The organism is Streptomyces sp. NPDC048441 (genome assembly GCF_043200235.1).
Taxonomy (GTDB): domain Bacteria; phylum Actinomycetota; class Actinomycetes; order Streptomycetales; family Streptomycetaceae; genus Streptomyces.
On sequence record NZ_JBICXM010000003.1, the window covers coordinates 627340 to 683820 of the forward strand.

The window sequence follows — 56481 nt, forward strand, 5'->3', positions numbered from 1 at the left end:
GAGCTGGGCGTCGTGCTCGCCGTGGAACGGATGCTGGGCATGGAGGTGCCCGAGCGCGCCGTCTGGATGCGGACGCTCCTCGCCGAGCTGAACCGCGTCCTCAACCACCTGATGTTCCTCGGTTCGTATCCCCTGGAACTGGGTGGAATCACCCCGGTGTTCCATGCGTTCCGGGAGCGCGAGGAGCTCCAGAACGTGATGGAGGAGATCTCCGGCGGCCGGATGCACTACATGTTCAACCGGGTCGGCGGCCTCAAGGAGGACCTCCCGGCGGGCTGGTCCACGCGCGCGCGTGCGGCCGTCGCCTCGGTCCGCTCGCGCATGGACGTGTACGACAAGCTGGTGCTCGGCAACGAGATCTTCCGGGGGCGTACCCGCGGTGTCGGAGTGCTGTCCCCGGAGGCGGTGCACGCCTACGGAGTGAGCGGTCCCATCGCCCGCGCCTCCGGAGTCGACTTCGACCTGCGCCGTGACGAGCCCTACCTCGCGTACGGGGAGCTCCAGGACACCCTGAAGGTCGTCACGCGTCAGGAGGGCGACTGCCTGGCCCGTTTCGAGTGCCTCCTGGAGCAGGCCCACAACGCGCTCGACCTCGCGGACGCCTGCCTCGACCGGCTCGCGGAGCTGCCGCGGGGGCCGATCAACCAGCGTCTTCCGAAGGTCCTGAAGGCCCCCGAGGGCCACACGTACGCGTGGACCGAGAACCCTCTCGGCATCAACGGCTACTACCTGGTCTCCAAGGGCGAGAAGACCCCGTACCGCCTGAAGCTCCGCTCGGCCTCGTACAACAACATCCAGGCGCTCGCCGAGCTGCTGCCCGGCCAGCTGGTCGCCGACATGGTGGCGATCCTGGGGTCACTGTTCTTCGTGGTCGGCGACATCGACAAGTAGATCGCCGTCGACAGGTAGATCGCCGTCGACAAGCAGTGGGCCCGGGATCGCGATCCCCACCGGCCGGATCAGCCACCCGAAGTCGCCGAGACCGCCCGTGGCGGTCAGCTCGGCCGCCTCTCCGGCACGCGTGAGGGCCTGGACGTACGCCACCGGGTCGCTGGAGGCCAGGGACAGCGGCGGGCGGCCACCGCTCACGCCCAGGGCGTGCAGGGCCGCTCGCTGGGTGAGCAGGGCGGCTCCGGGCAGCGCGCACGCGTCGAGGCACGCGTCGAGTGCCACATGGGCCGTGATGTCGCATGTGCCGTCCGGTACGGGCGCCGTCTCGCGGCCCGCGCGGAACCCGGTCAGCGTCCCGAAGGACGGGCGTTCGGTGTGGTCGTGCGCGTAGTCGACCGCGACCGCGAGGCCGCGCGTCAGCGTCCCCGCGGCCGCCGCCCACGCCTCGTCACGGGGGCGGCCGATCTCCGCGCGCAGGCCGGGCTCCGGGGGCAGGGGCCACCAGCGGGCGAGCCACGAGGCATCCGCACCCTCGACCGGGTCGCCGAGGGACTCGGTGCCGTCGTCGCGTACGAGAACGTGCCGCACCAGGCCGTCCGGGGCCGCCTCGACGACGTCCAGGGGGACGTTGTCGAGCCATTCGTTGGCGAAGAGCAGGCCGGTGACGCCGCCCGGCGCCCGGTCGCACCACTCGATGCGCGGATCGAGTCCCTCGGGGCGCTCGGCCCGCTCGACCGCGTAGGCACGCGTGCGTGCCCCCACATCCGGGGGCAGGGCGGCGAGGACGCCCGCGGTCAGCTCGCCGCGGCCCGCTCCGAGGTCGACGAAGGCCAACTCGTCCGGGTGGTCGAGCGTTTCGTCCACGCGGCACAGGAGGCGTGCCACGGCGCCCGCGAAGAGCGGCGAGGCGTGCACCGACGTACGGAAGTGTCCCGCTGGTCCTTCGGGGCGCAGATAGAAGCCGTCGGGCCCGTAGAGGGCGGCCTCCATGGCCTCCCGCCAGCCGCGTCGCACGTCTTCTTGTGCGTCTTTTTCTTCGCTCCGGACCTCGTTCGTCACGCGAGAAGGCTAAGCGGGCCTCCACCTTGGGGAGTACACGCAGGGGTTGCGGATCGGACCTCCGGTTGACCCCGGAGGGCCGTCACCCTGCCTACGCTGGGTTACGTGCAGCGCGTCTATGACTTCCTCCGCAGACACCCGACCGGGGTCGATGGCTTCTGGGCCCTCGCCCTGCTCGGGATCTCCGGCATCGGTCTGGTCTCCATGACCGAGGTGGAAGGCCACGACCCGACGGTCGCGGCGGCCCTCGTCATCGTCGGCATGTCCGTGGTGGTGGCGCTGCGCCGCAAGTACACCGAGAAGATGTTGGTGCTCGCCGCGGTCCTCGGCGCCGTCCAGCTGGTCCTCGACGTGAAGACGATGCCTGCCGACTTCGCGATGCTGGTGATCATCTACACCGCGTCGGCCGACGGCACGAAGTGGGCCTCGCGGCTCGCCCTGACAGGCGGCCTGTGCGCGGCTCCGCTGTCGTCGATGCGATGGCCTGAGGAGAGCGTGAGCGCCTTCGGCAACGTCCTCTTCACGGTCTTCCAGATGGTGCCCTTCGCCCTCGCCTGGGTGCTCGGCGACTCCATCCGCACCCGCCGCGCCTACCTGGCCCAGCTGGAAGAGCGCGCCGACCGCCTGGAGAAGGAGCGGGCGGCGCAGTCCAAGGTCGCGGTGGCGGCCGAGCGGGCCCGCATCGCGCGCGAGCTGCATGACGTCGTCGCGCACAACGTCTCGGTGATGGTCGTCCAGGCCGACGGCGCCGCGTACGTCCTGGACGCGGCCCCCGAGCAGGCCAAGCAGGCCCTCGAGACCATCTCGGGCACCGGACGGCAGGCGCTCGCCGAGATGCGCAGACTGCTCGGTGTGCTGCGCACCGGTGAGCACCAGGAGAGCGGTGAGTACGTCCCGCAGCCCGACGTCGAGCAGCTCGACGAGCTCATCGAGCAGGTGCGCACGGCCGGCCTCCCCGTCGACTTCAAGGTCGAGGGGACTCCGCGCCCGCTGCCGAGCGGCGTGGAGCTCACGGCGTACCGCATCGTGCAGGAGGCGCTCACCAACACCCGCAAGCACGGCGGCGAGAACACCGGCGCGAGCGTGCGGCTCGTCTACTTCGACGACGGCCTGGGGCTGCTCGTCGAGGACGACGGCAGGGGCGCGCCGCACGAGCTGTACGAGGACGGCGGCGCCGACGGCAGCGGGCACGGCCTGATCGGTATGCGGGAGCGCGTCGGTATGGTCGGCGGCACGCTGGACGCGGGGCCGCGTCCCGGCGGCGGCTTCCGCATCAGCGCACTTCTCCCGCTCAAGCCCGCAAACTGACACCTGTCACCGATTCGTCCACGCCATACGCTCATGAACACAGCCAGAGGAAAGGGCCTTTGATGTCGATCCGCGTCATGCTCGTCGACGACCAGGCGCTGCTGCGCACGGGGTTCCGGATGGTGCTCGCCGCACAGCCGGACATGGAGGTCGTCGCCGAGGCGGGCGACGGTGTCGAGGCTCTTCAGGTGCTGCGGTCGACCGAGGTCGACGTGGTGCTGATGGACGTACGTATGCCGAAACTGGACGGCGTGGAGACGACCCGGCGCATCTGCCAGGACGAGAACCCGCCGAAGGTCCTGATCCTGACGACCTTCGACCTCGATGAGTACGCCTTCTCGGGGCTGAAGGCGGGCGCCTCCGGCTTCATGCTGAAGGACGTGCCGCCGGGCGAGCTGCTCGCCGCGATCCGTTCCGTGCACAGCGGTGACGCGGTGGTCGCGCCGTCCACGACGCGACGCCTGCTCGACCGCTTCGCGCCGATGCTGCCGAACGCGGGCGGACAGCCGCAGCACAAGGAGCTCGAGCGGCTCACGGAGCGCGAGCGCGAGGTCATGATCCTGGTCGCCCAGGGGCTTTCGAACGGGGAGATCGCGGCGCGGCTCGTCCTGTCGGAGGCCACGGTGAAGACCCATGTGGGCCGCATCCTGACGAAGCTCGGCCTGCGGGACCGGGTGCAGGTGGTGGTTCTCGCGTACGAGACGGGTCTGGTGCGGGCGGGCGGCGGCGGGGCGGCCTGACGGGCTGCCCTGTCTCGCGGGGACGGCGTTACGGGGTGGTTGTCAGCGCAGGATGCCCTCCAGGAAGTCGCTGCCCAGGCGGGCGACCACGGTGACGTCCAGCTGATGCAGCACGTACCTGCCGCGACGCGTCGTGGTCACCAGGCCCGCCTTCTTCAGGAGGGTGAGGTGCCGCGAGACCTCCGGCGCCGTGAGCCCCGTCGCGTGGGCCAGCTCGCCGGTGCTGAACGGCGCGCGGGCCATGTCGCGGCACAGTCGCAGGCGCACGGGGTGCGCGAGAGCCGTGAGCCGCCGCTCCAGGGTCTCCACGGAGGTGGGCCTCGCCAGGTCCGGGGCGGACACGGGGTAGTGGATCACCGGGCGCCAGCCGGGCGCGTGCAGGACCATCAGGTGCGGCCAGGCGAAGTGCGACGGCACGAACGTGAGCCCCGCGCCCAGGTTGTGGTCGAGGGCCGTCGCGGAGCCCGGTACGAGCTTGTCCGCGGTGATGCGGTGGCCGTCCGCGTCCACCGAGAGCGCCGCCGAGACCGAGGCAAGCACTTCGGAGAGGCCCTTGTGGCGCAGTATCTCGGTCTTGTGCCGGGCGTCCGCGGTCAGTTGAACGCGCACCCGCCGCCAGGTGTCGGCGAAGAACGCCTCGTCGCAGTCCTCCAGCAGGCGGCGCAGCCACGCCCGGACGGTGTGCGGATCAGCCAGTAGGCGCTCGGCGAAGTCCAGTTGCCTGGTGCCCCGGGTGGCGGCGAGCTCCAGGGCGCGCGCGCCCCGGACCGGGTCGGTGAGCGGCGAAAGACCGCCTTCGTTGTACGTCGTGCCGCAGGTGAACTCCAGGGCCGCCATGACGAATCGCTCGTCGTCCAGGCGGTCGAGCAGGTCCAGCTCCTCGGCGAGCGTCGCCCCCGGTCTGCCGTCACCGTCGACAAGGCCCGCGAACGGCATGAACACGTCCGAGAACGTATTGCGCCACAGGAAGTCCGCCTCGCAGAGCCGGTCGGCCAGGTCGGGCTTGAGCGAGGCGGTGGTCGCCGTGGCCCAGCCGTGCATCCCCGGATGGTGTCCGGGCTCGGACAGCGCGTGCAGGGCGACGCCCAGCTCAGCCAGGGGTGAAGGGTCGAAGAAGATGCGCTCCTGCGGCAGGCCCGTGATCTCGATGTGCACGCTCATGGACCCATCGTGCACCGCGCCACTGACATCCCGGCCGCCGATTGACGGCGGGCGTCAATCGGCGCGACGGCGGCGTGACGGGGGGCGCAGTCTGTGGTGACCGGGCCGCACAGGGCCCTTGATGACCGGGCCGTACGGCAGTGTCGCCGCCGGACCGGATCCCACCCCAGATCCCACCCCAGATCCCGCCCCGGATCCCACCCCCTTTCGCCGACCCTGCGTTCCCGTCGACCCAAGAGTGCCCGATAAGTACCATTTGCCATGAGAGGCGAACCGTCATGAGCATCACCCAGCAGTACCTTCTCGACAGTTACCGCGCCGCCCAGCACGACGAAAAGACCCCGCCCGCCCCCGGTCAGCAGGACTGGCAGGTCATCCGCGAGGTGCGCGACTACGGCCGGTTCCGTGCCGTCGTCGAGGAGCGCCCCGCCCACGGACGGATCCGCGCCGCCCTGGCCGGACTCCTCAGCCGGGGATCCGGCGCACGAACTCCGCGACCGCTTCCTTGACGTCGTCGGCCGTCCACACCAGGCCCGCCTCGGTCACGGTGACCTCCGTGACCGAGAGGCCGGGCGGCCCGTCCGCGAACCAGCGGCCGAACAGCTGGGTCTTCGTCTCCTCGGCCTGCCCGAGGGACGTAGCGGTCAGGACTTCACAGTCGTACGGCAGCCACACCTGGAACTGATGGGTGTGCGGCTGCTCGGGGTGCACCCGCGACCAGGGCACCCCGGCGGCAGCGAAGCCTTCGCGCAGCGCCTCGGCCACCACGCGCGCGTGGGTGACGTAATCCGGCAGCCGGGGGAGCGTGTCCCGCAGGCCGAGCAGGGCGGCGACAGCGGCGGGGAACTGCTGGAAGACCTGGCCTCCGTAGCGGTGCCGCCAGGTCCGCGCCTCGTCGACGAGGGTGCGCGGGCCCGCGAGCACGGCGCCGCTCAGGCCTTCGAGCGACTTGTAGAACGACACGTACACGCTGTCCGCGAGCCCGGCGATCTCCGACAGGGAGCGGCCGAAGTGCGCGGTGCACTCCCACAGCCGCGCGCCGTCGAAGTGCACGACGGCGTCACGCTCGCGGGCCGCCTCCACGACCTCTTCGAGCTCCTCCCACGTCGGCAGGACGAAACCGGCGTCCCGGAGCGGCAGTTCGAGCATCAGCGTCCCGAAGGGCTCTTCGAAGTCCCGCACTTCTTCGGCCGTGGGCAGTCGCGGCTCCCTCGTCGGGTACACCGTGCGCAGCCCGCTCACCACGGAGAGAGCGCCCCCTTCGTGGACCTCGGGGTGGGCCTTCGGGTGCAGTGCGACCGTCGCGTTCCCCGTGCGGCCCGCCCAGCAGCGCAGGGCGACCTGCTGGGCCATCGTGCCGGTGGGGAAGAAGGCGGCGGCCTCCTTGCCGAGCAGCGAGGCGACCTCGTCCTCCAGACGGGCTACGACGGCGTTGCCGTACATGTCGATGGGCTCGTCGGGGCTCACGATGCCGGAGGCCGCCTCCGCGAGCGCCGAGAGCCGCTCGGTGAGCGGGGCGTACTGCGACCAGCGGTGCAGGATCCGGTCGGCGCCCAGGGCCGCTGCCCTGCGGCGAGCGCTCAGGTCCGGCTCTTGCTCCGCGTCCTGCTCTTGCTCGGCGTCCTGCTCTCCGTCGTGTTCTCCGTCGTGTTCTCCGTCGTGTGAAGTCATTCCCCGAGCATGGCGTGTGATCGGCCACCGGTCATACGAATACCCACAGCCTGTGGACGGCCGAGGACGCCGCACGGACCGATAGCGTTAGCATGACGAGAAATCGTCCGGTACCCCGAGCGGACTGGAACGGGAAGGCGTCATCGCGTGAACGCACCTCATATGCCAGACCCGCGTGACCGCCCTGCGAGGCTCACCGTGGGCGTCGTGGGAGCGGGCCGTGTCGGCCCCGCGCTCGCCGCGGCACTCCAGCTCGCCGGGCACCGTCCGGTCGCCGCGTCCGGGGTCTCCGACGCGTCCGTACGACGCGCGGCGGTCCTGCTGCCCGATGTCCCCCTCGTCACGCCCGCCCAGGTCATGGAGCGCGCCGACCTCGTCCTCCTGACCGTGCCTGACGACGCCCTGCCGAGCCTGGTCGAGGGCCTCGCCGAGACCGGCGCCGTCCGTCCGGGACAGCTCCTGGTGCATACGTCCGGGCGGTACGGCACCAAGATCCTCGAGCCCGCGCTGCGTGCGGGCGCCCTGCCGCTCGCGCTGCACCCCGCGATGACGTTCACCGGCACCCCCATCGACGTACAGCGGCTCGCGGGCTGCTCCTTCGGCGTGACCGCCCCCGAGGAGCTGCGCCTCGCCGCCGAGGCCCTGGTCATCGAGATGGGCGGCGAGCCCGAGTGGATCGCCGAGGAGAAGCGGCCGCTCTACCACGCGGCCCTCGCGCTCGGCGCGAACCACCTGGTCACGCTGGTCGCCGAGTCCATGGAGCTGCTCAAGGACGCGGGCGTGGACGCCCCCGACCGGATGCTCGGCCCGCTGCTCGGCGCCGCCCTCGACAACGCCCTGCGGTCCGGCGACGCCGCTCTCACCGGGCCTGTCGCGCGCGGGGACGCGGGCACCGTCGCCGCCCATGTCGCCGAGCTGCGCAAGCACGCCCCGCAGACAGTCGCCGGGTATCTGGCGATGGCCCGCGCGACCGCAGACCGCGCGCTCGCCCACGGACTGCTCAAGCCCGAGCTCGCCGAGGACCTCCTGGGAGTCCTGGCCAACGGCGGGAGCGGGGCCGCGGACGCCGGGGGAGGGACGCGATGACCAGCCTCCTGCACACCGCCGAACCGCTGCACGCGCGCCCGCGCGTGGGCCGCAGGGTCGTCGTCATGACCATGGGCGCCCTGCACGAGGGCCACGCCACGCTGGTCCGCACCGCACGCCGCATAGCCGGCGACGAGGGCGAAGTCGTGGTCACCGTCTTCGTGAACCCCCTCCAGTTCGGCGCGGGCGAGGACCTCGACCGCTACCCCCGCACCCTGGACGCCGACGTCAAGATCGCCGAACAGGAAGGCGCGGACTTCGTGTTCGCCCCGTCCGTCGACGAGGTCTACCCCGGCGGCGAACCGCAGGTCCGGATCAGTGCGGGCCCCATGGGCAACCTCCTCGAAGGAGCCACGCGCCCCGGGCACTTCGACGGAATGCTCACGGTCGTCGCCAAGCTGCTGCACCTCACCCGGCCCGACGTGGCGCTGTACGGCCAGAAGGACGCCCAGCAGCTGGCCCTCATCCGCCGCATGGTGCGCGATCTGAACTTCGGCGTCGAGATCGTCGGCGTACCCACCGTGCGCGAGGACGACGGCCTGGCCCTCTCCAGCCGCAACCGCTATCTCTCCCCGGCCGAGCGGCGCACCGCCCTCGCGCTCTCCCAGGCCCTCTTCGCGGGCCGCGACCGGCACGCGGCACAAGAGGCCCTCAACGCGCGCGCGGCACTCGCCCCCGTCACGCACGCGCGCGCCGACGCCCTCAACGCCATCGGCGAGTCCCGCGCGGCAGCCGACACCCACGCCGTAGCCCGGTCCGTCACGCCGTCCGTGCCCGGCGGCCCCGCCGCCGTCCGTGCCGCGGCCCGCCAGATCCTGGACGAGGCGGCCCGCGGCCGGCCCCCGCTCAAGCTCGACTACTTGGCGCTCGTCGACCCGGCCGACTTCACGGACGTACAGCCGGGCCACACCGGCGACGCGGTCCTCGCCGTGGCGGCCAAGGTCGGCGCGACCCGGCTGATCGACAACATCCCGCTCACGTTCGGAGCCACCACATGAGTGCCACCGGAATACGACTGCACGCCCCCGCCCCCGGCTGGGCCCTCGCGGCCGACATCGTCGTCGTCGGCTCCGGAGTGGCCGGACTGACCACGGCCCTGCGCTGCTCGGCCGCGGGACTGAAGACCGTCGTGGTCACCAAGGCCCGACTGGACGACGGCTCCACGCGCTGGGCGCAGGGCGGCGTCGCCGCGGCGCTCGGCGACGGCGACACCCCCGAGCAGCACCTGGACGACACCCTCCTGGCGGGCGCCGGCCTGTGCGACGAGGAAGCGGTCCGCCTGCTCGTGACCGAGGGCCCCGACGCCGTGCGCCGCCTCATCGAGACGGGCGCCCAGTTCGACACGGGCCCCGAAGGTGTCATCGAGCTCGGCCGCGAGGGCGGCCACCACCGCCGCCGCATCGCGCACGCGGGCGGCGACGCGACCGGTGCGGAGATCTCCCGCGCCCTGGTCGAGGCGGTGCGCGCGCAGGGCATTCCGACCGTGGAGAACGCCCTGGTCCTCGACCTCCTCACCGATGCCGAAGGACGCACCGCCGGTGTCTCCCTGCACGTCATGGGAGAGGGCCAGCACGACGGCGTGGGCGCGGTCCACGCCCCCTCGGTGGTCCTCGCCACCGGCGGCATGGGCCAGGTCTTCTCGGCGACGACGAACCCGTCCGTGTCGACGGGCGACGGCGTCGCGCTCGCCCTGCGCGCGGGCGCCGAGGTGAGCGACCTGGAGTTCGTGCAGTTCCACCCCACCGTGCTCTTCCTGGGCGCCGACGCGGAGGGCCAGCAGCCGCTGGTCTCCGAGGCGGTGCGGGGCGAGGGCGCGCACCTCGTGGACGCGGACGGCGTGCGCTTCATGGTCGGCCAGCACGAGCTCGCGGAGCTCGCGCCCCGGGACATCGTCGCCAAGGGCATCATGCGCCGTATGCAGGAAACGGGCGCCGACCACATGTACTTGGACGCCGGCCACTTCGGCGCCGAGATGTGGGAGAAGCGCTTCCCGACGATCATCGCCGCCTGCCGCGCCCACGGCATCGACCCGGTGACCGAGCCCATCCCGATCGCCCCGGCCGCGCACCACGCCTCCGGCGGCGTCCGCACCGACCCGCACGGCCGCACCACGGTCCCGGGCCTGTACGCCTGCGGCGAGGTCGCCTGCACCGGCGTCCACGGCGCCAACCGCCTCGCCTCCAACTCCCTTCTGGAAGGCCTGGTCTACGCCGAGCGCATCGCCGCCGACATCGCGGCACGGCACGCGGAGAACGCCCTGCACGCGCGCGTGCCCGCACCGGTGGCCCACCCCGATGTCCCCGCGCACCCCCTGCTGCCCCCCGAGGCCCGCTTCGCCATCCAGCGCGTGATGACCGAGGGCGCCGGAGTGCTCAGGTCCGCGGACTCCCTCTCCGAAGCCGCGGCCCGGCTCGCCCGCATCCACGCGGAGGCCGCGGGCGCGCTCGCCGAGGAGGGCAAGACCGCCGAGCCCGGCGTCGACACCTGGGAGGCGACCAACCTCCTGTGCGTCGCCCGCGTCCTGGTGGCCGCCGCGCTGCGCCGCGAGGAGACCCGCGGCTGCCACTGGCGCGAGGACCACGCCGACCGCGACGACGAGGCCTGGCGGCGCCACATCGTCGTACGCCTCAACGCGGACCGCACCCTCGCGGCGCACACGACAGCGACCCCCGACTTCCCTCCCACGACCAGCCTTCAGGAGAAGTGACCGTGAGCACCCCCGACGACCTCCCTCTCGCTCCCACCGGCGGCTGCGGCGATGCCTGCGGCTGTGGCGGAGACGACGCGCACGACCCCATGGAGTGCGGTCTCGACCCCGCCCTCGCGCAGCTCCTGGCCGAGGCCGGGCTCGACCCCGTGCAGATCGAGGACATCGCCCACCTCGCCATCGAGGAGGATCTGGACGGTGGCGTGGACGTCACATCGGTCGCCACGATCCCCGAAGAGGCCGTCGCCACCGGCGACTTCACCGCGCGCGAGGCCGGCACGGTCGCCGGGCTCCGCATCGCCGAAGCCGTCATCTCCGTCGTCTGCACGGACACCTTCGAGGTCGAGCGGCACGTCGAGGACGGCGATCGCGTGTCGGCGGGCGAGAAGCTGCTCAGCGTCACCACCCGCACCCGCGACCTGCTCACCGCCGAGCGCAGCGCACTCAACCTCCTGTGCCGCCTCTCCGGCGTGGCGACGGCCACGCGCGCGTGGGCCGACGCGCTCGAGGGCACGAGCGCCAAGGTGCGCGACACCCGCAAGACGACCGTGGGCCTGCGCGCCCTGGAGAAGTACGCGGTGCGCATGGGCGGCGGCGTGAACCACCGCATGTCGCTCTCCGACGCTGCCCTTGTGAAGGACAACCACGTAGTGGCCGCCGGAGGCGTGCAGCAGGCCTTCAAGGCCGTGCGCGAGGCATTCCCGGACCTGGCCGTCGAGGTGGAGGTCGACACCCTCCACCAACTGCGCGAGGTCGTGGACGCGGGCGCCGACCTGATCCTCCTGGACAACCTCACGCCGGGCGAGACCGAGGAGGCCGTGGCCATCGTGGACGGCCGCGCGATGCTGGAGTCCTCCGGCCGCCTGACCCTGGAGAACGCCCGTACGTACGCGGAAACGGGCGTCGACTACCTCGCGGTGGGCTCCCTCACCCACTCCGCGCCGGTCCTGGACATCGGCCTCGACCTGCGCGCGGCGGAGTGACGACGACATGCTGCTGACCATCGACGTCGGAAACACCCACACCGTCCTCGGCCTCTTCGACGGCGAAGAGATCGTCGAGCACTGGCGCATCTCCACCGACGCCCGCCGCACCGCCGACGAACTCGCCGTGCTCCTCAACGGGTTGATGGGTATGCATCCGCTCCTCGGCGATGAACTCGGCGACGGCATCGACGGCATCGCCATCTGCTCGACGGTCCCTTCCGTCCTGCACGAACTGCGCGACGTCACACGGCGCTACTACGGAGACGTGCCCGCCGTCCTCGTGGAGCCCGGCATCAAGACCGGCGTACCGATCCTCATGGACAACCCCAAGGAGGTCGGCGCCGACCGCATCATCAACGCGGTCGCGGCGGTCGAGCTCTACGGAGGGCCCGCCATCGTCGTCGACTTCGGGACTGCGACGACGTTCGACGCGGTCTCCGCGCGCGGGGAGTACACCGGAGGCGTCATCGCCCCCGGCATCGAGATCTCCGTAGAGGCCCTCGGCGTACGCGGCGCCCAGCTCCGCAAGATCGAGCTGGCCCGGCCGCGCAGCGTCATCGGCAAGAACACCGTGGAGGCCATGCAGTCGGGCATCCTGTACGGCTTCGCGGGCCAGGTCGACGGCGTCGTGCAGCGCATGGCGCGCGAACTGGCGGGCCCGGGAGGCGATCCCGACGACGTGACGGTCATCGCGACCGGCGGCCTCGCCCCCATGGTGCTCGGCGAGGCCTCGGTCATCGACGAGCACGAGCCGTGGCTGACACTGATCGGACTCCGCCTGGTCTACGAGCGGAACGTGTCCCGGAGTTGAGCGCCCCGGCCGATCGCCCCGGCCGATCGCCCCGACCCCCGGCCGACGGCTCGTAACCGGCGGCTCATAAGCGGGGCTTGCGCGCACAACCCTGCGCCCCATACAAGAGTCTGCGCAGGGACGGGACTTGGGCAGAGTCGAGCGGGCGTGGAGAAAATGGGGCGTAGGGGAAGACTGACCGCGATAGCGGCGGCCGGAGTGCTGGCCGGCCTCGCAGGCCCGGCCACGGCGGCGAGCGCGGCCACGGCGGCGAGCGCGGCCACGGGGGCAGACGGCGGCCACGGGGCGCACGAGGTGGCGTACGCCGTCGCCCTCCATGAGCCGCGCGGAAGCAGCGTCGCCGATGAGGCCGATGCCCCCGGCGCCCCCGTCGGCGATCCGGGCGTGACGACCGCACCGTCAAGCACCTTCAGCCCGTCGGCCGGTGGCCGCCTCGCAGTGCATGACGTGGTGGCGTACGCCGTCGCCCTCCATGAGCCGCGCGGAAGCAGCGCCGCCGATGCGGCCGATGCCCCCGGCGCCCCCGCCAGCGACCCGGGCGTGACGACCGCACCGTCAAGCACCTCCAGCACCTCCAGCACCTCCAGCACCTCCCGCACCTCCAACACGTCGTCCGGCACGGAGGACCCCGCCCCGGGCGGCTCCATGGCCGACACCGGCGGTGGAGTTCTCTCCTGGATAGCGGCCGCCGCGGCCGGTGCGCTCGGGGTCGGGGCTGTCGTCTTCGCGATGATCCGCCGCCGCTCGGAGTGAGTGCCCGTCGCCCCCGAAAGCACAAGCCACGCCAGAGATTGGCGTTAAGCGGATTTTGTCCGTTTGGCCAGTATTGTCGGTCCATGCCCACGCCATACGGATCCCGCGGCGGCATGGCCTTCGGTGCGGAGGAGCTGCGTGTGCTCCGCCGCGCTCTGGCCCTCGCCCTGCATCCAAGCCCCGCCTCCGACGCGGACGTCCAGGACTGCCTCCGCCTAGCCGCATCGGTCGACGACGCGGTCAGCGAGGGTGCCAGGCTCCGCGCCTTCCTGCTGGCCGACCTCGCCCGCTACCGAGCGGCCCTGCCCGGCACCGCGGCCGGCTACCTCGCGCTCCTGGAGGAGGTGCTCGGCACCGGCTACCAGCCGGGCGCCGACGACCTCGCCGCCCTGCGCGCCCTCCGGGGCAACCCGGTCGCCGCAGCCCTCCTCGACCGTTGCCGGGCCGTCGCCGAACAGGCCGTACGCAACCGTCTCGCGGGCCGCGTCACCGCGGCGGCCCCCGCACCCCGCGCCCTCGTCCCCGCGTCCCGTACGCGCCTGCTGGCCCTCCCGGGCGGCCGGGGATCGGCCGACGGCCCGGCCAAGCCCAAGACGCCCGAGCGGCCCTCGCAGCCGGCCGCTCCGGAGCCACCACGCCCCGTGCCGACCCCGGCCGAGGTCTTCCCGCCCAAGCGCCGTCCGGCGACCCCGGCGGACCCGCCGCACCAGCTCGCCGCGGGCTAGCTACTCTGGGGGGCATGGACTACGTCTCCGCGCTCGTGCCCCCCGTAGTGATGGCCGTGTTCTTCACCGGTCTCATCGTGACGATCGTGAAGACCCAGGGCGGCGCCAACAAGGCCAAGGAGGACGCGGCCGCTGACGCCGCGATCCTCCGTGCCGAAGGCGCGCGGCAGATCCCCAAGACCTGAGGCGATCGAAGGTGACCCGAGGTCACCACCCGCACACCCTCGGCGTAACGCCCGGACGCCCTCGGCGTAACGCCGCACACTCTTGGCGTACGACTCACTCACATTCCGAGTCGTACGCCCTTTTTGTTGGGTAAATGACCGCTCCGCCACGTCCGTCACGTCATTAGTGACTTCTCCCACTATTGTGCTGGTGTGCCTCGCCCCTTGGGAGAACTCGAAGACTCAGTGATGACACGTGTGTGGAAGTGGAACCGCCCCGTGACCGTTCGAGAAGTCCTGGAAGACCTTCAGCAGGAACGGTCCATCGCGTACACCACTGTCATGACCGTTTTGGACAATCTTCATCAGAAGGGCTGGGTGCGCCGTGAAGCGGAAGGCCGCGCCTATCGATATGAGGCGGTCTCCACTCGGGCCGCCTACGCCGCCGCACTGATGAACGAAGCATGGTCCCGGAGCGACAACCCCGCAGCCGCTCTCGTCGCCTTCTTCGGGATGATGTCGCAGGAACAGCGCGAAGCACTCAGCGATGCGATGCGCATCGTGGCCCCGGCGGTTCAAGAAGCAGCCCCCGAGAGCCCCGGCGAGGCGGAGCCCGAAGCAGAGCGATAGCGTCCGGTTCATGCCAGCAGAACCCCCTGAACTCAGCGCTAAAGCAGTCTCCGTACGCCGGGCGCGCACAGCCGATGTGCCGGTCGTGCGCAACCTCCTCGACTCCTACACGCGTCAGGGCATCCTGCTCGACAAAGCGACGGTCGCGCTTTACGAGTCCATCCAGGAGTTCTGGGTGGCGGAACGCGACGACAACGCCGAGGTCGTCGGCTGCGGCGCCCTGCATGTGATGTGGGAAGACCTCGCGGAAGTGCGCACACTGGCGGTGAACCCCGATGTCAAGGGCGCCGGAGTGGGACATCAACTGCTGGGGAAGTTGCTGCAGACCGCGCGCTGGCTCGGAGTCCGGCGGGTTTTCTGTCTCACCTTCGAAGTCGACTTCTTCGCGAAGCACGGCTTCGTGGAGATCGGTGAGACACCTGTCGACGGAGATGTCTACAGCGAGCTGCTGCGTTCCAAAGATGAGGGTGTCGCGGAGTTCCTCGGCCTCGAACGAGTGAAACCGAACACCTTGGGCAACAGTCGGATGCTTCTGCATCTGTGATCGCGGCGGTATTTCGGACCGCCCGCTGCCCAGGTTCCCTATGTCCGAAACGCGCATGTTTCCTGGGTTCTCGGGCTCCCGGTCTCTCCCGGGGGTTTGTGTTTTCCCAGCAAAAGCGGTTTGCTTTCCGATGTACTGCAGTACTGCATATAACAGGGGGCGGCGATTCAGCGGCTCACGCCGCGCGATCCGGCCCTAAGTTATCGATGAAAGGAAATCCGGTGGCACAGAAGGTTCAGGTCCTTCTTGTCGATGACCTCGACGGTGGCGAGGCTGACGAGACCGTGACGTTTGCGCTGGACGGCAAGTCGTACGAGATCGACCTCACCACGTCGAACGCGGACAAGCTCCGTGGTCTTCTTGAGCCCTACCTCAAGGGCGGTCGTCGTACCGGTGGCCGTGGCTCGAGCGGGCGTGGCAAAGCGCGTGCCGCCGCCGCTGGTGGCGGTCAGGACACCGCTGCGATCCGTGCCTGGGCGAAGAGCAACGGCTTCGAGGTCAATGACCGCGGCCGTGTTCCCGCTTCCATTCGCGAGGCCTACGAGAAGGCCAACGGCTGACGACGGGTTCGTCGCAGCCGGACCCGGTGGCACTGAGTCGCCGCCGTGTCCACCAGTCGTACGAGACCGGAGCCCACGGCGGGGTCGCTGTGGGGCACGGTGCCACCCCCCACGCAGGACAGGGACGGCAGTGCCGGCAGCGTCGGCTCCACCTCGCACCCGGGTTCTGGGGGCCGCAGCCACACGGCGGCCCCCTGCGAGCCGGACCACCCCGGAGGCGTGGGCGCGTCGATCCGGCCGCCCGAGCCGATGGCCGTGAGGTCCAGGGGGATGCCGCCCCACTCGAGCCAGTCAAGGAGCCCCGGCAGTTCGTCGGCGCTCCCCGCGGCCACGAAGAGCCGCATCGTCTCCCCGCGCAGAGCCACCGGAGCCTTCGGCCCGAGATGCCGGAGCGCGGCGAAGCCGGCTTCCGCGGGCAGCCGCAGTACGTCGAAGCGGAGCCCCGTCAGGAGCTGCACCGGAAGGCCGGTCCTGCGCTCGGCGGTCGCCCAGCCGAGTTCGTTCTCGTACCACTGGCGCACCGGATCGCTCTGCTCGACCGGAAGGCGGGGCTGGGGAACGGTGTAGGCCATGCCCGGAGAAACCGGCCGGAGGCCCGTCGAGTTACGCAGTGTGCCCTCGCGGATGCGCAGAGTGTCCGGAAAGGGGGCGTAAAAGCGTGTTCGGCGGCGCAAGGTTGTTCGCCCGTAGCTGAGGGAACCGGCGCGCGCCGCATGGAGTGTCAGTCGTTGCGGGTAAGACATCCCTAGTGGGGAGGGGCGACATACGCGCCAGGCCGTCTCGCGTTCGCCATCGGCGTAGCTGAGGTGAGGGTAAGTGCTTGGCCTGCGGGAACATCGTCTCGCACCATCGGGTTGGAGCAGTTGTCGGCGTTCGGGGTCAGGAGGCACCTCTTGTTCTCGGCCGGGTGTCGGCAGTTGGAATGAGCGGTCCCCGCTTGCGGGACTAAGCTGCGGAAGGACAGGGAGGGGACAGCCCCCTTACTGCCTGACCGCTCTGAGGAGCGATTAACGATGTTCGAGAGGTTCACCGACCGCGCGCGGCGGGTTGTCGTCCTGGCTCAGGAAGAAGCCCGGATGCTCAACCACAACTACATCGGCACCGAGCACATCCTCCTGGGCTTGATCCACGAGGGCGAGGGTGTCGCCGCTAAGGCCCTGGAGAGCCTCGGGATTTCGCTCGAGGCGGTCCGCCAGCAGGTGGAGGAGATCATCGGTCAGGGCCAGCAGGCCCCGTCCGGCCACATCCCCTTCACTCCCCGTGCCAAGAAGGTCCTGGAGCTTTCGCTCCGCGAGGCCCTTCAGCTGGGCCACAACTACATCGGCACGGAGCACATCCTGCTCGGCCTGATCCGCGAGGGCGAGGGCGTCGCAGCCCAGGTCCTCGTGAAGCTGGGCGCCGATCTCAACCGGGTGCGGCAGCAGGTCATCCAGCTGCTCTCCGGCTACCAGGGCAAGGAGACCGCCGGCGCAAGTGGCGGTCCTGCGGAGGGCACGCCTTCCACGTCCCTGGTGCTCGACCAGTTCGGCCGGAATCTCACCCAGGCCGCTCGTGAGTCCAAGCTCGACCCGGTCATCGGGCGCGAGAAGGAGATCGAGCGGGTCATGCAGGTGCTGTCCCGCCGTACGAAGAACAACCCCGTGCTCATCGGCGAGCCCGGCGTCGGCAAGACCGCCGTCGTCGAGGGCCTGGCGCAGGCCATCGTCAAGGGCGAGGTGCCCGAGACGCTGAAGGACAAGCACCTCTACACGCTTGACCTCGGCGCGCTGGTCGCCGGCTCCCGCTACCGCGGTGACTTCGAAGAGCGCCTGAAGAAGGTTCTCAAGGAGATCCGCACCCGCGGCGACATCATCCTGTTCATCGACGAGCTCCACACCCTGGTGGGTGCGGGCGCCGCCGAGGGCGCGATCGACGCCGCGAGCATCCTCAAGCCCATGCTGGCGCGAGGCGAGCTCCAGACGATCGGTGCCACGACGCTCGACGAGTACCGCAAGCACCTGGAGAAGGACGCGGCCCTCGAGCGCCGCTTCCAGCCCATCCAGGTCGCGGAGCCGTCACTGCCGCACACCATCGAGATCCTCAAGGGTCTGCGCGACCGTTACGAGGCCCACCACAGGGTCTCCATCACGGACGAGGCGCTGGTCCAGGCCGCCACCCTGGCCGACCGGTACATCTCGGACCGCTTCCTGCCGGACAAGGCGATCGACCTGATCGACGAGGCCGGTTCCCGGATGCGCATCCGCCGGATGACCGCGCCGCCGGACCTCCGCGAGTTCGACGAGAAGATCGCGGGCGTGCGTCGCGACAAGGAGTCGGCCATCGACTCCCAGGACTTCGAGAAGGCGGCCTCTCTCCGCGACAAGGAGAAGCAGCTGCTCGCGGCGAAGGCCAAGCGCGAGAAGGAATGGAAGGCCGGCGACATGGACGTCGTCGCCGAGGTCGACGGCGAGCTCATCGCCGAGGTCCTCGCCACGGCGACGGGCATTCCGGTCTTCAAGCTGACCGAGGAGGAGTCCTCGCGTCTGCTGCGCATGGAGGACGAGCTCCACAAGCGAGTCATCGGCCAGAAGGACGCCATCAAGGCGCTTTCCCAGGCGATTCGTCGTACGCGAGCGGGTCTGAAGGACCCGAAGCGTCCCGGTGGCTCGTTCATCTTCGCCGGTCCGTCCGGTGTCGGTAAGACGGAGCTTTCCAAGACGCTCGCCGAATTCCTCTTCGGTGACGAGGACGCCCTGATCTCCCTCGACATGTCGGAGTTCAGCGAGAAGCACACGGTCTCGCGTCTCTTCGGTTCGCCGCCCGGATATGTCGGTTACGAAGAGGGCGGGCAGCTGACGGAGAAGGTCCGCCGCAAGCCGTTCTCGGTCGTCCTCTTCGACGAGGTCGAGAAGGCCCACCCGGATATCTTCAACTCGCTTCTGCAGATCCTGGAGGACGGTCGCCTGACCGACTCCCAGGGCCGGGTCGTGGACTTCAAGAACACGGTCATCATCATGACGACCAACCTCGGCACGCGTGACATCTCCAAGGGCTTCAACCTCGGATTCGCCGCCGCGGGTGACGTCAAGACCAACTACGAGCGCATGAAGACCAAGGTCAACGACGAGCTGAAGCAGCACTTCCGCCCGGAGTTCCTGAACCGTGTCGACGACACGGTGGTCTTCCACCAGCTCACCGAGGAAGACATCATCCAGATCGTCGACCTCATGATCGCCAAGGTGGACGAGCGTCTCAAGGACCGCGACATGGGCATCGAGCTCAGCGGTGACGCGAAGAAGCTCCTCGCCAAGAAGGGTTACGACCCGGTGATGGGCGCCCGGCCGCTGCGCCGGACGATCCAGCGCGAGGTCGAGGACATCCTGTCGGAGAAGATCCTCTTCGGCGAGCTCCGCCCCGGCCACATCGTGGTCGTCGGCACGGAGGGTGAGGGCGAGACCGCCAAGTTCACCTTCCGCGGCGAGGAGAAGGCGGCGTTGCCGGATGTCCCGCCGATCGAGCAGGCTGCTGGTGGCGCTGGGCCTAACCTGAGCAAGGAGGCGTAGCCTCCGGGCTCGCACAGCTCACAGGGGCTGCCTCGGACCGTTTCGTACGGTCCGGGGCAGCCCCTTTTCGCTGTGACTTTCGGCTGCGGGTGCCTCGTGGCTGGTCGCGCAGTTCCCCGCGCCCCTAAGGGGCGCAGCCCCTTAGGGGCGTCCCCCGCCGCTACGACGTGATCGTGACCCCCTCCGGCACGTTCCGCACCCGCGGCAGACGGGGATTGACCCGCAGCACGCTCAGGTTCGGGAAGCCGGAGAGCCAGGACATGTCCGGGTCGGCGAGCTCGGCGGTGACCCACAGGTGCGTCAGCTGCTCGCGCTCCAGGCCGTCGAGGAGCTCCTCGGTGCGCATCACGCCGACCACCTGGATCCACGGCCGCCCGCCCAGGCTGCGCAGTGCCGCCAGCTCCGCGGGGTCGGAGACGGGGAAGTACAGGCCGACCGGATCGAGGTGGGCGATGATCTCGCGGGCGTACCGCTCCGTGTCGAAGTGCCGCCAGGGGCGCGCGAGCTCGAGCCGGATGGCGAGCGCCGAGCGGTGGCGCAGGCGGACGAGGTAGTCGATGGCGGCATCGTCCTGGACGCGGGTCGCCGTGATGGCCAGGAGGAGTGCCTGCTGGTCGCTGGGCACCTGCTCGGGGTCGGGCAGCTGCTCCAGGACGATGGGGCCGACCCAGCCGAGGCTGCGGGCAGCCAGTTCGGTCGTCGGGCGTACGAGGTTCTTGGTGCGCTCATGGACGAGCTGCTGCACCGCGGGGTCGAGCTCGGTGACATGCTCCAGGCAGGCCGCGGCCATCAGGCGCCGGTGGTTCACGTGGGGGCGGCGCAGGTTGGGGGCGGCGGCCAGGAGGCGCTCCAGGAAGTCGGCGCACTCCTCGGGCCGTGCGTGGGCGGCGGCCATGCGGATGACCTCCTCCCACTCGGCGCGGTGCGCGTGCTCGACGAGGGTACGGAACTGGCCGCGGGCCACTATTTCCTTGGCGGCCAGGTAGTCCTGGAACGTGCGGTGGATGAAGTCCACGGAGAGACCCGCCTGTTCGCGGAGCAGCCCGGTGCGGTGCAGCAGATGACGGAAGATCTTCTCGCCGTCGCCCTCCGCGCGCGCCGAGGGAATGGCGGGCAGGGCGCCGTCCAGGATGGCGACCACGCGCTCGCGCGGCAGCTCCGACACACCCTCCTCCACCATCGCGTGGGCCAGCTTGCGCAGGAGCAGCTCCCGGGGACCCTGCTGGAGCCGCACATCATCGGCGTACAACACATCACGCTCGGGATCGCGGCGCTGGAGAAGCATCTCCAGGGCGGCGTCGTACAGCTCTTTGCGCCCCTTGGGGAGCGAGCCGGAGCGGTCGCGGTTGAGGGCGCAGATCAGGCCGCACATCAGGGGGTTGGTGGCGAGCTGGCGCAGCTCGCGATAGATGCGTACGGAGTGCAGAAGCCGCTGCTCGTACTCCCTCAGCTCGTCGCGGTCCCGCTGCTCCTTGCACTGGTCGTCGCTCATCGCCGCCGCGTGCCAGTCGTGGATGAAGCGGGTGACCTGGTCGCGTGACATCGGCGCGAGCGAGAGCTCTTTGAAGCCCTCCTCGGCGAGCCGCTCCTGGGCGAGCCAGCCGTCCTCGACGGCGGAGGGGCGGGACGTCACCAGGCAGCCGTTGCCGGAGAAGATGCGAAGGAGGCTGCGGAGTTGCTTGCGCAGTTCGCCGCGGGTGGCCTCCGGGGCCTCGTCGATGCCGTCGACGAGGAGCATGGCGCGGCCCGCGAGGAGGGTGCGTACGACCCAGCCCTCGGGAGCCTGGTCGGCCAGCGGGTGGCGGATGGCGTGCAGGAAGTCGTCCGGGGCGGGGAAGCCCTCGCGGGCGAAGCGGCGTACGGGCAGGACGAAGGGGACACGGGAGCCCTCGCGGGCCGCGGCAACGGCGAGCCACTGGACGAGGGTCGTCTTCCCTGAGCCCGCGACACCGCGGAGCAGCACCCGCTCGTGCCCCTCCAGGGCCCGGTCGGCGAGCAGCACGGTCTGCAGCTCGCCCGGTACGCCGGTGCCGCTGCTCTCCTCGGCCTCCAGGCTGAGGTAGGTGTCCTCCAGGGGCCAGCGGTCCGGCGCGTTGGCGAGGTCCACGCCGACGATGGTGAGCCAGCCGTGCTGTCGTACGACCTCTTCGGCGTAGGCGGCCTCGAAGTCCAGGTCCTCCTGGGACCGTTCGGGCTGGCGGGCCGCGGACTCGGTGTCGTTGAGGTCGATGAGCTGGCGGATACGGCTCGCGCGCTCGGCCATGTGACGCTGGAGGTGCGGGGAGCGCCGGATCAGGTGATAGAGGACGTGCAGGCACACGGCCACGAGCAGCTCGTCGTGGAACCACGCGGCGCCGGGGGACAGCGAACGGTCCGCGCCCTGCACGGCGCCCCGCAGGCGCCGGGCGTAGTCCTGCGGCCCGAGCCGTACGGCGTCCGCGTCCGTGAGGTCCAGTTCACCGATGGCGAGCAGCGTCCGCGTCAACACGTCGACCACGGAGCCGATTTCGGTCGTCGGGGTGCTGTGCGACTCGGCCGCGAGGTGGACGAGGTCGGCGGCCGTGCGGTGGACGTCGTCCGGTGTCGCCGGGGCGTCGGGGCCGCGCCAGGTGGCGAGGGCGGCGATCAGGTCCGGCGCGGTGGGTGGCTGTTCGGGATGCGTGTGGATGAGCCGTTGCACGAGGGGCGTGGCGAGGGTCGACGGGATGCGGACAACGGGCTCCATGGGCATGGGGGTCCCTGTGGGTGGGTTGTCGAGGGGCGTGGTGTAGGGGGTCAAGGGTAGGTCAACTCGGCCTGGACGGCGGGATGGTGACGCGGATCCGGTCGGGCACCTGCTGCTCCACCGCCGCGCTGAGCGTCGCCGTGACGCGGACCTCTTCGAGGCGGGGGAACGCCGAGAGCCAGGCCAGGCCCTCCACCGGGTGCGGGGCGTCGAGGCCGAGGCGGGTGAGGCGTTCGCGCACGACGAGTTCGGTCAGATCCTCGACGCGGTAGGCCCCGACGACGTTGATGTCCTGCCAGCCGCCGATGTCGCGCAGGGCGCGGAGGTCCTCGGCGCCGCGTACGTCGACCGTGCTCTGCCGGGGCAGGTGGGCAAGGATGTCGCGGGCGTAGAGATCGCGGTCGAAGCGGGACCAGGACATGGCCAGGATCTCCTGGACGGACTGGCTCGGGTGGTCACGGAAGCCGGTCAGAAAGTGCAGCGCGGCCTCGCTGCCGAGGCGGGCCGCCGCCCAGACCGCCATCTCCACCGGCGCTTCGTCGACTTCGTCGGGCCCCGGAAGCAGGGCCACCACCAGATCGCCGCCGGCCTGCGCGAGGTCGCTGGCCCGCGCGAACGTACGCGGCGGGATGAGCGAGCCCACGCACTCCTCCACGAGCGTACGCACGGTGGGCTCTACCTCGGCCGCGTACCGCAGCCCCGCGGCGGCGAGCAGCTTGCTGCGCGGAGTGTCCCGCTGGACGAGCTGCCGCAGCATCTGCTCGGCCTCCTTGGGCCGCGCATGGGCGATGGCGAGGAGGACGACGTCCTCCCACTGGTCCTGCTCCGCATGGTTCAGAAGCAGATCGAAGTCCAGCTCCTGAACGGCGAGCCGGGAGCCGAGGTAGTCCTGGAAGGTCCGGTGCAGGAAGTCCACGCGGTCGTCGGCGGGTTCGCGGAGCAGCCCGGATCGCAGAAGGAGAGATGTGTACACCTCCTCGGCGGTGCGGTCCTTCAGGTCCACGGCGGGAATGGCCTGCCCGATGATGTGCAGCGCGTCCGAACGCCCCATCTCCGACCGGCTGTTGCGGATGAGCCACCACGCGAGCTTCTGAAGAAGCTGAATCTGGATGGCGTACGGAATGCGAACCCCATCAGGATGGTCCAACTGCCTTTCCCGGTCCCGCCGTTCGAGAAGCATGGTCAGCGCGGCCTCGTACAGGGACTTCCGGTCCTGAGGCAGGAAGCCGCGACGGTCGCGGTGCAGCGCGCAGAGCATCCCGCACATCAACGGATTCGTGGCGAGCCGATTGAGCTCGGACGTGGAGCGAACGGCCTGGAGCAGCGAGGCACCGGTCTCGTCGTCGTCGCTCGCGGCGCGATGCCAACGTCGTACGAAGGTGGCGACGTCGTCCCTGGTCATGGGGGAGAGGGTGAGCTCGGAGAACCCCTGGGAGCTGAGCCACCGCTCGGGTACGGCGGAGGGCCGCGAGGTGACGAGCCACAGGTTGCCGGGGAAGGCGCGGACGAGCTCGCGCAGCCAGCGCCGGGCGGCTTCCCGCCGGTCGGCGGCGATTTCGTCTATGCCGTCGACGAGGAGCACGGCACGCCGCGCCCGCAGGACGCGCTCGGCCCAGCCGGTGGGCTGCTCGCCCGAGACGGGGCAGGCGACGGCCTTCAGGAAGTCTCCGGGGATGGGGAGTTCGGCTCCGGGGCGGACGATCCGGCGCATCGGCAGCACGAAGGGCACGCGCCCGATGAGGTGCGTGAGTCCATGCTCGTACGTCCGACTGGCCGCCGTGACGGCGAGCCACTGGACGAGGGTGGTCTTGCCGGACCCGGCGACGCCGCGCAGCAGCACTTGGTCGTGCTGGGCGAGGACTTGCTCGGCGGGAACGTGCAGGCCGCTGCCGCTACCGCTGCTGCCGCCGTAGCCGTGGCCGGTGCGTTCGCGGGTCGCTTCGAGGCTGAGGTAGGCGGTGTCGAGGGGCCACTCGCTGGTACCGGCGTCGAGGCCGTAGATGGTGAGGGTGCCGTGGCGCTCCGCGACATGGGCGGCGTAGAGCGCTTCGAACCCGGCGTCTTCGGCGGACTGGGAGGGAAGCCGTTCGAGAAGGATGTCGATGGCTTGGATGATCCGGGCCGACTGCTGGCTGTGGACGATCTGTTGGCGGGCGATGAAGGTCGAGCGCTGGGAGAAGAAGTTGAGGATGTGGAGGGCGGCGGTGAGGAGGAGCTGCTGGTAGAAGTACTCGCCGTCGCGGCCGAGGGCGAATAGTTCGTCCACGGGCGCCTGGGCGTGGAGCTTGCCGGCGAATGCCTCGGGGCCGAGGGCGACGGCTTCGTAGTCCTTGATGGTGAGGGTGCCGAGGCCGCTGAGCGTGCGGGCCAGGGCGTTCCTGACGGCGGGGGCTTCGGCCGGGTCGATGGGCTGTTCCCTCGGCCCGGCGGCTTTGAGGGCCCTCCTGACGAGCTCGTCGGCGACCTTCTCGACGTCCTTCGGGGTGACGTCGCGCTTCTCGCCGCTGAACGAGACAAGTGAGGCTATGCGTACGGGCTTGTCCACCAGGGCCGCGCCGGGCTGGTCCGCCACGAAGAGCTTCTTGATGAGCGGCGCGACGACGCTGGAGGCGATACGGGCACCTAGCGCGGTGGCTTCGACCATATGCCGAGGGTAGGTGACGGGGCGTCGGGGCGCGGGTGGTTGGGAGCGGGCGACTGCAGGAGAATCCCGCTTGGGCGGGCCTGCGCAGGGCGTGTCGCGGGACTTTCCTGCAATCCCCTTGTCAACCGATCCGCGTGCCGTACACGTTGTCGACCGTCATGGTGATCAGGACCCGGCGGTCGGAGACCATGACCTCGCGGTACTCGTCCCAGTCCGGGTGCTCGCCGCCTGAGGCCGCGCGGTAGTAGTCCACCAGGGCCTGGACCTCGGGCCCGTGCGGGTCCGTGCCGGGGCCGATGAGCGTGGCCGTGCCCTCGACGGTGGCCCAGGCGCGACCGTCGGGGCTCGTCACCTCCAGGGTGGCGCGGGGGTCGCGGCGCAGGTTCGCGATCTTCGCCGTCTTCGCGGTCGTCGATACGCGGATGACAGCGGCGGAGCGGTCGTACGACGGCATCACGGGCGAGAGCTGGGGGCGGCCGTCGGCCTTGATCGTCGCCAGCACGCCGAGGTTGCTCTGCTCGAGCAGGGGGTGCGGGTCGAAGCGTGTGTCAGTCATGTCGGCCCCAACCTGTTGCCGGGTACGGAGTATTCCAATGGAGCCCCGATGGAACTCCGTTGGAACGCATCAGAGTTCGACACCGTCGATGGCTTCCTGAACGACGCGTGACAAGTCCTCCTCCGTGGGCACGAGCTCACGGTCGGCAGGTTTGAGTGTGGAGTAGGACGTCACGGCCATCGGGTTGTTGCTGGCGTCGAGGGCGAGCTGTACGGCCGCCTTGTTGTGGCTGGCTCCGATGAGGAAACCGATGGTCGCGTCGTCGCGCTGGGAGTCGCGCACCAGCTGATCGACCACGCTGACATAGAAGTTGAGCTTGCCGATGTGCTCGGGGCGCACGTCCTTCGTCTTCAGCTCGAAGACGAAGTAGCGGTGCAGCTTCAGATGGTAGAAGAGCAGGTCGATACGGAACTCGTCGCCGCCGATGATGACGGGGTACTGGCGGCCTACGAAGGCGAATCCGACGCCGAGTTCGGTCAGGAAGCGGATCATCCCGGCGACGATGGCCTCTTCGAGCTCCCGCTCGGCGTGATGCTTGTCGAGCCCCAGGAAGTCCAGACGGTAGGGGTCGCGGGCCAGCTCTTTGAGGACGTCGGACCCGTCGGGGACGGTCGCCGCGAAGTTGTTGGCGGCGGACCCCTGGGTGAGGTGCAGCCCCTGCTGGATGAAGCGCTCCAGGATGGCGCGGGACCAGCCGTTGCGCACGGCTTCGTTGGCGTAGAAGTCCAGCTCGGGGCGGGTTTCGAGCTTGTCCAGGAGGACCATGACGTGCCCCCAAGGCAATTGTGCAGCAGGCTGCTGCACAATTGGCTCCGGCCAGCTACGGGCCATTTTGTGCATGTACATCAGGTTGCGGCGGGAGAAGCCGCGCCGGTTCGGGAAGGTGCTCTTCAGGTCGGCGGCGAGGCGGGCCACGACCTTGGTGCCCCAGCCCTCCTGCTCCTGGCGGTCGAGGATCAGCTTCCCGATCTGCCAGTACATCCGGACCAGCTCGGTGTTCACAGCACGCTGGGCACGGAGGCGTGCGCCTGCGACGGTGTCCTTGATCTCGCCCAGCAGGTCGTCGTACCAGGACGGCAGGGCGTTGCGGTGCGGCTGGGCGGGGATGGTGGCCTTGGCGTCCGGCCCGGCTCCCGATTCGGCATCGGTGATCTTGCGCATGGGGCCGAGATTTGCGTACGGGGCCTTTACGCGGGGGGAGTTGGTGTCAGTTCACCCAGACGGGTGGCCGGAGCGGACGTTCCTGGTATCAGCGCTCGCAGGTCAACGGCTGTGGCTGAGCGGTTCGGCGGGGCCCCGTGTGAGGGTGCGTATCAGGGCTGCGAGCGCGGTGGGTGTTGTGGTGAGGGTTGTCTCCGGGGTGTCGCTCTCTCGGAGGTGGATGGTCCCCGCTTCGCGCGTTGCGGCAACGTATACGCAGTTGGCCTGGTCGCCGCTGTACGACGACTTCTGCCAGTCCAGCATGGTCATGCTTGAGCTCCCTGCAGGGTGTACAGAACGTGTTGGACGAGGCCGAGCGAGTCCCGTGCCGCGTGCTTCACCGGGATCACCGTTGCGTCGATGGCGGGGAGCGCTGCGGCACGGAGTCGTTCGAACTGGCGGCGGTACTTCGCCAGAGTGCCCTCCTCGTGCAGGAACATCGACTGCGCCGGATGCTCCAGGAGTACGGTTTCCAGCGCGCTGTCGTGCGAGGCGATATGGCAGAACGGCGTTGTGAGCGCCGACACCGCGACTGCGGTGAAGGGCATGATCTGGATGTCCACATGGGGGAGTTCGGATAGTTCCACCAGCTTGAGCAACTGCTGGTGCATGACTTCCGCGCCGCCGAAGCGCATGTGGAGCGCGGCTTCGTGGATGACGGCATGAACGTAAGGCGGCCGCTCGGCCGTGAGGACGCACTGGCGCTCTTGGCGGAAGCGGACGGCGGTGTCGATCTCCGCCGCGCTGCTCACGGTGTCGCTGGCTTCGAAGATGGCTCGGGTGTAGCCCTCGACTTGGAACAGTCCCGGGAGGAACAGCGACTCGTACAAGCGGAGCCCTGAGGCTTCTGCCTCCAGCTCGGCCAGGTCCAGTGCCGAGGCCGGGAGTTGGGACTTGTGGCTGCTCCACCAGCCCTTGCCGTTCGACTCGGCGAGGCTGACCAGAGCGTCGGTAAAGGTCGAACTAGTAACCCCGTAGGTGCGGCACAGGGTCCGGATGCGCTCGGCGGAGATCGGGGTGCGGCCGTTCTCCGCGTGGGTCAGGTGGACGCGGCCCATGTCGATGACTTCTCCGGCTGCCTGCACAGTCAATCCGCTGCGCTCACGCAACGTTCGGAGCTCGAATCCGATTCGGAGCTGCCGCTCGGTGGGGGCTGTTCGCAGTGCCAACGCCGTCTCTCCTCGTGAAGGTGGGGTCAGTTTGCCCCGTGCCGGGCAGTCGGTCCACCAAAGATGGCGTTCAGGTTGAACAAGTAACCCCAATTTCGCTACGGTGAGTACCGCGACGCTCACACGCTGATGGTGGAAGCCTCGCTGCGAAAGCGAACAGCACCCCACGCCTGACCGCAGAAGCGCACTGCCCGATCCAAGTCCCCGTGCCGGACGGCGACTTGCCCGCGAGGGGCGGTAGGCCACTGCGGCTAGGCGATCAGGCGATCACCGTCACAGCGAACCCCCGACGCACGCCTTGGAGGCGTCTCATGGGCGTACCCGTGTACGACTACGCAAACGGGCCGGACACTGAACTCCCGCACACCTACACCCTGTTCGCCCCAGCTAACGCCACTTCCCCCAAGATCTGCCGCGACTTCGTACGCGGAGCCCTGGAAACCCTGGGCCTCGACCACCTCGCCGACGCCGCCGCGCTCTGCACCTCGGAGCTGGTGACCAACGTCCACCGGCACACCAAAGGCGACGTGCACCTGAGAGCCGCCGTCGCCGCGACCCACGTACGCGTCTCCGTGTACGACGGGAGTGCTCAGCTGCCCGCGCCCCGGCGGGCACCCGTCGACGACGAGGACGGGCGAGGGCTGTTTCTCGTGACCGCGCTGTCGGATCTCTGTGGGGTGACGCCTACCGGGGGCGGCAAGGGGGTGTGGTTTCAGCTCAATCGGTGAGGGGGTGGATGTCGCGTACTTCGATGTGCGGGGGGAGCGCGTCGAGGTCGGACACCTGAGGGATGGAGACCGTCAGGTGCCTCAGGGCGGAGAGGCGCGCCAAGGGGGCGACGGTGACCTTCTCCTGGCCGGTGTGCCCGTACACGGACACATGCGTGAGGCCCGGGAGGACTTCGCTGACGCGGGATGCCGCCGCCGTCCAGTCGCCGCCTTCGTGCAGCAGGGACAGCTCGGTCACGCCGGGCAGGGCCAGTCCGGACGGCGCGTCGGCGAGATAGCTGGAGGTCAGGTCCAGCCGGGTGAGGCGTGGGAGTCGTGCGAGGGCCTCCCAGACAGCGGGTGTGCGCGGACCATCCGAGCTGCCGAAGATGACCCACTCCAGCTGCGGCCATCTGTCCATGCGGTGCAGATCGTGCACCGCGCGAGTGGAGCCGGAGAGGGCCAGGGTGCGCAGCGGGGCCTCGACGGGGAACAGGTCCAGGGTCCAGGGTTCGATGATCTCCATGAGACGTAGTTGATCCAGTTCGCTCAGCGCCTGGAGGGCCTCGGGAGTGAGGTGCGAAGGCGGCACCCTGAGTGAGAGGAACGTGGGGGTGCAGGACGCCAGCAGGCGGGAGGCGGCTGCGGGGGTGACTGTTCCCCGGATGTCCAGGAGGTTCGGGCGGATTCCCAGTCGTTCGAGTTCCGTGATCTGGTCGTCGCTGCGGATCGTGAAGTAGGTCTCCCCGTTGTTGAGTTGAGCGATGACCTGTTCCGCGTATCTGCGGCAGTCGTAGCGACTCCATCCCCACATGAGCTGGCTGTGCACGGCCAGCGCCGGGTGGCGCGCGAAGCGGGCGAGGAAGGGGATCGCGGCATCGGACGGGATGCTCGTCGCGGTGATCGCGACGTGACCGGCCGCCTCGTCGTCAAGGCCGTTCGGGCCCGGCAGCAGGTCCAGGACCATGGGTCCGACCGCAGCCAGTTCGCGGGCGGCCTCCGGGCTCCGGGGTGGAATCACCTCGGCCAACCGCCGCTCCACCTGCTCCCGCACCTCCGGCGACAGCTCGGCCGCGTGCTCCAGGCAGGCCGCCGCGAGCAGATGCACTCGTACCCGGGCGCGCTCCTGGGCGTGACCGTCCCCGAAGGCGAGCAACTCCCGGAAGAATTCCACCCGTTCACGAGGCCGCGCGTGCGCCACCGCCATGCGGATGACGTCCTCCCACTGGTCGTCCGCCGCATGGCGCGCCAGCACGCCGAAGTCGCCATCGTCGACCGCAGCCCGTGCGCCGAGGAAGTCCTGGAACGTGCGGTGGATGAAGTCGACCGCGCCCGGGGCGGGTTCGCGGAGCAGGCCGCTGCGGTGGAGGAAATGCTCGAAGACCGCCTTCGCGTCGCCGAGCGTGGCTACCTCCGGGACCGACGGGAGGGCGTCCGCGATGATCGTCTCCGCCCGCGAACGGTCCATCGTCTGGCGGCCGTTGCGGATCAGCCAGTAGGCGAGGCGTTGGAGCAGTTGTAGCTGCGGCTCCTCCCGCAGGTCGGGTACGTCCATGTGCCGCTCGCGGTCACGCCGGATCAGGAGCATGGAGAGGGCTGCCGTGTAGAGGTCCTTGCGGCCGAGGGGGAGGAAGCCTCTGCGGTCGCGGTGCAGCGCGCAGATCAGTCCGCACATCAGGGGGTTGGTGGCCAGGAGGCCGAGGTCGGGCTTCGCATGGACCGCGTCGAGGAGCTGACTCTCGTACGAGGCGAGCGCGGCGTCCTCATCCGCCGCACCCGTGCGTGCGGCCACGTGCCAGCGGCTGATGAAGGCCGCCGCGTCCGTGGGACTCATCGGGGAGAGCGTGAGCTCGGTGAAGTCCTCTTCGGTGAGCCAGTCCTCGCGTACGGCCGAGGGGCGGGATGTGACCAGCCAGCGGTTTCCGGGGTAGGCGTCGATCAGGTCGCTGAGCCAGGCGCGGGTGCGGGAGCGCTCGGCGTCGGGGATCTCGTCGATGCCGTCCACCAGGACCAGGGCCCGCCCCGCTGCCAGGACGCGGGACTCCCAGCCCCTGGGCTGCGTACCGGCCAGCGGGGAGTCGACCGCCGAGAGGAAGTCCTTGGGGGCGGGGAGACGCTCGCCGTGACGGGTGAGGGTGCGCAGGGGGAGTACGTAGGGGATGCGGTCGTAGAGGTACGTCATGCGCTCGTCGTCCGGGGCGGAGCGCGCGGCGCTCACCGCCAGCCACTGGATGAGCGTGGTCTTGCCGGAACCTGCCTCGCCTCGCAGGAGGACGCGGTCGTGGGTGGCAAGCGACTGATCGGCGGGCCGAGGGGCAGAGGCGATGTGCTTCACCTCGTTCACCCACCGCTCGTGCTCGGCCCCCTCCAGTGAAAGACCGTGGGCCACCTCCCTGGCAGGCATGTGGACGAGCCAAGAGCTCCCCGTGGCCTCCAACGACATGTACGCCGCATCCAACGGCCACCGCCCCGGCGAATTGGCCAGGTCGATCCCGAAGATCGTCAGCTTCCCGTGCTTCTTCGCGACGTACGCGAGATACCGCTGCTCGAAAGCCACGTCCTCCGTGCCGGGGAGCGGGTTGCGCGCGATCAACTCGTCCATCTTGGCGATCAGTTCGGACTGGCGGCGGCTCTGCTCCACCAGCGTCCGGGCCACGAAGGCGGACCGCTGCGTGAAGAAGTGCAGGATGTGCAGGCAGGTCGTGTCGAGCAGACGGTCGTAGAAGTACGCCGCGTCCGCCGACAGGTCACGGTCCGGGTTGCCGCTCGCCCGGCGCAGGCGCAGCGCAAGGGCGTTGTGGCCGAGTTCGACCGCCTGGGCGTCCGTGAGGGTGAGGTCACCCAGGGAGTGGAGGGTGCGGGTCAGGGCGTCGGTGACGGCCTGCTCCTCGTCTGCGGGTACGGCGCGCTCGCCGGAGGCCCGTACGGTCTGGCGCACCAGCTCCGCCGCCAGCCTCGCCAGATCCTTGTCGGTCAGCTTCCGTTTCTCGCCCCGGAAGGACACGAGCCCCGAGAGCCGGACGGGGTTCTCCACCAGGCCCGCGCCCGGTCCCTCTCGTACGAACAACTTCTTGATCAGAGGAGCTACGACGCTCGAGGCGAGCCGGGCGCCTATGACCGCGGGATCCATGCGCCGCAGCGTAGCGCCGGTCACATCCCGGAGGTTGTGGATCTCGGGGCCCGGTGACATGACGCACAGGCGATATGTCCGGTACTAGGCGGAATAGTGGCCCCGTTCGGGGTAGGGGAAAGGACCTTCGGTCCGCAACCCCCGGGACCTTTGGCTCACCGGGGGGCCGGAGGGCGGACTCGGGCCTGTGCTGGCCTCGGGCACCCCTCCGAAGTGGGGTTAAACCCGGCCTTGAGGGCTAAATCGCGTAAGTAGTTGAAGGGGGAATTGTCGGGATTTGGGGGTGTCAAGGAGGAGAAAGTCAGGCGAAGAGCTACGGCTTTCGGTAGTAGATGGGGGGTTTGAGTGGGTGGCCAGGTGCGGGTTACCAAGGGATGGCCAACCCGGCGGGACGCAGAGCTGCGTATGCCGGGTCCCTTTGTGCCCGGCATGTAGACGCACCGCACTGCATGTCACACGCTCCCCATCCCGGAGGTCATCCGCCATGTCGAAGCGCGCCACGTCCCACCAGTCCGGCCTGTCCCTGCTCCGTACGCGGACGGCCGTCATCACCGTCGCGGGCCTCGGGCTCGGAGCGTCGGCAGTTCTCGGCACCGGGATCGCGGCCGCCGCGGACGCCAAGAGCGGCGCACTGCCCGGCGTCTCCGCCAGCTCGATCTCGGCGCAGGCCGACGCGCAGGCCAAGGCCGCGGGCAAGGCTCAGCAGGCCGCCGCCAAGGTCAAGCAGGCCGCCGCCAAGAAGGCCGTCTCCTGGCAGGACCCGGTCGACAAGTACACGCTCTCCGCGTCCTTCGGACTCGGCGGCAACATGTGGTCCAGCAAGCACTCCGGCCAGGACTTCGCCGTGCCGATCGGCACGTCCGTCGAGGCCGCGCACAACGGCACCGTCGTCAAGGCCGGCGGCAACGGCGCCGGTGACGGTCCCGCGTACGGCAACGCCATCGTGATCAAGCACGACAATGGCACGTTCTCGCAGTACGCGCACTTGTCCAAGATCGACGTGCGCGTCGGCCAGACCGTCGGCACCGGCCAGCACATCGCCGCTTCCGGCAACACCGGCAACTCCAGCGGCCCGCACCTGCACTTCGAGATTCGTACGACCCCGAACTACGGTTCCGCCGTCGACCCGGTCGCGTTCCTGCACTCCGTGGGCGTCACCGTCTGACGGACGGGTGTTTTTCAGGCGCCTTCGTGTGCCTGCGTCACCAGATCGATGGCGACCTCGAGGATGGCCTTGCGCTTCTCCTCGGGGTCGCCTTCGGCGTCCTTGAGCGCGAACATCCCGCCGTGCATCGTGAACAGCGCGCTGAAGCAGCGCACCTGGGTCGTCATCGGCGAGCCCGGCTCCCTGAAGATGTCGAGCAGGCTGAGCATCCGGTCCTTGAAGGTCTCGCCCGTCTTCAGATCCCGCATCGTCGCCTGGTTCTCCTGCATGAAGCGGAAGAGCGGGGCCGCGTTCGTGAGGATCTCGCTGTAGCGGGTCAGGATCGTGCGCTTGATCTCCAGCGTGCGCGGCTGCTCCTTGCCCCACTCCACCAGCGCGTCGATGGGCCTTGTCAGGTCCTCGAAGATGCTGGTGAGGATGTCTTCCTTGGTCTTGAAGTGGTAGTAGAGCGCCGCCTTCGTGACGTCCAGACGTTCCGCGATCTCGCGCAGTGACGTCTTCTCGTAGCCCTGCTCGGCGAAGAGTTCGAGGGCCACGTCCTGAATGCGCTGGCGGGTGTCCCCGCGGCGGTGCTGCTTGGCGGGGCCTGCGCCCGCGCCCGTGCCCGTGTCCGCGCTTGTGTCCGTGACCATCTCGGTGCTCCTCGGCTCCCTCGGCTCGAATCCTTGGACTCGAATTTACTTACTTGACGCCCGGCTAGTTAGGGGTCTAGTTTCCCTCAGTGTAGCCAGCTTGCCGGGCGGCAAGTAAGTGGCAGTCGTAAGTAGTAGTCGTCAGCAGCAGTCGCACGTAGTAGTCAGCGGTCGGGGAATCTGGGGAGTGGGGATCATGGTGGAGACCAAGAAGAAGCCGGACGGGCAGACACCGGCGAAACAGACGAAGGAAGCGCCACAGCCGCGCAGCGTGCGCGTCGTGATGATGGCGCTGATGGTCACGATTCTGCTCGCGATGCTCGACAACATGATCGTGAGCCCCGCGATGCCGACGATCGTCGGTGACCTCGGCGGCATGGAGCACCTGTCGTGGGTCGTCACCGCCTACATGCTGGCGACCGCGGCTTCGACCCCCATCTGGGGCAAGCTCGGCGACATGTACGGGCGCAAGGGCGTCTTCCTCACCTCCATAGTGATCTTCCTGGCCGGTTCCGCACTCAGCGGCATGGCGCAGGACATGGGCCAGCTGATCGGCTTCCGTGCCGTCCAGGGGCTCGGCGCGGGCGGTCTGATGGTCGGCGTCATGGCGATCATCGGTGAGCTCGTCTCGCCGCGGGAGCGCGGCAAGTACATGGGCATGATGACCGGTGTCATGGCGGTCGCCATGATCGGCGGGCCGCTCGTCGGCGGCACCATCACCGACCACCTCGGCTGGCGCTGGGCCTTCTACATCAACCTGCCGCTCGGCGCCGTCGCGCTCGCCATGGTGACCGCCGTGCTGCACCTGCCGAAGAAGAAGGCGAAGGGGCGCATCGACTACCTCGGTGCCGCACTGCTGACCGTCGGCATCAGCTCGCTGGTCCTCGTCACCACCTGGGGCGGCACGGAGTACGCCTGGAGCTCCACCGTGATCATGGAGCTCATCGCGATCGGCATCGTCGCGCTCATCAGCTTCGTCATCGTGCAGAAGAAGGCCGCCGAACCGATCCTGCCGCTCCACATCTTCCGCAACCTCAACTTCACCCTGATGTCGTTGATCGGCTTCATCACCGGGTTCCTGATGTTCGGCGCGATGCTGTTCCTGCCGCTCTACCAGCAGGCGGTGCAGGGCGCTTCGGCCACCAACTCCGGTCTGCTGCTCCTGCCGATGCTGCTCTCGATGATGGTCGTCTCGTTCTTCTCGGGCCGGTTCACCACCTCCACCGGCAAGTACAAGATCTTCCCGATCGCCGGCACCATCCTGATGGTCGTCGGGCTCTTCCTGCTCTCGCAGATGGACACCGAGACCACGCGGTTCACGGCCGGCGTCTACATGGCGGTGCTCGGCGCGGGCATGGGATGCCTGATGCAGATCACCATGCTGGTCGTGCAGAACAGCGTCGAGATGAAGGACATGGGCGTCGCGTCGTCCTCGGCCACGCTCTTCCGCACCCTCGGCTCCTCCTTCGGAGTCGCGATCATGGGGGCGCTCTTCAACAGCCGCGTCGAGCACACGATGTCCGAGCGCGCCGGGCAGCTGGGCGGCAAGGTCACCGAGCAGTCCGCGCAGCTGGACGCGGCGAGCCTGGCGAAGCTGCCGCTCCCGGTGCAGGACGCGTACCAGCACGCGGTGTCGGCCGGTACGCACTCGGCGTTCCTGCTGGGCGCGATCATCGGGGTCGTCGCGCTGATCGCGGCGTTCTTCGTCAAGGAGGTGGCGCTGCGGGGGGCGGCGCCCAAGGACTCCGAGCCCAAGGGCACTGAGTCGAAGGGCACTGAGTCGAGCGACTCCGAGCCGAAGGACTCCGGCTCCGAGTCCGAGAAGCTGGCCGAGGGTGCGGCTGGGGACGCCGCACCCGGAGCGCGGGAACCGGTTGCAGAGGCCGTTTGACCTGCGATCCGCCTCCCTCGGCCGAGCGGGGCCCCCCCCCCCGCCCGGGGGGGGGGGCCCCCGGGGGGGGGGGGGGGCCCCGGGGGGGGCGGGGGGGGGGGCCCCCGCGGTTACCGGCCCGGCAGCTGCAGCATCGGGAAGCTGCCCGTGTTCGTCGGGGCGTGTTCCGGGAGCCAGAGGACTGCGACCGCACCCTCCGCCGGGTCCTCAGGGGCCGCGCCCGCCGGGGAGACATTGCGGAAGGTGAGCCTCGCGCCGAGCACCCGCGCCTGGCCCGCCGCGATCGTGAGGCCAAGGCCGTGGCCGACGCCCGCGCGGTCCGTGCTGCCGGTGCGGAAGCGGCTCGGGCCTTCCTCCAGGAGCCCCGGAGGGAAGCCGGGGCCATGGTCGCGCACCCGCACCACACGGCCCTCGACGCTCACCTCGACCGGCGGCTTCCCGTGCTTGGCGGCGTTGGCGAGGAGGTTGCCCAGGATGCGTTCGAGGCGGCGCGGGTCGGTGGTGACCTCCGACTCGTGGACCACCGTCACGCTCACGTCCGAGTTCAGCACCGCGATCCGCCGCGTCACGAACTCGCCGAGGAGCAGGTCCTGCAACTCGGCCCGCTCGGCCGCGCTGTCGAGACGGGCCACTTCGAGGACGTCCTCGACGAGCGTGCGCATCGCCTGCGCCCGGTCCCTGACCAGCTCGGTCGGGCGGCCTGGCGGAAGGAGTTCGGCCGCCGTGAGCAGGCCCGTCACCGGCGTACGCAGCTCGTGCGCGATGTCCGCAGTCACTCGCCGCTCGGCCTCGAGCCGCTGCTTCAGCGCGTCCGCCATCGCGTCCACCGACCGCGCGAGATCGTCGGTCTCATCGCGTACGACCCCGCCGATGGCATCTCGTACGCTGACGTCCGTCTGCCCCTGCGCGACCTCCCGGGCCGCGGCTGCCGCCTTGCGCAGCCGCCGCGAGAGCTGGCCGCCGATGAGTACGCCGATCGCGCACCCGCCGAAGACGACCGAGATGGAGCCGATGACCAGGGCCTGGTCGAGATCCTTCATGATCGTGGCGCTGCGGTCGGTGAAGCGGGTGTGCAGCGAGAGGACGTGGCCGTCGCTCAGCGGCACGGCCGCCCAGATGTCCGGCACCTCGCCCTTGTGGTCCTCCACGAAGGTGGCGCGCCGCCCGGCGAGCACCTTCGCGAGGAGCTCCTTGGGCATCTCCGAGTCGTCGACCTTCATGCCGAACTGACCTGCCCGCCCGGACGTCTCGTAGATGCGCTGGGCGTACTGGATCCGCTCGTCCTGCACATCGCGCGCGTTGTCGAGCATCGAGACGCGCGCCGCGTTGTGTACGACGAGACTCAGCGCCACCGCGACAAGCGCGCCGACCAGCGCGATCGCCGCGCTGATCTTCCAGCGCACGCCGGTGCGCAGGCGGGGGCCGAGCCTCACGAGGACGCGGGCACGCAGCCCGGCCACCGTCCTCCTGCTCATATACGTCCCCCGAGATGTGCCGCGGCGAAGAGCCGCGTCGTGCAGTTCAGTTCAGCTGCCATGTCAGCTGCCATGTCAGCAGTCATGTCGTCGCGGCTCACGCCTTGAGCTTGTAGCCGAAGCCGCGGACCGTCTCGATGCGGTCCTGGCCCACCTTCGTACGAAGCCGCTGCACATGGACGTCGACGACCCGTGTGTCACCGCCCCAGCCGTAGTCCCACACGCGCTCCAGGAGCTTGTCGCGGGAGAGGACAGTGCCGGGCGCGGACGAGAATTCGAGCAGCAGGCGCATCTCGGTCGGCGTCAGGGCCACCGGGGTGCCGTCCTTGCGGACCTCCATGCCCTCCGTGTCGATCTCCAGATCGCCGAAGTGCAGCACGCCACCGTCCGGTGAGCCGGCCTCACCTCCGGCGGGCGCCGCCGAGTTGGGGCCGCTCGCATGACCGAAGCGACGCAGTACGGCGCGGATCCTGGCCACCAGGACGGCGCCGTCGAACGGCTTCGTCACGTAGTCGTCGGCCCCCGCCTCCAGGCCCAGTACGACATCGATGGAGTCGGCACGCGCGGAGAGCATGATCACCGGAACCGTGGACTCGTCACGGATGCGGCGGCACAGCGAGACGCCGTCGAGGCCGGGCACCATCACGTCGAGCAGGGCGATGTCCGGGCGGTCGGCGCGGAACGCCTCCAGGCCGAGCAGGCCGTCGGGCATCGCGGTGACCACGAAGCCGTCCCGTTCGAGCGCGAGCTGCGTCGCTTCGCGGATGACGTCGTCGTCCTCGACGAACAGGACGTGGGTGTGCTCTGCCATCGGCTGCTCTCAGTCCTCCGTCGGAGCGGGCGCTTCGCCGCCCACCGCGCTGCTGTAGTGATTGCGGATGCGGTCCGTCTCCCTGAAGTGGTTCGCGGTCCACGTGTACGTGATGACGTCCTCGCCGGACGGGTACGACACCGGGTCGCCCTTCTCGTACAGCTGCTTGGTGACCACCAGGTCGCCCCGGTCGATCTCCGCGTAGACGGGTGGCTCCTCGTCCTGGAAGACATTCTCGTACTTCCTGCCCTCGGCGCGATACACGTAAGTGCTGGTACCGACCGCATCGCCGCAGGTCATGATGTTCACTACGACATCGGAGGCGCTGCCTCCGGTCAGGTTGCCGTACGAGACGTCCACCGGATACTCGTCGGCGGCGCAGGGCTTCAGCTCGCGCTTGACCGTCCGGCTCACCTTCGGGTCGTCCTTGACCAGCTTCACCGCTTCACTGTCGGTGGGCGGCGTGGGCGCGGAAGGAGTCGTCGCCGATGGCGAAGGGGATGCCGACGGGGACACCACCGCTTCGCCGCGGTTCGCAGGGCCCTCGTCCCGTGCGCCGGAGCCGCCGGTGGAGCAGGCGGTGAGCAAAAGGCCGACGGCGGCGAGCGCGATCGCTCCCGCGCTCCCCGCCCGCACCGTCCTGCAAGCCCAGCTGCTCAGGCCGCGCAACGCTCCCGCTCCTCACGTTCGAGCACGCCGGTGGCGGGCCTCTCGTGGTCCCGGCTCTCCAGCTCCTGGCGGAGCCGGGCGAGCGCCCGGTGCAGCGTGCTCTTGACCGTTCCCGCGGACATGCCGAGTGCGGCGGCGGTCTCCTCTGTGGACATCTGCTCCCAGTGTCGCAGCACGACGACACTGCGCTGCTTGGGTGCGAGCACCTTCATGATGTCCATCAGGAGGGCGCGGTCCGCGTGCTGTTCGGTGGAGTCTTCCACGCTCGCGTCGGGCAGCTGCTCGGTGGGGACCTCTTCGAGCTTGCGGGCCCGCCACCACTCCGTACGCGTGTTGATCATGACGCGGCGCAGGTACGCGTCCGCGAGCCGCTTGTCGGCTATGCCGTCCCAGCGGCCGTACGTCCGTACGAGCGCGGTCTGCAACAGGTCCTGGGCGTCGACGGGGTCGGGGACCAGGCGCCGGGCACTGCGCAGCAGGGCGTCCTGCCGAGTGCGGACGTACTCTTCGAACTCGAGCACCTCACCGTGCGCCATACCCAACCGCCTCCGTTACGACCAACCACCGCTTGTGCGGTACGTGTTAGAAGCTACGGAGCGCTTGTCACGGGGCTGTGCGGAGCAGCCACCGGAGGGCGCACGGCCTTCCGTCGGTTGTGTAACAGAAGTAGGCGGGACGTAAAGGTGGGGCCCGGCCGGGTCTGGAGTCGGCTTCGGACCCGGCTTCGGAGTCGGCTAAGGGCCCTAGGTCAGGGGGAGTCGGTAGAGGCCCTCGGGGAGCGGTTCCACGAGGCCGTCGGAGACGAGCCCGTCCAGTGCGCGGGCCCGCTGCACGGGCTCGTCCCACACCCGGTCGAGCGTCGCCTGCGGCACGGGAGCCACCGCCTCGCGAAGGACCGCGAGCAGTTTGCCGCGGACCTGGCGGTCCGTTCCCGCGTACGTCTGGCCCCGGCGGGCCGGTCCTTGGTGCGCGGGCTTCCCCGCCGCCTGCCATGCGCACTGCTGCGCGATGGGGCAGCGGGCACAGGACTCGTTCTTGGCGGTGCAGACGAGGGCGCCGAGCTCCATGGAGGCGGCGGCCCAGCGTGCCGCCGTGCCGTCGTCGGCGGGCAGCAGGGCGCGCGCCAGCTTGCGCTCGGCGGCGGTGGTGGCGTTCGGCGGGTACTGGACGCCGGTGACGGCGCGGGCGAAGACGCGGCGCACGTTCGTGTCGAGTACGGCGTGCCGCTGGCCGTAGGCGAAGGAAGCGACGGCCGCGGCGGTGTACTCGCCGATGCCGGGCAGGGCGAGCAGCTGGGAGTGGCGGGTGGGTACGTCGCCGCCGTGCCGTTCCGTTATGGCGACGGCGGCGCCGTGCAGCCGGAGCGCGCGACGGGGGTAGCCGAGCCGGCCCCAGGCGCGGACCGCTTCGCCCGGTGCCTCCTTGGCCAGGTCGGCGGGGCGGGGCCAGCGGGCGATCCACTGCTCGTACACGGGCAGGACGCGGCTGACCGGCGTCTGCTGCAGCATGAATTCGCTGACCATCACGCCCCAGGGCCCCGCGTCGGGCCGACGCCACGGCAGGTCGCGCGCGTTCGCGTCGAACCAGGCGATGACGGGGCTGTGCAGGGCCTCGCCGGCGGGCTCGTGCTCTTGCTCGTGCTCTCGCTCGTGCTCTTGCTCGAGGGGGGACGGCTCTGTCATTGGCGTGGGCTTCGTGGGCGCAGTCATGGCAGGACGATCCTGCCACGGGGGCGGCGGGGGTTGGGCGAGGCGGGGCATGGCGGTGGGGGTGCGTCTGAATCCGCCTTGGCCCCGCGGGTACTCGGTCGCGGGGGAGCGTGCCGTGGAACGTGATTGCAGAAATACCCCCAGGGGTATTCCTGTTACGGTGGACATCAGATACCCCCCGGGGTAAATAACCCGGCAGGGATGCATCGCTTGCAGGGATACATCGCTTGAGAGGAGTCGCAGCCGTGTTCTTCGTCGACACCCTGGAGTTCGAAGGCCTGGGCAACCGCAGCTACCTGGCAGGAGGGGCCAACGCCGCTGTCGTGGTGGACCCTCCGCGCGACATCGACCAGGTCATCGCCGCGGCGGCACGGCGCGGGGTGCGCATCGCTTACGTGGCCGAGACCCACGTCCACAACGACTACGTCACGGGCGGGCTGGAACTGGCCCGTCTCACCGGAGCCCACTACTTGGTGCCCGCCGGGGCTTCGGTGTCGTTCGCCCGTACCCCCGTCGCCGACGGTGACTCCGTCACGGTGGACGAGGGCCTGGAGCTCCGCGCGATCGCCACCCCCGGGCACACACCGCACCACACCTCGTACGCCCTCCAGGAGGACGGGCGGGGGGTGGCCGCGTTCACCGGCGGGTCGCTCCTGATCGGCACGGTCGGCCGCCCGGACCTGGTCGAGCCGCGGCTGACCGAGCGCCTTGCACGCGCCCAGCACGCCTCCGCCCACCGCCTGGCCGCCGAGCTGGCCGACGAGGTGCGGGTGCTGCCCACCCATGGGTTCGGCAGCTTCTGCTCGTCTTCCTCTCCTTCGCGGGTCGACGGCGGCGCGACGACGATCGGCGACGAGCGCAGGAACAACGCCGCGCTGACCGAGGACGTGGACTCCTTCGTCGCCGGGATGCTCGCCGCCCTGGACGACGTGCCCGCGTACTACGCACACATGGGCCCCGCCAACGCCGAGGGCCCCGCCCCCGTCGACCTCACCCCGCCCGAGCCCGCGGACGCCGCGGAGATCGCCGTCCGCCTCGCGGCGGGGGAGTGGGTGGTGGACCTGCGCAACCGGGTCGCCTTCGCCGATGGCCACGTCGCGGGGTCGTTCAACTTCGAGGGCGAGGGCAAGCTCGCCACCTACCTGGCCTGGCTGATCCCGTGGGGCAAGCCGGTCACCCTCCTCGCCGGGACGCCCGAGCAGATAGCCGCCGCGCAGCGCGAGCTGACCCGGGTGGGCATCGACCGCCCGGCCGCGGCGGCCACCGGCGACCCGGCCGACTGGATCCGCGAGGGCGAGCGCCCCGCCTCCTTCCCGCGCGCCCGCTTCGCCGATCTCGCCGATGTGCGGCGGCGTGGCGAGCGGGTGGTGGTCCTCGACGTCCGCCGGGATTCCGAGCGTGCGGGCGGCGGCTTCATCGACGGCTCGGTCCACATCCCGATCCACGAGCTGCCAGGCCGCATCGGGGACGTACCGCCGGGGACGGTGTGGGTGCACTGCGCGGGCGGGATGCGGGCGGCGATCGCCGCGTCCCTGCTCGATGCGGCGGGGCGCGAGGTGGTGGGGGTCGACGACGGGTTCGAGGCGGCAGCGGATGCGGGCCTCACCTCCTCCGCCTCCTCCGCCTCCTCCTCCACCTCCTCCACCTCGTCCAACTCCACCTCCACCGGGCCGAACGGCGGGAGCGGCGTAGGCAGTCGCAGCAGCAGGGGTCCCATAGCGTGAGCGCGCTCATCCTGGCCCTCGTCGCCGGAGGCGTCGTCGGGCTCGCGCTCGGTGCCCTCGGTGGGGGCGGCAGTGTCCTGGCGGTGCCCGCGTTGATCTACCTGCTCGGCTTCACCCCGGCCGCGGCCACCACCGCGAGCCTGACCATCGTCACCGTCACTTCGCTGACCGCCCTGTACGCCCACGCCCGTACCGGCAACGTGCGCTGGAAAGCCGGTGCGCTCTTCGCCGCGGCCGGACTCCTGCCCGCCGCCGCTGCCGGAGCCGCCGCGTCCCGGCTGCCCCAACCGGTGCTCACCGCCGCCTTCGCGGCCGTCGCCGCGCTCGCCGCCGTCACCATGCTGCGCCCCACCCGTGCCGCCACAGGACCGGCAGCCGGGGTGCGGCCCGCGAAGGCCGCCGGTACGGGTGCGGGGCTGGGCGCGCTGACCGGGCTGCTCGGGGTCGGCGGCGGCTTCCTCGCTGTCCCGGCCCTGGTCACCGTGCTCGCGTTCGAGATGCGGGCTGCCGTCGGCACCAGCCTGCTGGTCATATCGGCGAACTCACTGGCCTCCCTGGCCACCCGCGGCGCCACCACCCCCGGCGTCGACTGGGCAGTGATCGGCCCCTTCGCCGGGGCCGCGATCCTCGGCGCCTGGGACGGCAAGAGGCTGGCCGCCAAGGTCACCGGCAAGCTGCTGCGGCGGACCTTCGCGATCGTGCTCCTCGCCGTGGCCGCCCTCATGCTCATCGACGCTGTTGTCTGACGTTGTCTGACTTTCTATGACTCCCCGTCTTTGTACGACTTCCCGTTCAGGCCAGCGAGAGGAACAGCTTCTCCAAGCGGGCCCGCATCTGTTCCCTGTCCCCGGAAGCCGCCATGTCCGTGTCGGTCAGACAGTGCTGGAGACCGGTGGCGATGATGGCGAAACCCGCCTTGTCCAGCGCCCGGGACGCCGCCGCGAGCTGCGTCACCACGTCCTCGCAGTCCCGGCCCTCCTCGATCATCTTGATCACACCGGCGATCTGCCCCTGCGCCCGGCGCAGCCGGTTGATCACCGTCTTCAGTTCCTCAGCTGCCATCGCCAGTTCCACGATCCACACTCCTCAGTTCCATGACCCACACCCCTTCGAGATACCTCGAGATACCCCCGTGGGTATCCTAACGAAGGGGGAACCGCAACAGAGCAAAGGAAAGTCCACGTGGCACCCATCGAGCTCACCGATCTCACCCTCACCGCCGACCAGGCCGTCGCCCGGCTCCACGAGCTGACCGTCATCGACGTACGCACCCCCGGCGAGTACGCCTCCGGCCACCTGCCCGACGCCCACAACATCCCCCTCGACCGGCTCGACGTGGCCCTGCCCGCCCTGAAGACCGCCGCGGCCCGTGGCGACCTCCTCGTCGTGTGCGCCTCCGGTGCCCGCTCCGCGACCGCCTGCCGGAGCCTGGCCGAGAGCGGCATCACCGCCACCAGCCTCACCGGCGGCACCACCGCCTGGACCCGGCTCGGCCACGACACCCACCGCCCCGCCGGCGCCCGCACCGCCTGGTCGATGGAACGCCAGGTCCGCCTCGCCGCCGGAGCCCTCGTCCTGACCGGCCTCCTCGCCGGACGGCGCTGGAAGGCAACCCGCCTGCTCTCCGCGGGCGTCGCCTCCGGCCTGGTCTTCTCCGCCGTCACCGACACCTGCGGCATGGCCAGGGTCCTCGCCAAGCTCCCCCACAACCAGCCCAAGGCCACCGACCTGGACGCCACCCTCGCCGCCCTGACCGGCTGAACCGGCTGAATCGGCTGACATGAGCTGAAGCCGCAAGGACCTGACGATCGGCAGGGGTGGCGGCGGGGGCCCGGCACGTCATCGACGGCTACGGAGCACTGCGCATGGGCCGCGCCGCCGACGCCCGCGCGAGGACCGAGGCCCTCACCCCGCGCGAGAGGGAAGTGCTCGGGCTCGTCGGGGAGGGGCTCTCCAACCCGGAGATCGCCGCCCGGCTCCATCTGGTCGAGGGCACGGTCAAGGCGTACGTGAGCGCGGTCCTCGACCGGCTCGGGGTCAAGAACCGCGTCCAGGCGGCGATCGTGGCTTACGAGGCGGGACTTGTGGGGGGCTAGCTTCAGCGGTGCTGCTTTCAGTTCAGCGGCGGTGCGTCGGCCGGTGGTGCCGTGCCGCGTACGGCTCGGGGCCGGGGTGCGGGTGGGGGATTCCCGGTCCCGCGAACCACCGGACCATGCCGGTCGACGAACCGCGCATCGCCTCACCCACACGTGCCACAGGGCGTGTTGCGAGTCGTACGAGGACGAAAGCGAGCGCGGCTCCGAGCAGCAGGCCCACCAGCACGTCATGCGGATAGTGCACGCCCACGAAGACCCGCGAGAACGCCATGAGCACCGCCATCGGCAGCGTGAGCGCCGCGATTCGCGGCCAGGCGAGCGCGAGGCCGACGGCTGCGGCGCCCGCGATCGTCGAGTGGTTGCTGGGGAAGGACCAGTCGCCGTGCGGCGGGCACTCGACGAGTGAGGTGAGCGCGCCGGAGACGGCCCGGCACGGGCGCTCCTCGTCGATCGCGGACTTGGCCAACTCGCTGCACACGTACGCCACCGCCGTGGCGAGGGGAGCGAGCACCGCTATGGCGAGGGCACGCGCGGTACCGCGTCTCGCCCGCCACCAGGCGACGATGAAGAGCACGCCGAAGAGCAGCAGGCCGAGTTCCGTCCACACTTCGGCGAGATGCTGGAACCAGGCAGGGGTGTCGTGGGCGAAATCGGTGATGTCGCGGTAGAGCTCGTCGTCCATGGTGTCCATGATTACGGACGGTACGGAGTGGGTCCGAATCGTCACACCCGGCGATCGTCCCGTCACGACCCCTGACGAAAGACAGGGGTACGGAGCAGGGGTACGGAGCAGGTACGGAAGCGGAGTGGATCATTCCGGGATGATGATCCGCAAACTTTGTCACTCAGGGCGGCGGGTGGGGCAGGAGAAGGCGCTGATCTCTCGTAAGGTTTGGGCCGTGGGATCTATGCGCAATCCGGTCGGGCCGCTTCCCTCCACCATTTACTGGCGTCGGAGGGCCATTCTGCTGTCCCTGATCGGGGCGCTGGCACTTCTGATCGTGTGGGTGCTCACCCTCGGGGGAGGGGGCGGAGGGAGCAACGCCGACGGTCCTTCGGGTTCAGGACCCGCCACCTCCATCACGCCCGGCCCCTCCGGCTCCGGGCCCGCCATCAGTGAAAAACCGGGCGGGCGTGACGAGTCGGGCGACGGCGGCTCCGGCTCGGGCGGCTCCGGTGGCTCGGGCGGTGACTCCGGCTCCGGCGACTCCGAAGGGTCCGGCGGCAGCGGTGACGGCAGTGGTGACGGCAGCGGCTCGGACGACGGCGCCAAGGGCGGCGGCGGTGCGGGCGGACAGCTGCCCGCGGGGTCGAAGCTGCCCAACTGCGTGAGCGGCGACGTGAAGCTGAAGCTGCGGAGCATCCACAACCGGTACGAGATCGGTGAGAAGCCGAAGTTCGAGATCGTCGCCCAGAACAGTGCGGGCAGCGCCTGCAAGGTGGATCTCGGCGGCAAGGGAACGGTCCTGACGATCACTCAGGCCGACAGCGACAAGGAAATCTGGTCCTCGGCGGATTGCCCTGCGGGCGGCGGCAGCCTGCTGCTCCGGGTGCCGGGTGACGGGCGCGTCACGCACACGGTGGAGTGGGACCGCCACGGGAGCGAGCCCAAGTGCGCTACGCCTCCGGCGGGGAGCGCGTCCCCCGGTACGTATCTTGTCGAGGCCAAGTCGCCTGGGCTGGGGTCGGCGAAGACGTCGTTCGTCCTGGAGGACAGCTGACCGCCGGGTAATGGGTGTAATGGGTGGGTGGCCGGGAAACCACCACCCACTCACCCGCACCCGCTAGACGTACCGCTCCAGGATCGACGACTCGGCGAGGCGAGAGAGGCCTTCCCGCACGCTCCGGGCCCGCGCCTCCCCCACTCCGTCCACCGTCTGCAAATCATCGACGCTCGCAGCGAGCAGCTTCTGGAGCCCTCCGAAGTGCTCGACAAGACGGTCGATGATCGCGCCGGGCAGTCGCGGCACCTTCGCCAGGAGGCGGAAGCCGCGCGGTGAGACCGCGGAGTCCAGGGCCTCCGGAGAGCCCGTGTAACCCAAGGCCCGCGCCACGATGGGCAGTTCGAGCAGCTCCGCATGCGAAAGCGCGTCCAGTTCGAAGAGGGCCTGGTCGACCGTGCGGGAGCGCTTCGCGGTCGGTTCCGGCACGTAGTCCCGGACGACCAGCTCGCGCTCGGGCTCGACGCCCGCGATCAACTCGTCCAGCTGGAGGGCGAGGAGACGGCCGTCCGTGCCCAGCTCCACCACGTACTCGGCGATCTCCGTGGCGATGCGGCGCACCATCTCCAGGCGCTGGGCGACGGCGGTGACGTCCCGCACCGTCACCAAGTCCTCGATCTCCAGGGCGGACAGCGTGCCCGCCACCTCGTCGAGGCGCAGTTTGTAGCGCTCGAGGGTGGCCAGGGCCTGGTTCGCGCGGGACAGGATCGCCGCCGAGTCCTCGAGGACCTTGCGCTGCCCGTCCACGTAGAGCGCGATGAGGCGCATCGACTGGGAGACGGAGACGATGGGGAAGCCCACCTGCTTGGACACGCGGTCCGCGGTGCGGTGCCGGGTGCCCGTCTCCTCGGTGGGGATCGTCGGGTCGGGGACGAGCTGCACGCCCGCCCGCAGGATCTTGGTGATGTCCTTGTCGACGACGATGCCGCCGTCGAGCTTGCAGAGCTCGCGCAGGCGCGTCGCCGTGAACTCGACGTCCAGGATGAAGCCGCCCGTACACATCGACTCGACGGTCTTGTCCCAGCCGAGGACGATGAGCCCTCCGGTGTTGCCGCGGAGGATGCGCTCGAGTCCGTCGCGCAGGCCTGTACCGGGCGCGACCGCGCTCAGGGAGGCGCGCATCAGCCCGTCGGCACCGGAGCTTCCGCCGGGCTTGCCGGGAGCTGACGCCCGGTCGTTGGCTGCCACTGCACTCCTCGGGTCGCGGATTGTTCAGGCCCAGGCTGTACGTCTACTTCGTACGGATGGGCGAGACCAGGGCAAAGTCTACCGGCGGTCTTCGTCCTTCCGTGGGGCCTCTCTGCGACGCGACGTCGGAAGAGCACGCAGCGCGTCCCCCATGTCGGCGACTTCGATGACCTTCATACCGGGCGGGACCTTGCCCGGGTCGGCGGGAACGAGGGCGTGGGTGAAGCCAAGACGGTGCGCTTCGGACAGTCTGCGCTGCACTCCCGTGACCCGTCTGACCTCGCCCGCCAGGCCCACTTCACCGATCGCCACCAGGTTTTTCGGCAGCGGGGTGTCGCTCGCCGCGCTGGCCAGGGCGAGGGCGATCGCGAGGTCCGCGGCGGGCTCGGAGAGCTTCACGCCGCCGACCGTCGCGCTGTAGATGTCGCGCTTGCCGAGTGCCGTGATCCGGCCGCGCTGCTCCAGGACGGCAAGCATCATCGAGACGCGGGAGGTCTCGAGGCCGGATGTGGTGCGGCGCGGGGAGGGGATCTGGGAGTCGACGGTGAGCGCCTGGACCTCGGCCACCAGGGGGCGGCGCCCTTCGAGCGTGACCGTCAGACAGGTGCCGGGGACGGCCTCCGCGCGGCGGGTGAGGAAGAGGCCGCTGGGGTCGGTGAGGCCGGTGATGCCCTCGTCGTGCAGTTCGAAGCAGCCGACCTCGTCCGTCGTCCCGTACCGGTTCTTGACGCCCCGTACGAGACGGAGGCGCGCGTGGCGGTCACCCTCGAAGGACAGGACGACGTCCACGAGGTGCTCCAGGAGGCGGGGGCCCGCGATCGCGCCGTCCTTGGTGACATGGCCGACCAGGAGCGTCGACATGCCGCGCTCCTTGGAGGCGCGGATCAGCGCGCCCGCGACCTCGCGGACCTGGGCCATGCCGCCCGGCGCCCCGTCGATCTCCGGAGAGGCGATCGTCTGGACCGAGTCGAGGATCAAGAGGGACGGCTTCACCGCGTCCAAGTGACCGAGGACGGCGGCGAGATCGGTCTCCGCCGCCAGATAGAGATGGTCGTCGATGGCCTTGATGCGGTCGGCGCGCAGGCGGACCTGGCTCGCCGACTCCTCGCCGGTGACATAGAGGGTGCGGTGCTCTTCGCTCGCCGACTTCGCCGCGACGTCCAGGAGCAGCGTGGACTTGCCGACGCCTGGCTCGCCCGCGAGGAGCGCCACCGCGCCGGGGACGAGGCCGCCGCCGAGGACGCGGTCGAACTCGGGCACTCCGGTGGAGCGCGCGGTGGCCTGGCGGCCGTCGACCTCGCCGATGGGCAGGGCGGACGAGGTGACACGGCCGGGGGCCGTGGTGCGGACCGCGGGCACGCCGTACTCCTCGACCGTCCCCCAGGCCTGGCACTCGGGGCAGCGGCCGAGCCACTTGGCCGTCTGCCAGCCGCACTCGGTGCAGCGATAGGACGGGCGTTGCTTCCCGGTGTTGCCGGTCTTCGTGCGGGTGGCCATGAACCGAACCGTAGCGGGCAGGACTGACAACGCCGCACGTGAGCCGCTTCCACCTCGTACGCGATCCGGCTCGCTCGGGGCGCGGGTCACGGAATCAGGGGTTCCTGTCCCCTTTTGAGGGATCTGTTCACCCGTAAGGATTAAATGTGCTCGAGACGGAGGAGGGACCCGGCATCATCCGCCTAACTTCGCACGGGTGATGAGCAGCAGGCCGGAAACCCCCACGCAAGCAACCGGCGCACACCGGGCGCATCGTGACGCGCGCCAGCGCGTTGTGCCCCGCTCGGTGCCGCAAGCGCCGCCCGCACGCTATGAGCCCTGTCTGGATGGCCTGTTCACGTACTGCCTGTCCGTGCTCTGCGATCACGATGTCGCGACCGCCGCCTTGGGCGACGTGCTCGCCATCGCCGAGCGCCGCGGCTCCCGCGGCCCCGCCACCGAGGCCGAACTGAAGCCCTGGCTGTACGCGCTCGCCCGCTGGGTCTGCCTGCGCGCTCTCGCCGACGCCAAGCGCAAGCGGCAGGGCGCGCACGGCTCCGGATCGGGTGCCTCCCGCGCCGCTGCTCCGAAGGCCGCCGCTCACGCCGCGCAGCCGGACTCCGCGCAGCCGGACGCCGAGACCGAGCGGCAGCGCCGCCGCGAACTCGCCCAGCTGGCCTGGCCGGAGGCCGCGGGGACGACGCCCGAGCAGCGTGAGGCCCTGGAGCTCGCCGTACGCCACCAGCTGACCCCGCAGGAAGTCGCCGCGGTCGTCGGCATGGACGTCGGCAGGACCCGCGACCTCCTCGCGTCCGCCGCCTGCGAGGTGGAGCGCACCCGTGCCGCGCTCGCCGTCGTGGAGACCGGCACCTGCCCGATCGTCGCCCGCCTCACCGGCGACAACCAACTCCTCCTCGGCACGGCCCTGCGCCGCGAGCTCGTCCGGCACGTCGACGACTGCCCGCGCTGCCGCCGCACCGCCGAGCGCGCGGGCTCCGGAGCCTGGCCGGGCACGGCGGCGTCCCCGGCCGCCCTGCCCGTCATCGAGGCCCCGCGGGCCGCCGTGCACGTGGCGATGGCGCATGTCCCGCGCGCGCGGGGCGGCGGTCCGCGCTTCGACCGGCGCGGCTTCCCGATGGACCCCAAGGACCACGCCGCCCGCCGTGACCGGATGCGCGCGCGCGTCGTGACGACGACGGTCGTCGCCACCGTGGTGGCCGCTCCGGTGCTCGCGCTCTGGGCGGCGTACCGGGGAGCGCCGCTGACCGGCGAGGGCCAGGACGGCCGCTCGGTCAGCGCGAGCGAGGCCCAGGACCCCGACGGGATGAACGGCGACCGCAGGCGCGAGGACTACGAGAACGCGGGCAACGCGCAGACCCCGCCCGACCCCCGCTTCACCGCGGGCAGCCACTCACCGGACGTCTCCGTAGAGGTCATCAGCGCCGGATCGCCCCCGTCCCGCTCCGGGACCGGGGCCGGCCGCCTCACCGTCTCGGCGCAGCCGAGCGGCGGCACGACGCTGATCACGCTCTCCGCGTCCGGAGGTGAGCCGGTCCGCTGGTCGGCGAGTGCGGGGGCGTCCTGGCTCTACCTGAGCCGGTCGTCCGGGACGCTTTCGCCGGGGGAGAGGCTCACCATCCGGGTGTACGTCGATCACAGCAGGGAGCCTGCGGGGCACTGGAGTGCGCGGGTCTCCGTCGCTCCCGCGGGGGCGATCGTCTCGATCGAGGGGTACGGCAGCGGGTCGGGGCGCCCGACGACTCCCGGCCCCAGGCCGACCCCGACCCCGACGCCGCCCAGGCCGACGCCGACTCCCTCGACCCCGGACCCGACGCCTACGCCGTCGACCCCGGACCCCACTCCAACGTCCCCGGATCCGACCCCGACCCCGTCGGACCCGGGGACGTCGTCACCGCCGCCGAGCGACAGCGGCGGGCCGAGTCCTGGTGAGGGGTGATTTCCCCTACCGCGAAGGATCCGCCGGATGCGGCGCGAGCAACGGCAGCTGAGCCGCCAGGCGTTCCTCGCACAGGGCGGCGAGCCTGTCGTAGCCCTCCTTGCCCATCAGCTCCGTCAGCTCGGGCCGGTAGGACACGTACACCGGGTCCCCCGCGCCGTGCGCCGACGTCGCGGACGTGCACCACCAGTGCAGATCGTGGCCCCCTGGGCCCCAGCCCCGCCGGTCGTACTCGCCGATGGACACCTGGAGGATCCGCGTGTCATCGGGCCGGTCGATCCAGTCGTACGTCCGCCGGACCGGCAACTGCCAGCAGACGTCCGGCTTCGTCTCCAGCGGCTCGCGGCCCTCCTTCAGGGCCAGGATGTGCAGCGAGCACCCCGCGCCCCCGGCGAAACCGGGGCGGTTCTGGAAGATGCACGAGCCGTTGTACGGGCGGGTCTGGCGCTCGCCGTCGTCGTCCGTCGAGACCCAGCCGGTCTCCGTACCGATGTCGTGGTGCTGCCAGATGTCCGGCGTGAGCCGCGCCACGGACTCCGCGACCCGCTTCTCGTCGTCCTCGTCGGAGAAGTGGGCGCCCAGAGTGCAGCAGCCGTCGTCCGCCCGGCCCGCCTGGATGCCCTGGCAGCCACTGCCGAAGATGCAGCTCCACCGAGAGGTCAGCCATGTCAGATCGCAGCGGAAGACCTGCTCGTCGTCCGCGGGATCCGGGAACTCCACCCAGGCACGGGCGAAGTCGAGGCCCTTCTCGTCCGGCCGTGACTTCGGGGACTTCGGGGACTTCTGCACCTTCTCCGGCTTCCCCGACTTCTGCTTCGACTTCGTTTTGTCGGTCTTCGCCTTTTTCGTCTTTGGCACGTCTCCAGGGTATGCGCGCGGTACCCGGTCCGAGGACCAGCGACAGCTCTGGGCGCAGTAGCGTTCCGTATATGAGACTCGGTGTCCTCGACGTAGGTTCGAACACGGTGCATCTGCTGGTGGTGGATGCCCACCCCGGCGCACGCCCGCTGCCCGCCTACTCCCACAAGGCGGATCTGCGCCTCGCCCAACTCCTCGACGAGGCGGGAGCGATCGGCCCCGAAGGCGTCGACCGGCTCGTCGCGACCGTGCGCGAGGCGATGGAGGCGGCCGAGGACAAGGGCGTGGAGGATCTGCTGCCGTTCGCGACCTCCGCGGTCCGCGAGGCCGGCAACGCCGATCAGGTCCTCGCCCGGGTCAGGGAGGAGACGGGCGTCGATCTGCAGGTCCTCACCGGCGCCGAGGAGGCCCGGCTCACCTTTCTCGCTGCCCGCCGCTGGTTCGGCTGGTCGGCGGGAAAGCTCCTGGTCATCGACATCGGCGGCGGCTCGCTCGAGATCGCGTACGGCATCGACGAGGAGCCGGACGCCGCGGTGAGCCTGCCGCTCGGCGCGGGACGCCTCACCGGGGCCTGGCTGGCCCAGGATCCGCCGGACCCGGCCGACGTGAAGGTGCTGCGGCGGCATGTGCGGGCCCAGATCGCCCGCACGGTGGGGGAGTTCGCCCGGTTCGGTGCCCCGGATCATGTCGTGGCCACGTCGAAGACCTTCAAGCAGCTGGCCAGGCTCGCGGGCGCGGCGCGCTCCGCCGAGGGCCTCTACGTACAGCGTGAGCTGAAGCGGAAGTCCCTGGAGGACTGGGTTCCGCAGCTTGGCGCGATGACCGCCGACGAGCGCGCCGAGCTGCCGGGAGTCTCCGAAGGGCGGGCCGGACAGCTGCTCGCCGGGGCGCTCGTCGCGGAGGGTGCGATGGATCTCTTCGGGGTCGAGACCCTGGAGATCTGCCCGTGGGCGCTGCGCGAGGGCGTGATCCTGCGCAGGCTCGACCACCTTCCGGCGACGACGGTCACGCCGGGGGGCGGCCGCGCGTAGACGTACGTCACAAAGGCCCCAGGTGTGTCGGAGACCACCTCCCCCGTGCCCACGCGAGGCCCGTACGCTGTCCCTCGTGGCAGAACCAGTGGTGCGCATCCCGGATGCGAAGGTCGCCCTGTCGACGGCCTCGGTCTATCCGGAGTCGACGGCGACGGCCTTCGAGATCGCCGCGCGCCTCGGTTACGACGGCGTCGAGGTCATGGTCTGGACCGACCCCGTCAGCCAGGACATCGAGGCCCTGCGCAGGCTGAGCGACTACCACCGGATCCCGATCCTCGCCGTCCACGCGCCCTGCCTCCTGATCACGCAGCGCGTGTGGTCCACGGACCCCTGGATCAAGCTCCAGCGCGCCCAGGCAGCCGCGGAGAAGCTGGGCGCGTCGACCGTCGTCGTGCATCCGCCCTTCCGCTGGCAGCGGGGGTACGCGAACGACTTCGTAGAGGGCATCTGGCGGATGGCGGACGAGACGGACGTCCGGTTCGCCGTCGAGAACATGTACCCGTGGCGCTACCGCGACCGCGAGATGCTCGCCTACGCCCCCGACTGGGACGTCACCAAGGACGACTACCGCCACTTCACGGTCGACCTCAGCCACACCGCGACCGCCCGCACGGACGCGATGCAGATGATCGACCGCATGGGCGACCGCCTCGGGCACGTCCACCTCGCCGACGGCAAGGGCTCCGCCAAGGACGAGCACCTGGTGCCGGGACGCGGCACACAGCCGTGCGCCGAGCTCCTGGAGCGCCTCGCGACGAGCGGCTTCGACGGGCACGTCGTCATCGAGGTCAATACGCGCCGGGCGATGTCCAGCGCCGAACGTGAGGCCGACCTCGCCGAAGCCCTCGCCTATACGCGGCTCCATCTGGCGTCCGCGGTGAAGGTGCCCCGCTCGTGACATCGGCACCACAGGGCGGTGCGGCTCCGCGCCGCAGGGGACGTCCTTCTCGTACGGAGTCGGCCGAGGGCCCTGCGATGCGGGACCGCATCCTGGAAGCGGCCCGCGCCGAGTTCTCCGCGCGTGGGTACGAGAAGACCTCCGTACGCGGGATCGCCAAGGCCGCCGGGGTGGACTCGGCGCTGGTACACCACTACTTCGGTACGAAGGAGCAGGTTTTCGCGTCGGCGATCGAGGTGGCCTTCGCGCCCGCCCTCGACGCACCGGCGGCGATCGAGGACGGCCCGCTCGACAGCGTTGGCGAGCGTCTGACCCGCTTCGTCTTCGGTGTCTGGGAGAACCCCGCGACCCGCGTCCCCCTCCTCGCGATCGTGCGCTCGGCGGTGAACAACGACACCGCGGCGGCCGTCTTCCGCCGCCTCATCGGGGCGCAGCTCCTGAGCAGGATGGCGCGCCGCATCGACCAGCCGGACGCGGAACTGCGGGCGGAACTGGCCGCCGCGCAGCTCGTGGGTACGGCGATGCTGCGGTACGTGATCCAGGTGGAGCCGCTGGCTTCGGCGGACCCGGAGGTGATCATCGCGCGGCTCGCGCCGGTGGTGCAGGGGCATCTGACCGGGCCCTGAGGGATGGGGCGGGCAGCCGCTCTCCGAGACGACTGTTCCGCCATCCGGACAGCCTGTCCAGATCGTGGAGCGTCGGCGTACGCTCGAGAACAGTCGATTCTTATGTCTCTGAGTCCCTGAAGGAGCGAGCGACGATGCCCGAGCTCAGGTCCCGCACAGTCACCCACGGCCGAAACATGGCGGGGGCACGCGCTCTTATGCGCGCCTCCGGTGTACCCGGCGCGGACATCGGGCGGAAGCCGATCATCGCCGTAGCCAACTCCTTCACCGAGTTCGTGCCCGGCCACACCCACCTCCAGCCGGTCGGCCGGATCGTCTCCGAGGCGATCACGGCGGCGGGCGGCATCCCGCGCGAGTTCAACACGATCGCCGTCGACGACGGCATCGCGATGGGCCACGGCGGAATGCTGTACTCGCTGCCCTCCCGCGACCTGATCGCGGACTCGGTGGAGTACATGGTGGAGGCGCACTGCGCCGACGCCCTGATCTGCATCTCCAACTGCGACAAGATCACCCCCGGCATGTTGAACGCGGCCCTGCGCCTCAACATCCCGACGGTCTTCGTCTCCGGCGGACCGATGGAGGCGGGCAAGGCCACGCTGGTCGACGGCACGGTCCGGAAACTGGACCTGGTCAACGCGATCAGCGACGCGGTCGACGAGAGCGTCTCGGACGAGGACATCCTCCGCATCGAGGAGAACGCCTGCCCGACCTGCGGCAGCTGTTCCGGCATGTTCACGGCCAACTCCATGAACTGCCTGACCGAGGCCATCGGCCTCTCCCTCCCCGGCAACGGCTCGGTGCTCGCCACGCACACCGCCCGCAAGGCGCTGTACGAGCGGGCGGGCGAAACGGTCGTCGAGATCACCAAGCGCTATTACGACGGCGACGACGAGTCGGTCCTGCCGCGCAACATCGCCACGCGCGCCGCCTTCGACAACGCCATGGCGCTCGACATCTCCATGGGCGGCTCCACGAACACGATCCTGCACCTGCTGGCGGCAGCGCAGGAAGCGGAACTCGAGTACACCCTGGCCGACATGGACGCCGTCTCGCGCCGCGTCCCCTGCCTGGCCAAGGTCGCCCCGAACGTGGCACCCGGCGGCACGTACTACATGGAGGACATCCACCGCGCGGGCGGCATCCCCGCGATCCTCGGCGAGCTGTACCGCGGTGGCCTCCTGAACGAGGACGTGCACACGGTCCACTCCAAGTCCATCAAGGACTGGCTCGACGCGTGGGACGTGCGCGGCGGTTCGCCCTCCGCCGAAGCGGTCGAACTGTGGCACGCGGCCCCCGGCTGCGAGCGCTCGGCGACCGCCTTCTCGCAGTCGAAGCGCTGGGACACCCTGGACACGGACGCCGCGGGCGGCTGCATCAGGGACGCGGCCCACGCGTACTCGGAGGACGGTGGCCTCGCGGTCCTCAAGGGCAACATCGCGGTGGACGGCTGCGTCGTGAAGACGGCGGGCGTCGACGAGTCGATCTGGACGTTCGAGGGCCCCGCGGTGGTCTGCGATTCGCAGGAAGAGGCCGTCGACAAGATCCTCAAGAAGCAGGTGAAGCCGGGCGACGTGGTCGTCATCCGCTACGAGGGCCCCAAGGGCGGCCCCGGTATGCAGGAGATGCTCTACCCCACGTCCTTCCTGAAGGGCCGCGGCCTCGGCAAGGTCTGCGCCCTGGTCACGGACGGCCGCTTCTCCGGCGGCACATCGGGCCTGTCGATCGGCCACGCGTCCCCCGAGGCGGCATCCGGCGGCACGATCGCCCTGGTCGAGGACGGCGACCGCATCCGCATCGACATCCCGAACCGAGGCATCGAACTCCTCGTCGACGACACGGAACTGACCCGCCGCCGCGAGGCCCTGGGCGGCGTCTACGCCCCCAAGTCCCGCGAACGCAAGGTCTCGGCGGCGCTGCGGGCATACGCGGCGATGGCCACGAGCGCGGACCGCGGCGCGGTGCGGGACGTGTCGAAGCTGGGCTAGGTATTTTGAGCCTGTCCGGCGATTGAGGACGAACTCGGCGGAGCCGGTGATCGACCGAGCCAGGAGCCCGGCGGAGCCGGAAGATTCGGGAAGGGGCAGGGTTGGGGAAAGTGAACCAACCACCGCAACCACCCCACCCCACCCCCGCGTCTCCCCAGTGACGAACATGCCAAAGGGTGGCCCCAGGCCACCGCTTCATGGGGGAGAGAAGCATGAGCGACAACGTCATAGCACCGGAGTCCGCGGAAGCCATCGAGGCCGCGGCGGCGAAAACGTACCCGATCGCCGCGGACGTCAACGTCCGCTCAGGACCCGGCACGTCGTACGGCAAGGTCGGCCGCCTCTCGGCAGGAACCCGAGTGACGATCCACTGCCAGAAGCCGGGCGAGAAGGTCACGGGCCCGACCGGCACCTCGAAGCTCTGGGACCGCATCGGAAGCGGCCGATACGTCTCGGACACGTACGTCCGCACGGGAAGCGACGGCTACGTGGCACCCCGCTGCTGAGCTACACAGGCAAGAGGCGGACGAAGCCGCCGAAGTTCACCCGGACTTCGGCGGCTTCGTCGCGTCGAACGCGAACACCGTGTTCTTGGCCGCGGCCACCACCACCGCACGCCCCGCGACAGTCACCCGCGCACTGGCGCCCGACTCGCCCGTCAGGCCCTCGGCCCGGGGATCCGTCGTCCACAGCGGATGGCCGTCCCGCGGCGAAAGCGCCACGACCCGGCCGGTGGCCGAGCTGAGGTACAGCGCCCCACCGTTCGCCCCACCGCCCGCCGCGGGACCCGCCACAGGCCCCGAAGCGCCCTCCACGTTCGTCTGCCGCGACCACTTCTTCCTGGCGGTCGCGGGGTCGATCGCGGTGACGAGACCGGTCTGCCCGCTCACATAGAGGGTGCCGCCGGCCATGCCGGGCGTTCCCGCGTACGTCTTCGCAAGCCGCGTGTACGACACCTTCCGCGAGACCGGGTCGACCCGCGACACCCCGTCGAAGCCGACCGCGGCCGGCCCCTCCATGCGCTGATGAAGGAGTACGAGATCGCCGGCGGCGACGCCCATCGGCACGGCGGGCCCCTTGACGGCGACGGCCTC

Annotated in this window: 52 protein-coding genes and 1 pseudogene (2 of these 53 cut by a window edge); 30 read left to right on the forward strand and 23 right to left on the reverse strand. The window is 70.3% G+C overall.

Annotated elements, in window-relative coordinates:
* Positions 1 to 891, forward strand: the 3' portion of a protein-coding gene (locus ACGFSB_RS10820) for an NADH-quinone oxidoreductase subunit D (protein WP_393396900.1). The gene continues 261 nt to the left of window position 1, outside the view; 891 of the gene's 1152 nt are visible here — the last part of the coding sequence; its start codon lies off the left edge, out of view; the stop codon is at positions 889 to 891.
* Here ACGFSB_RS10820 and ACGFSB_RS10825 read toward each other — a convergent pair.
* On the reverse strand, positions 856 to 1881 hold the full coding sequence (locus tag ACGFSB_RS10825) for an SAM-dependent methyltransferase (protein WP_393397043.1): 1026 nt from the start codon (positions 1879 to 1881) through the stop codon (positions 856 to 858). The two genes, ACGFSB_RS10820 and ACGFSB_RS10825, sit on opposite strands and share 36 nt — an antisense overlap.
* 174 nt (positions 1882 to 2055) lie before the next feature.
* Here ACGFSB_RS10825 and ACGFSB_RS10830 point away from each other — a divergent pair, with 174 nt between their 5' ends.
* Both ACGFSB_RS10830 and ACGFSB_RS10835 read left to right on the forward strand, forming a co-directional pair.
* On the forward strand, positions 2056 to 3258 hold the full coding sequence (locus ACGFSB_RS10830; protein WP_393396902.1) for a sensor histidine kinase: 1203 nt from the start codon (positions 2056 to 2058) through the stop codon (positions 3256 to 3258).
* A gap of 62 nt (positions 3259 to 3320) precedes the next feature.
* Positions 3321 to 3998: a response regulator gene (locus tag ACGFSB_RS10835; protein WP_393396904.1), complete on the forward strand. Its 678-nt coding sequence runs from the start codon at positions 3321 to 3323 to the stop codon at positions 3996 to 3998.
* A 42-nt stretch (positions 3999 to 4040) separates the two neighbouring features.
* Here ACGFSB_RS10835 and ACGFSB_RS10840 read toward each other — a convergent pair whose 3' ends face one another.
* Complete coding sequence (locus ACGFSB_RS10840) at positions 4041 to 5153, reverse strand: DUF5937 family protein (protein WP_393397045.1); 1113 nt, start codon at positions 5151 to 5153, stop codon at positions 4041 to 4043.
* A 284-nt stretch (positions 5154 to 5437) separates the two neighbouring features.
* Between ACGFSB_RS10840 and ACGFSB_RS10845 the strand changes: the two genes are divergently transcribed.
* Positions 5438 to 5668, forward strand: coding sequence for a hypothetical protein (locus ACGFSB_RS10845; protein ID WP_393396906.1), 231 nt, complete (start codon positions 5438 to 5440; stop codon positions 5666 to 5668).
* Here ACGFSB_RS10845 and ACGFSB_RS10850 read toward each other — a convergent pair.
* Positions 5625 to 6830, reverse strand: coding sequence for a threonine aldolase family protein (locus tag ACGFSB_RS10850; protein ID WP_393396908.1), 1206 nt, complete (start codon positions 6828 to 6830; stop codon positions 5625 to 5627). The genes ACGFSB_RS10845 and ACGFSB_RS10850 overlap by 44 nt on opposite strands.
* 162 nt (positions 6831 to 6992) lie before the next feature.
* Between ACGFSB_RS10850 and ACGFSB_RS10855 the strand changes: the two genes are divergently transcribed.
* The 11 genes from ACGFSB_RS10855 to ACGFSB_RS10905 all read left to right on the forward strand — a co-directional run bounded on the left by ACGFSB_RS10855 (position 6993) and on the right by ACGFSB_RS10905 (position 15796).
* Positions 6993 to 7916 (forward strand): Rossmann-like and DUF2520 domain-containing protein, encoded by a 924-nt coding sequence (locus ACGFSB_RS10855; protein ID WP_393396910.1) that lies wholly within the window; start codon positions 6993 to 6995, stop codon positions 7914 to 7916.
* Positions 7913 to 8914, forward strand: a complete 1002-nt coding sequence (panC, locus tag ACGFSB_RS10860) for a pantoate--beta-alanine ligase (protein WP_393396912.1) — start codon at positions 7913 to 7915, stop codon at positions 8912 to 8914. Before ACGFSB_RS10855 ends, panC begins: the two co-directional genes overlap by 4 nt.
* On the forward strand, positions 8911 to 10623 hold the full coding sequence (locus tag ACGFSB_RS10865; RefSeq protein WP_393396914.1) for an L-aspartate oxidase: 1713 nt from the start codon (positions 8911 to 8913) through the stop codon (positions 10621 to 10623). Before panC ends, ACGFSB_RS10865 begins: the two co-directional genes overlap by 4 nt.
* Before the next feature lie 2 nt (positions 10624 to 10625).
* Positions 10626 to 11606: a carboxylating nicotinate-nucleotide diphosphorylase gene (gene nadC / locus ACGFSB_RS10870; protein ID WP_393396916.1), complete on the forward strand. Its 981-nt coding sequence runs from the start codon at positions 10626 to 10628 to the stop codon at positions 11604 to 11606.
* A 7-nt stretch (positions 11607 to 11613) separates the two neighbouring features.
* Positions 11614 to 12420, forward strand: a complete 807-nt coding sequence (locus ACGFSB_RS10875) for a type III pantothenate kinase (protein ID WP_393396918.1) — start codon at positions 11614 to 11616, stop codon at positions 12418 to 12420.
* Between the two features lie 156 nt (positions 12421 to 12576).
* Positions 12577 to 13173 (forward strand): hypothetical protein, encoded by a 597-nt coding sequence (locus ACGFSB_RS10880; RefSeq protein WP_393396920.1) that lies wholly within the window; start codon positions 12577 to 12579, stop codon positions 13171 to 13173.
* 113 nt (positions 13174 to 13286) lie between these two features.
* Positions 13287 to 13898, forward strand: a complete 612-nt coding sequence (locus ACGFSB_RS10885; protein ID WP_393397047.1) for a hypothetical protein — start codon at positions 13287 to 13289, stop codon at positions 13896 to 13898.
* Positions 13899 to 13912: 14 nt separating this feature from the next.
* Entirely contained in the window at positions 13913 to 14083 is a 171-nt protein-coding gene (locus ACGFSB_RS10890) for a hypothetical protein (RefSeq protein ID WP_393396922.1), read from the forward strand.
* Positions 14084 to 14275: 192 nt separating this feature from the next.
* Positions 14276 to 14692, forward strand: a complete 417-nt coding sequence (locus ACGFSB_RS10895; RefSeq protein ID WP_393396924.1) for a BlaI/MecI/CopY family transcriptional regulator — start codon at positions 14276 to 14278, stop codon at positions 14690 to 14692.
* A 10-nt stretch (positions 14693 to 14702) separates the two neighbouring features.
* A complete protein-coding gene (locus tag ACGFSB_RS10900; protein WP_393396926.1) occupies positions 14703 to 15236 on the forward strand; it encodes an amino-acid N-acetyltransferase in 534 nt (177 codons plus the stop codon).
* A 221-nt stretch (positions 15237 to 15457) separates the two neighbouring features.
* A complete protein-coding gene (locus ACGFSB_RS10905; RefSeq protein WP_393396927.1) occupies positions 15458 to 15796 on the forward strand; it encodes an Lsr2 family protein in 339 nt (112 codons plus the stop codon).
* Here ACGFSB_RS10905 and ACGFSB_RS10910 read toward each other — a convergent pair.
* Positions 15775 to 16368: an SCO3374 family protein gene (locus ACGFSB_RS10910; RefSeq protein ID WP_393396929.1), complete on the reverse strand. Its 594-nt coding sequence runs from the start codon at positions 16366 to 16368 to the stop codon at positions 15775 to 15777. The two genes, ACGFSB_RS10905 and ACGFSB_RS10910, sit on opposite strands and share 22 nt — an antisense overlap.
* A gap of 441 nt (positions 16369 to 16809) precedes the next feature.
* On the opposite strand from ACGFSB_RS10910, the gene ACGFSB_RS10915 reads away from it, so the two are divergent.
* Positions 16810 to 19338 carry an ATP-dependent Clp protease ATP-binding subunit gene (locus ACGFSB_RS10915; RefSeq protein ID WP_393396931.1) on the forward strand — a complete coding sequence of 843 codons (2529 nt, stop codon included), beginning with the start codon at positions 16810 to 16812 and terminating at the stop codon, positions 19336 to 19338.
* 160 nt (positions 19339 to 19498) lie between these two features.
* Here the strand turns inward: ACGFSB_RS10915 and ACGFSB_RS10920 are convergent, their stop codons facing one another.
* The 6 genes from ACGFSB_RS10920 to ACGFSB_RS10945 all read right to left on the reverse strand — a co-directional run bounded on the left by ACGFSB_RS10920 (position 19499) and on the right by ACGFSB_RS10945 (position 27725).
* Positions 19499 to 22063, reverse strand: a complete 2565-nt coding sequence (locus ACGFSB_RS10920; RefSeq protein ID WP_393396933.1) for an NACHT domain-containing protein — start codon at positions 22061 to 22063, stop codon at positions 19499 to 19501.
* 61 nt (positions 22064 to 22124) lie between these two features.
* On the reverse strand, positions 22125 to 24707 hold the full coding sequence (locus ACGFSB_RS10925) for an NACHT domain-containing protein (RefSeq protein ID WP_393396935.1): 2583 nt from the start codon (positions 24705 to 24707) through the stop codon (positions 22125 to 22127).
* Positions 24708 to 24828: 121 nt separating this feature from the next.
* Entirely contained in the window at positions 24829 to 25263 is a 435-nt protein-coding gene (locus ACGFSB_RS10930; protein WP_393396937.1) for a PPOX class F420-dependent oxidoreductase, read from the reverse strand.
* 69 nt (positions 25264 to 25332) lie between these two features.
* Positions 25333 to 26424, reverse strand: a complete 1092-nt coding sequence (locus ACGFSB_RS10935; protein ID WP_393396939.1) for a YhcG family protein — start codon at positions 26422 to 26424, stop codon at positions 25333 to 25335.
* Positions 26425 to 26526: 102 nt separating this feature from the next.
* Positions 26527 to 26733, reverse strand: coding sequence for a DUF397 domain-containing protein (locus ACGFSB_RS10940; RefSeq protein ID WP_393396941.1), 207 nt, complete (start codon positions 26731 to 26733; stop codon positions 26527 to 26529).
* Positions 26730 to 27725, reverse strand: a complete 996-nt coding sequence (locus tag ACGFSB_RS10945; protein WP_393397048.1) for a helix-turn-helix domain-containing protein — start codon at positions 27723 to 27725, stop codon at positions 26730 to 26732. The genes ACGFSB_RS10940 and ACGFSB_RS10945 overlap by 4 nt, the downstream gene beginning before the upstream one ends.
* Before the next feature lie 218 nt (positions 27726 to 27943).
* Here ACGFSB_RS10945 and ACGFSB_RS10950 point away from each other — a divergent pair, with 218 nt between their 5' ends.
* Positions 27944 to 28360: an ATP-binding protein gene (locus tag ACGFSB_RS10950; protein WP_393396943.1), complete on the forward strand. Its 417-nt coding sequence runs from the start codon at positions 27944 to 27946 to the stop codon at positions 28358 to 28360.
* Here the strand turns inward: ACGFSB_RS10950 and ACGFSB_RS10955 are convergent.
* Positions 28350 to 31469, reverse strand: a complete 3120-nt coding sequence (locus ACGFSB_RS10955) for an NACHT domain-containing protein (RefSeq protein WP_393396944.1) — start codon at positions 31467 to 31469, stop codon at positions 28350 to 28352. The genes ACGFSB_RS10950 and ACGFSB_RS10955 overlap by 11 nt on opposite strands.
* 484 nt (positions 31470 to 31953) lie before the next feature.
* Between ACGFSB_RS10955 and ACGFSB_RS10960 the strand changes: the two genes are divergently transcribed.
* A complete protein-coding gene (locus ACGFSB_RS10960) occupies positions 31954 to 32634 on the forward strand; it encodes a M23 family metallopeptidase (RefSeq protein WP_393396946.1) in 681 nt (226 codons plus the stop codon).
* Positions 32635 to 32648: 14 nt separating this feature from the next.
* Here the strand turns inward: ACGFSB_RS10960 and ACGFSB_RS10965 are convergent, their stop codons facing one another.
* On the reverse strand, positions 32649 to 33266 hold the full coding sequence (locus ACGFSB_RS10965; protein ID WP_393396948.1) for a TetR/AcrR family transcriptional regulator: 618 nt from the start codon (positions 33264 to 33266) through the stop codon (positions 32649 to 32651).
* A 196-nt stretch (positions 33267 to 33462) separates the two neighbouring features.
* Between ACGFSB_RS10965 and ACGFSB_RS10970 the strand changes: the two genes are divergently transcribed.
* The gene (locus tag ACGFSB_RS10970; protein WP_393396950.1) at positions 33463 to 35157 is read left to right on the forward strand and encodes an MDR family MFS transporter; all 1695 of its coding nucleotides are present in this window, start codon (positions 33463 to 33465) and stop codon (positions 35155 to 35157) included.
* Positions 35158 to 35267: 110 nt separating this feature from the next.
* Here the strand turns inward: ACGFSB_RS10970 and cseC are convergent, their stop codons facing one another.
* The 5 genes from cseC to ACGFSB_RS10995 all read right to left on the reverse strand — a co-directional run bounded on the left by cseC (position 35268) and on the right by ACGFSB_RS10995 (position 39821).
* Entirely contained in the window at positions 35268 to 36632 is a 1365-nt protein-coding gene (cseC, locus tag ACGFSB_RS10975; RefSeq protein WP_393396952.1) for a two-component system sensor histidine kinase CseC, read from the reverse strand.
* A 97-nt stretch (positions 36633 to 36729) separates the two neighbouring features.
* Positions 36730 to 37443: a two-component system response regulator CseB gene (gene cseB / locus ACGFSB_RS10980; RefSeq protein ID WP_393396953.1), complete on the reverse strand. Its 714-nt coding sequence runs from the start codon at positions 37441 to 37443 to the stop codon at positions 36730 to 36732.
* Between the two features lie 9 nt (positions 37444 to 37452).
* A complete protein-coding gene (locus ACGFSB_RS10985) occupies positions 37453 to 38112 on the reverse strand; it encodes a hypothetical protein (RefSeq protein ID WP_393396955.1) in 660 nt (219 codons plus the stop codon).
* Positions 38100 to 38648 carry a SigE family RNA polymerase sigma factor gene (locus ACGFSB_RS10990; RefSeq protein WP_393396957.1) on the reverse strand — a complete coding sequence of 183 codons (549 nt, stop codon included), beginning with the start codon at positions 38646 to 38648 and terminating at the stop codon, positions 38100 to 38102. Before ACGFSB_RS10990 ends, ACGFSB_RS10985 begins: the two co-directional genes overlap by 13 nt.
* Before the next feature lie 207 nt (positions 38649 to 38855).
* Positions 38856 to 39821 (reverse strand): A/G-specific adenine glycosylase, encoded by a 966-nt coding sequence (locus ACGFSB_RS10995; RefSeq protein ID WP_393396959.1) that lies wholly within the window; start codon positions 39819 to 39821, stop codon positions 38856 to 38858.
* A gap of 245 nt (positions 39822 to 40066) precedes the next feature.
* Here ACGFSB_RS10995 and ACGFSB_RS11000 point away from each other — a divergent pair, with 245 nt between their 5' ends.
* Together ACGFSB_RS11000 and ACGFSB_RS11005 are read left to right on the forward strand one after the other, a co-directional pair.
* Positions 40067 to 41545 (forward strand): rhodanese-like domain-containing protein, encoded by a 1479-nt coding sequence (locus ACGFSB_RS11000; protein WP_393397050.1) that lies wholly within the window; start codon positions 40067 to 40069, stop codon positions 41543 to 41545.
* Positions 41542 to 42291 (forward strand): sulfite exporter TauE/SafE family protein, encoded by a 750-nt coding sequence (locus ACGFSB_RS11005; RefSeq protein WP_393396961.1) that lies wholly within the window; start codon positions 41542 to 41544, stop codon positions 42289 to 42291. Before ACGFSB_RS11000 ends, ACGFSB_RS11005 begins: the two co-directional genes overlap by 4 nt.
* A gap of 46 nt (positions 42292 to 42337) precedes the next feature.
* Here ACGFSB_RS11005 and ACGFSB_RS11010 read toward each other — a convergent pair whose 3' ends face one another.
* Positions 42338 to 42619: a metal-sensitive transcriptional regulator gene (locus ACGFSB_RS11010; protein ID WP_393396962.1), complete on the reverse strand. Its 282-nt coding sequence runs from the start codon at positions 42617 to 42619 to the stop codon at positions 42338 to 42340.
* Between the two features lie 108 nt (positions 42620 to 42727).
* On the opposite strand from ACGFSB_RS11010, the gene ACGFSB_RS11015 reads away from it, so the two are divergent.
* The gene (locus tag ACGFSB_RS11015) at positions 42728 to 43306 is read left to right on the forward strand and encodes a rhodanese-like domain-containing protein (RefSeq protein ID WP_393396964.1); all 579 of its coding nucleotides are present in this window, start codon (positions 42728 to 42730) and stop codon (positions 43304 to 43306) included.
* 107 nt (positions 43307 to 43413) lie between these two features.
* Positions 43414 to 43641: pseudogene (locus ACGFSB_RS11020) on the forward strand (response regulator transcription factor); the annotation flags it as partial.
* 22 nt (positions 43642 to 43663) lie between these two features.
* Here ACGFSB_RS11020 and ACGFSB_RS11025 read toward each other — a convergent pair.
* Positions 43664 to 44323: a phosphatase PAP2 family protein gene (locus ACGFSB_RS11025; protein ID WP_393397052.1), complete on the reverse strand. Its 660-nt coding sequence runs from the start codon at positions 44321 to 44323 to the stop codon at positions 43664 to 43666.
* A 217-nt stretch (positions 44324 to 44540) separates the two neighbouring features.
* Between ACGFSB_RS11025 and ACGFSB_RS11030 the strand changes: the two genes are divergently transcribed.
* Entirely contained in the window at positions 44541 to 45362 is an 822-nt protein-coding gene (locus tag ACGFSB_RS11030) for a hypothetical protein (protein WP_393396965.1), read from the forward strand.
* 63 nt (positions 45363 to 45425) lie between these two features.
* On the opposite strand, the gene disA is transcribed toward ACGFSB_RS11030, so the two are convergent.
* Both disA and radA read right to left on the reverse strand, forming a co-directional pair.
* Positions 45426 to 46550, reverse strand: a complete 1125-nt coding sequence (gene disA, locus ACGFSB_RS11035; protein WP_393396967.1) for a DNA integrity scanning diadenylate cyclase DisA — start codon at positions 46548 to 46550, stop codon at positions 45426 to 45428.
* A gap of 78 nt (positions 46551 to 46628) precedes the next feature.
* Complete coding sequence (gene radA / locus ACGFSB_RS11040; RefSeq protein ID WP_393396969.1) at positions 46629 to 48047, reverse strand: DNA repair protein RadA; 1419 nt, start codon at positions 48045 to 48047, stop codon at positions 46629 to 46631.
* 199 nt (positions 48048 to 48246) lie between these two features.
* Between radA and ACGFSB_RS11045 the strand changes: the two genes are divergently transcribed.
* Positions 48247 to 49983, forward strand: coding sequence for a hypothetical protein (locus ACGFSB_RS11045; RefSeq protein ID WP_393396971.1), 1737 nt, complete (start codon positions 48247 to 48249; stop codon positions 49981 to 49983).
* A gap of 6 nt (positions 49984 to 49989) precedes the next feature.
* Here the strand turns inward: ACGFSB_RS11045 and ACGFSB_RS11050 are convergent, their stop codons facing one another.
* Positions 49990 to 50841 carry a hypothetical protein gene (locus tag ACGFSB_RS11050; RefSeq protein ID WP_393396973.1) on the reverse strand — a complete coding sequence of 284 codons (852 nt, stop codon included), beginning with the start codon at positions 50839 to 50841 and terminating at the stop codon, positions 49990 to 49992.
* 71 nt (positions 50842 to 50912) lie between these two features.
* Between ACGFSB_RS11050 and ACGFSB_RS11055 the strand changes: the two genes are divergently transcribed.
* The 5 genes from ACGFSB_RS11055 to ACGFSB_RS11075 all read left to right on the forward strand — a co-directional run bounded on the left by ACGFSB_RS11055 (position 50913) and on the right by ACGFSB_RS11075 (position 55893).
* The gene (locus tag ACGFSB_RS11055; RefSeq protein WP_393396975.1) at positions 50913 to 51872 is read left to right on the forward strand and encodes a Ppx/GppA family phosphatase; all 960 of its coding nucleotides are present in this window, start codon (positions 50913 to 50915) and stop codon (positions 51870 to 51872) included.
* Between the two features lie 76 nt (positions 51873 to 51948).
* Positions 51949 to 52773 carry a sugar phosphate isomerase/epimerase family protein gene (locus ACGFSB_RS11060; RefSeq protein WP_393396977.1) on the forward strand — a complete coding sequence of 275 codons (825 nt, stop codon included), beginning with the start codon at positions 51949 to 51951 and terminating at the stop codon, positions 52771 to 52773.
* Complete coding sequence (locus tag ACGFSB_RS11065) at positions 52770 to 53399, forward strand: TetR family transcriptional regulator (RefSeq protein WP_393396979.1); 630 nt, start codon at positions 52770 to 52772, stop codon at positions 53397 to 53399. Before ACGFSB_RS11060 ends, ACGFSB_RS11065 begins: the two co-directional genes overlap by 4 nt.
* A 134-nt stretch (positions 53400 to 53533) precedes the next feature.
* Positions 53534 to 55387, forward strand: coding sequence for a dihydroxy-acid dehydratase (gene ilvD, locus ACGFSB_RS11070; protein WP_393396981.1), 1854 nt, complete (start codon positions 53534 to 53536; stop codon positions 55385 to 55387).
* Between the two features lie 212 nt (positions 55388 to 55599).
* Positions 55600 to 55893 carry an SH3 domain-containing protein gene (locus tag ACGFSB_RS11075; protein WP_393396983.1) on the forward strand — a complete coding sequence of 98 codons (294 nt, stop codon included), beginning with the start codon at positions 55600 to 55602 and terminating at the stop codon, positions 55891 to 55893.
* Between the two features lie 36 nt (positions 55894 to 55929).
* On the opposite strand, the gene ACGFSB_RS11080 is transcribed toward ACGFSB_RS11075, so the two are convergent.
* Positions 55930 to 56481 carry the 3' portion of a protein kinase gene (locus tag ACGFSB_RS11080; RefSeq protein WP_393396985.1) on the reverse strand. Its footprint extends 1734 nt past the window's final position, so 552 of the gene's 2286 nt are visible here — the last part of the coding sequence; its start codon lies off the right edge, out of view; it ends in the stop codon at positions 55930 to 55932.

Bases quoted from the DNA above. Each gene is read 5' to 3' on its own strand.
- ACGFSB_RS10930 (WP_393396937.1), bottom strand. From the start codon at position 25,263: ATGACTGACACACGCTTCGACCCGCACCCCCTGCTCGAGCAGAGCAAC.
- ACGFSB_RS10935 (WP_393396939.1), bottom strand. From the start codon at position 26,424: ATGCGCAAGATCACCGATGCCGAATCGGGAGCCGGGCCGGACGCCAAG.
- ilvD (WP_393396981.1), top strand. From the start codon at position 53,534: ATGCCCGAGCTCAGGTCCCGCACAGTCACCCACGGCCGAAACATGGCG.
- ACGFSB_RS11075 (WP_393396983.1), top strand. From the start codon at position 55,600: ATGAGCGACAACGTCATAGCACCGGAGTCCGCGGAAGCCATCGAGGCC.
- ACGFSB_RS10970 (WP_393396950.1), top strand. From the start codon at position 33,463: ATGGTGGAGACCAAGAAGAAGCCGGACGGGCAGACACCGGCGAAACAG.
- ACGFSB_RS11025 (WP_393397052.1), bottom strand. From the start codon at position 44,323: ATGGACGACGAGCTCTACCGCGACATCACCGATTTCGCCCACGACACC.
- ACGFSB_RS11055 (WP_393396975.1), top strand. From the start codon at position 50,913: ATGAGACTCGGTGTCCTCGACGTAGGTTCGAACACGGTGCATCTGCTG.
- ACGFSB_RS10835 (WP_393396904.1), top strand. From the start codon at position 3,321: ATGTCGATCCGCGTCATGCTCGTCGACGACCAGGCGCTGCTGCGCACG.
- ACGFSB_RS10825 (WP_393397043.1), bottom strand. From the start codon at position 1,881: ATGGAGGCCGCCCTCTACGGGCCCGACGGCTTCTATCTGCGCCCCGAA.
- ACGFSB_RS10960 (WP_393396946.1), top strand. From the start codon at position 31,954: ATGTCGAAGCGCGCCACGTCCCACCAGTCCGGCCTGTCCCTGCTCCGT.
- ACGFSB_RS10955 (WP_393396944.1), bottom strand. From the start codon at position 31,469: ATGGATCCCGCGGTCATAGGCGCCCGGCTCGCCTCGAGCGTCGTAGCT.
- ACGFSB_RS10855 (WP_393396910.1), top strand. From the start codon at position 6,993: ATGCCAGACCCGCGTGACCGCCCTGCGAGGCTCACCGTGGGCGTCGTG.
- ACGFSB_RS10875 (WP_393396918.1), top strand. From the start codon at position 11,614: ATGCTGCTGACCATCGACGTCGGAAACACCCACACCGTCCTCGGCCTC.
- ACGFSB_RS10850 (WP_393396908.1), bottom strand. From the start codon at position 6,830: ATGACTTCACACGACGGAGAACACGACGGAGAACACGACGGAGAGCAG.
- ACGFSB_RS10995 (WP_393396959.1), bottom strand. From the start codon at position 39,821: ATGACTGCGCCCACGAAGCCCACGCCAATGACAGAGCCGTCCCCCCTC.
- ACGFSB_RS10925 (WP_393396935.1), bottom strand. From the start codon at position 24,707: ATGGTCGAAGCCACCGCGCTAGGTGCCCGTATCGCCTCCAGCGTCGTC.
- ACGFSB_RS10915 (WP_393396931.1), top strand. From the start codon at position 16,810: ATGTTCGAGAGGTTCACCGACCGCGCGCGGCGGGTTGTCGTCCTGGCT.
- ACGFSB_RS10910 (WP_393396929.1), bottom strand. From the start codon at position 16,368: ATGGCCTACACCGTTCCCCAGCCCCGCCTTCCGGTCGAGCAGAGCGAT.
- radA (WP_393396969.1), bottom strand. From the start codon at position 48,047: ATGGCCACCCGCACGAAGACCGGCAACACCGGGAAGCAACGCCCGTCC.
- cseB (WP_393396953.1), bottom strand. From the start codon at position 37,443: ATGGCAGAGCACACCCACGTCCTGTTCGTCGAGGACGACGACGTCATC.
- ACGFSB_RS10880 (WP_393396920.1), top strand. From the start codon at position 12,577: ATGGGGCGTAGGGGAAGACTGACCGCGATAGCGGCGGCCGGAGTGCTG.
- ACGFSB_RS10965 (WP_393396948.1), bottom strand. From the start codon at position 33,266: ATGGTCACGGACACAAGCGCGGACACGGGCACGGGCGCGGGCGCAGGC.
- ACGFSB_RS10890 (WP_393396922.1), top strand. From the start codon at position 13,913: ATGGACTACGTCTCCGCGCTCGTGCCCCCCGTAGTGATGGCCGTGTTC.
- ACGFSB_RS11045 (WP_393396971.1), top strand. From the start codon at position 48,247: ATGAGCAGCAGGCCGGAAACCCCCACGCAAGCAACCGGCGCACACCGG.
- cseC (WP_393396952.1), bottom strand. From the start codon at position 36,632: ATGAGCAGGAGGACGGTGGCCGGGCTGCGTGCCCGCGTCCTCGTGAGG.
- ACGFSB_RS10990 (WP_393396957.1), bottom strand. From the start codon at position 38,648: ATGGCGCACGGTGAGGTGCTCGAGTTCGAAGAGTACGTCCGCACTCGG.
- ACGFSB_RS10940 (WP_393396941.1), bottom strand. From the start codon at position 26,733: ATGACCATGCTGGACTGGCAGAAGTCGTCGTACAGCGGCGACCAGGCC.
- ACGFSB_RS10865 (WP_393396914.1), top strand. From the start codon at position 8,911: ATGAGTGCCACCGGAATACGACTGCACGCCCCCGCCCCCGGCTGGGCC.
- ACGFSB_RS10950 (WP_393396943.1), top strand. From the start codon at position 27,944: ATGGGCGTACCCGTGTACGACTACGCAAACGGGCCGGACACTGAACTC.
- panC (WP_393396912.1), top strand. From the start codon at position 7,913: ATGACCAGCCTCCTGCACACCGCCGAACCGCTGCACGCGCGCCCGCGC.
- ACGFSB_RS10920 (WP_393396933.1), bottom strand. From the start codon at position 22,063: ATGGAGCCCGTTGTCCGCATCCCGTCGACCCTCGCCACGCCCCTCGTG.
- ACGFSB_RS10885 (WP_393397047.1), top strand. From the start codon at position 13,287: ATGGCCTTCGGTGCGGAGGAGCTGCGTGTGCTCCGCCGCGCTCTGGCC.
- ACGFSB_RS10845 (WP_393396906.1), top strand. From the start codon at position 5,438: ATGAGCATCACCCAGCAGTACCTTCTCGACAGTTACCGCGCCGCCCAG.
- ACGFSB_RS10900 (WP_393396926.1), top strand. From the start codon at position 14,703: ATGCCAGCAGAACCCCCTGAACTCAGCGCTAAAGCAGTCTCCGTACGC.